Source organism: Proteus sp. G2300 (assembly GCF_009915965.1).
Lineage (GTDB): Bacteria > Pseudomonadota > Gammaproteobacteria > Enterobacterales > Enterobacteriaceae > Proteus > Proteus vulgaris.
Genome location: NZ_JAABNK010000013.1, coordinates 115,344 through 173,014 on the forward strand (window position 1 = coordinate 115,344; position 57,671 = coordinate 173,014).

The following is a 57,671-nucleotide window of genomic DNA, read 5'->3' on the forward strand; positions in this document are numbered from 1 at the left end:
ATAAATAAAAATAAGCCACTGACTGTTTAGTGGCTTATTTTTGGACGCTATGGAAAAGCGATTATAATTCCTGATCAAACAGGTTTAGGATTGCATCTCGCAACTCTTCTGTTGAAAACCCGGGTGCAGGTGTTGAAAATATGGTGTCATCACCCGCAATACTGCCGAGGATCCCTTCTGCTTTGCCTAATGAATCTAATAAACGTGCAATAAGTTGAGCCGCACCTGGACTCGTTCTTATCACTACAACCGAATGGTTATGGTCAATATCAAGTACTAGATTTTTTAATGGGCTACTTGCTGTCGGTACGCCAAGTTCAGTGGGTAGGCAATATACCATTTCCATTTTGGCGTTACGGGTTCTTACTGCACCAAATTTTGTTAGCATACGAGAGATTTTGGACTGATTAATATTATCAAATCCAGCTTCTTGTAATGCAGTCACAATCTCGCCTTGTGAACTGAATTTTTCTTCTTTCAGCAGGGCTTTAAACGCTTTAACCAAGTCTTCTTGCTTAGAAGGAACGCGCATAGTTCACCTTTAGTGAGTTATCAATAACCCGCGTATTATGCGGAGAAGTGAATTTTTATGCAACAAAAGACGATGAAAGGTAAGAGATAATTTACGGAAAATTGTAAAGTAGAATGTACTACAAAAAAGTTTCATTTACCGACTTTGAATGTGGTAACTTAAGAGAAGTAAAATATTTGTTAATTAAATGATAAGCTTAAATGATTATCATAAGGAGATAGACCCACTTAACATTTTGCCCAATTTATTGGAATTATTTATCAAAAGAGTGCCCACTATCTCATTAACAGATAAGCAATTTGTTTAGAATAACCAAAGTATTATTTTCCACTGTAAATGCCTTATTATGCAATATTGCTGTTAAATAATTGTTTTTTAAAAGGTGTATTGCGTAATAGTGAATCTCTCTAAGGCGTTCCACTATCTTGTAACTAAGGAGTATCAGAATGAAAGTAGCAGTTCTCGGTGCAGCGGGTGGTATTGGTCAGGCACTGGCACTTCTTCTTAAAAACCAGCTTCCAGCTGGTAGTGAACTCTCTTTATATGATATCGCTCCCGTCACACCGGGCGTCGCAGCTGACTTAAGCCATATCCCAACTCAAGTGACGGTAAAAGGCTTTGCTGGTGAAGATCCTTCTCCTGCATTAAAAGGCGCTGATGTTGTTCTGATTTCTGCGGGTGTTGCTCGTAAACCAGGCATGGATCGTTCTGATCTTTTCAATGTGAATGCCGGTATTGTCCGTAATTTAATTGAAAAAGTAGCACAAAATTGCCCTAAGGCACTGATTGGTATCATTACTAACCCAGTGAATACAACAGTTGCTATCGCTGCTGAAGTACTGAAAAAAGCGGGTGTTTACGATAAAAAACGTCTTTTTGGTATTACGACCCTAGATATCATTCGTGCTAATACTTTTGTTGCTGAATTAAAAGGCCAAGATCCTCAGAAAACCAATGTTCCTGTCATTGGTGGGCACTCTGGTGTCACTATTCTTCCTCTGCTTTCTCAAGTTGATGGGGTCTCATTTACGGATGATGAAGTGTCAGCGCTGACAAAACGTATCCAAAATGCAGGTACTGAAGTTGTAGAAGCGAAAGCAGGTGGTGGATCAGCAACATTATCAATGGGACAAGCCGCAGCGCGTTTTGGTCTTTCATTAATTCGCGCTTTAAATGGCGAGAAAAATGTTATTGAATGCACCTATACAGAAGGCGACGGAGAATATGCCCGTTTCTTTGCACAACCTATTCTTTTAGGCAAAAACGGTGTAGAGGAATATTTATCTATTGGTAAATTAAGTGATTTTGAAAAACAATCTCTTAATGGCATGTTAGATGTATTGAAAAAAGATATAATTCTTGGTGAAGAATTTATTAATAAATAAAGAAATACTTTTTTTGCTATAAAAATAATGCAAATTTAAATAAAAACCGCTGATATAGTATCAGCGGTTTTTTTTATTAATTATAATGTATGTAATTATTAGTTAATTATTAGTTTTGTCACGAATCTTTCGTTCAAGTAATTCTCCTGTTTCAGGATGAAAATAACGGCTTGGCCAAATTTCAGAAGGAGCAACATTAAGATAATCAGCAATGATTTTTTCTCCTTTAGGCCAAGGGCGTGACAGTGCATTAGCGAGTGTTGAAGAGCTTAACCCTGCTTGACGAGAGATGGCAGCAAGTGTTGTTCCTCGTTTCCTAAGTGCGGCAATAATATCGGCAGGATGCCAATCAGATTTCCTTGAAATCATTTTTAATCCTTTTTCTATAAAATTAATTGCTGTGTTAGTGGTATAAATAACAGTTTATTAGAAATGTCTTAAAGCATTTAAACTGATTATTTAGAAAATAAAATAACATTATTTTTCTAAAAATATTTCTGATTTTTTTCTTAATAATTTCTTTTTTGAAGTTGATAACAATTTTAGAGAAACATAATGAAAAAAGAGTGGTATACGGCAAAGGAATTGACGGGTATAGGTGGATTACCTAAATCACCACAAGGTGTAAACGCAAAAGCTAAACGTGAATTTTGGCAAAAACAAAAGATAAAGAATAAGCAAGGTAGTGGTGTTGAATATCATTATTCTTGTTTACCAGATGAAACTTTAATTGCTCTGGAACTTTATGAACCATTAGCACATTACAAACTAAATAAAAAAGAGGAGCCACTCGTTATCTGGGTGAAAGCATTCCAACAACTAAATGATGGTGAACAAAAAACATTAACAGAGCTGATATTGCGGGAAGGTATTAGAAGTTTTTTAGAAAAAGTCGTCAATGATTAAACGATTTTAAAGAATCTATTATTGCGTTATCCGCAACAGATATCTATCTGATTAACCTCTTAGTTGAATGTGAGATGAGATCATGAAAAAAGAATGGTATACAGCGAAAGAATTAGTGGGGCTTGCGGGGTTACCTAACTCACCGCAGGGAGTTAACTTGATGGCTCGTCGTGAAGGCTGGGAAAACCGCCGTAAACGTGGCGTTCAAGGGAAAGCTGTAGAGTATTCAGTGAAAAGTTTGCCTGATGAGGTGATTGGTGTATTAGCCGCACATGAACCTCCTGCTGAGTATTTATCAAAGCGCCAGGATGCTTTTTTAATTTGGGTTGAGGCATATTATCAATTAACTAAATCAGAACGTGAAAAAATTGTGAAGTTCGTGCTTCGTGAAGGGCTAGCAAAACTCATTAGTTATATTGATGCCGATAATCAAGATGCCATTGAGCGAGAAAATGAAGAAGTGCTCAATAAATTAAAAAACCCACCAGAGTCGACATAGTCGCTCTGGCGGGCTTTACTGTACTATTAATGGGGTAGTGCCATTAGGATTACGATTGACGTTGTACAGCCACGTGAGCAAGCCCAATCAGCGCTTCTTTATAAGGTGAATCAGGTATAATAGATAAAGCTTCAATTGCTTTGTCTGCTTCTTCTTCTGCTTTTTGGCGGGTATATTCCAAAGAGCCGCTTTGCTTCATGGTATTTAAAACGGTATCCAATAAATGGCGACCATTACCTTGCTCAATAGCTTGGCGAATTAACTGAGATTCTTCTTCATTACCGTTATGCATGGCATGGAGTAATGGCAACGTAGGTTTGCCCTCATCAAGATCATCGCCTGTGTTTTTACCCAACTGGTTATTGTCTGCATCATAATCAAGTAGATCGTCAATGAGCTGGAAAGCGGTCCCAAGGTAACGTCCATAGTCTTGGAATGCTTTTTCTTGCTCAGACGTTGCGCCAGCGAGGATTGCTGACGCATGAGATGCTGCTTCGAATAGGCGCGCTGTTTTGCTGTAGATAACTTGCATATAGTCATCTTCAGAAATGTTAGGATCGTTACAATTCATTAATTGTAAGACTTCACCTTCAGCGATCACATTGGTGGCGCTAGACATTAACTTTAATACACGCATTGAATCAAGATCCGTCATCATCTGAAAAGATCGTGTATAAATAAAGTCACCAACAAGTACACTTGCTGCATTTCCAAAGACGGCATTTGCCGTTTGTTTTCCTCTGCGCATATCAGATTCATCAACAACATCATCATGTAATAACGTTGCTGTATGAATAAACTCGATAAGCGCTGCGACCGAGATATGTTTGTCACCTTGATAGTCCAACGCTCGTCCAGTGAGCACGGCGATCATTGGTCGGATCCTTTTACCTCCACCACTAATGATGTAGTAACCAAGTTGGTTTATCAAAGAAACATCTGAATTAAGCTGGTAAAGGATTGCCTCATTTACCGCAGCCATATCAGCGGATGTTAGTTTTATAATAGATTCTAAATTCATGTTTTTTCGACTTTGGCTCGCCAATGAGCGCGTTATTATTAATAAAAAATGATCATGCCATAGATTTTACTCTCTTATAATTTAGATTGTACTTTAAAAATGGCTGAAATAAATATCGCATAAAAAACTCTTTTTTTTAACGCTAGTTTGCGATCTGTACTTGTCATCGGCACTAAATTTGCGTAGAATTCGCGCCCTATGTGAATATTTTAATTGTGCACTCAAATTATACATATTGGGAGTGTGCGGAAAGCGGAGTTTATATGTACGCGGTTTTCCAAAGTGGTGGTAAACAACACCGAGTCAGCGAAGGTCAAACTATTCGTTTAGAGAAACTTGAAGTAGCTACTGGCGAAACAATCGAGTTTGACACTGTAATGATGGTCGCTAATGGCGATGACATTCAAATTGGCGCTCCAATTCTTGCGGGCGTTAAAGTTAAAGCGGAAGTGGTTGCTCACGGTCGTGGCGAGAAAGTTAAGATTGTTAAGTTCCGTCGTCGTAAACATAGCCGTAAACAACAGGGCCACCGTCAGTGGTTTACTGATGTTAAAATCACTGGTATCGCTTAAGGTTTAGGAGAGTAGTTCAATGGCACATAAAAAGGCTGGCGGCTCGACTCGTAACGGTCGTGATTCCGAAGCAAAACGTCTGGGTGTTAAACGTTTCGGTGGTGAAGCTGTATTAGCAGGTAGCATCATCGTTCGTCAACGTGGTACTAAGTTCCATGCAGGTACTAACGTTGGTTGTGGTCGTGACCACACCCTGTTTGCATTAGCTGACGGAAAAATTAAGTTCGAAGTTAAAGGTCCAAACAACCGTAAATTTATCAGCATCGAAGCTGAATAATTACCGGTCCTTTAATCACCGAGTCAAAAGCCCTGCAAATCTGTTGCGGGGCTTTTTATATTTAAAAAAGGCCATCTCTGGGTAATTTCGGCCATCCAGCACGTTAATGGCTACTATACGGAGTAAAATCATGAAATTTGTTGATGAGGCCAAGATCCTGATCGTCGCGGGTGATGGTGGTAACGGCTGTGTGAGCTTTCGTCGCGAAAAATATATCCCTAATGGCGGACCAGACGGTGGTGATGGTGGTGATGGTGGTGACGTCTACATGATTGCAGACGAAAACCTAAATACCCTGATTGATTACCGTTTTACAAAATCTTATCGCGCTGAGCGTGGTGAAAATGGTCACAGCCGTGACTGCACAGGTAAGCGTGGTCAAGACATTACAATTAGTGTTCCGGTTGGAACGCGTGTCCGTGATTTAGCCACCAATGAAATCATTGCTGACTTAACTGTTCACGGCCAAAAACAGATGGTTGCTAAAGGCGGCTTTCACGGTTTAGGTAATACTCGCTTTAAATCTTCGGTTAACCGTGCTCCACGCCAACGTACTATGGGAACGCCGGGTGAATCTCGTGAAGTTCTCTTAGAGCTAATGTTATTAGCCGATGTTGGGATGTTAGGCATGCCGAATGCGGGTAAATCAACGTTTATTCGTGCAGTATCTGCGGCAAAACCTAAAGTTGCCGATTATCCTTTTACCACCTTAGTGCCGAGCTTAGGTGTGGTACGTATGGATAATCACCAAAGCTTTGTTGTTGCTGATATTCCTGGATTAATTGAAGGCGCTGCTGATGGTGCAGGTCTTGGGATCCAATTCTTAAAACATTTAGAACGCTGTCGTGTATTATTGCACTTGATCGATATTGATCCTATTGACGGATCAGATCCTGTTGAGAATGCAAAAATTATTGTCTCTGAATTAGAGAAATACAGCGAAAAATTAGCACAAAAACCGCGTTGGTTAGTGTTCAATAAAGTGGATCTTCTTGATGCAGAAGAAGCAAAAGAGAAGGCAAAAGCGATTGTTGAAGCACTGGGTTGGGATGAAAACTATTACATGATAGCGGCTATCAACCAAGAAGGTGTGAAAAAACTTTGCTGGAACATCATGGAATTCTTGAACGTGACGCCACGTGAACAAGATTTAGTAGCGACAGTTACAGAGCCAGGAAAAGTTGACTTTATGTGGGATGATTATCACAAAGAACAGCTTGAAAATCCTGATTTCGAAGATGATGACGATGATGATTGGGATGAAGAAGATGATGATGGTATAGAGTTTATCTACCAACGTTAACTTTCATTCTTATCATGAAAAAATAAGAAAACGCCTGATTGATCAGGCGTTTTCTTTTATCTCAATATTGTAAATTTAACGGTTATTGTACATATCTTTATACAGATTAGTTTCAAAGCGTATTAAATAGGCTCGCCCTGCATTACGATTTTTCGTCGGTGGTGAATAGGATGAGACATACTGAACAAAAGCAACTTTTTGCCCATTTGCTGTTGTCATAAATCCAGCAAGATTATAAACCCCTTTTAATGAACCTGTTTTGGCAGAAACTTTGCCATCTACGCCTGCTTCATGAAAGCCACCACGATATTGTAATGTTCCATCATGCCCAGCAAGGGGAAGCATAGTCATAAAGTTGAGTTCATTATCATGTTGGCCAATATATTGAAGGACTTGCATCATTGTTGCCGGTGAAATGAGGTTATGACGTGAAAGGCCCGAACCATCAACCATGACTGTATTGCCTAAATCAATTCCTGCTTTTTGTTTTAAAATCGCGCGAGTTGCTTCTGCACCTGAACGCCATGTTCCGGCAACACCATAATATTCACGCCCAATGGTTCTAAATACAGTATCTGCAATCATATTGTCAGATTCTTTTAACATTGTCGTAAGTAAGTTATGTAAGGGTTTAGATTGTGTTTGCGCCAATACTGTAACGGGTGCTTTAACTTGAGAACGACGTTTTATATAACCATCAAGTTCAATATTGGATCTTTGTAATTCTTCTTTTAAAATCGTACCAGCCCAATGCGCACCGTCTTGAATTGAAAACATTAAAGGCACTGCATCGTCACGTTTAGGGATGCAACCTGTTATTACATAGGTATTTAAGTCACGGACAGTGACATCTAATTCACAAAAACGGGTGCGAGTGGAGCCTTTCTCATAAGTTTCAACTTCGCTTAAAACGGTGACAGGATAAAATGAAGCTTTGCGTATTGTGGCAATATCGCCATCTTTATTGCCACTTTGCAATAAGACAGAAAAACAGTTTTTATCAACAATTGCGGCACTAGGGGGGGCACTAAAACATTGAGTCATATCATTCCAAACCCAACCTGGCGCTTTGTCATGACTTGAAAAAGCAGATGTATCAATCAGTAAATCACCATGAACTTTAGTAATACCAGATTGTTTTAATACTGCGACCATTCCTCTTAACTGTTGGCGAGTTAATGTCGGATCACCACTGAAACGAAAGATCAAATCTCCGTTAAGTTGATCGTTTTTTATTTTACCTTCCGTCTCCATTGTCGTGGTAAATTGATAATCACCACCTAATTGAAGTAATGCGGCTAAGGCGGTAACAACTTTTTGAGTACTGGCAGGAAGCGCTAATTGATCTGCATGATAATTGAGGTTAGGAGACGTTGCGCCCACAGGTTGAGTAATCAAACCCACTTGTGTTCCTTCAGGGAGATGCTCAATGTAGTTTTCAACGGATATTGCTTGGGTTGAAAAACTGATGATACTTAATGTGTAAAGTATCCGTCGGAATGTTGATAATAAGCGCATAATTTCTCTGTCCGTGACTATAGCGTGATAACGTTACAGTATTGATTGCCAGAGACTAATACTAAAGGGCAATGAGGGCAAAAGTAAACGATATACCGAGTGATTACTGCATTATCAGAAAATATCTGTTTATTGATTTATAAAGAGAGATAAGGCGTGAAGCAATGCGTCTGTTGTGTTAGATTTAGTTTTAAGTATGGGGGAGCTAAAGTTTACTTCCCAACAACATGAATAAGGGAATAAACGTCTTTCCTAATTCACCGAATATATGTAGAGACAGGCCCAATTTAAGGTTGCCTGTGTCTTTTTTTGTCTTGAGAAGAGTAAATAGATCCTTTTCTCTGTGTTGTTAGTATAAAAAATCAGGATGATACCTATTTTTTATTAGGAATAGTATTGAGGTATTAACACATGAATCAGATCCCAATGACAGTTCTTGGTGCAGAAAAATTACGTGAAGAACTGGAGTATTTAAAAAATGTTCGTCGTCCCGAAATTATCGCTGCTATTGCAGAAGCACGCGAGCACGGAGACTTAAAAGAAAATGCAGAATATCATGCAGCAAGAGAGCAACAAGGTTTCTGTGAAGGACGAGTACAAGAAATTGAAGCTAAATTATCAAATGCTCAAGTTATTGATATTACTAAGATGAATAACAATGGTCGTATTATTTTTGGTTCAACAGTGACATTGTTAAACGTTGAAACTGAAGAAGAGCAGACTTACCGTATTGTGGGTGATGATGAAGCGAACATTAAAGCTAATTTAATTTCTGTAAATTCACCGATTGCGCGTGGATTAATTGGTAAAGAGTTAGATGATGTCGTGGTTATTACAACTCCGGGTGGGCAAGTTGAGTACGAAGTTTTAAACGTAGAATACATTTAATTTATAATTTTACGTTTCTATAGAAAACTAGTCTGCTATCCTGTGGTAATATAAAAAAGGCCTTAAAAGGCCTTTTTTGCCATAGAGTTAGTTATGGCATTTTTATATAAAGATACAAGTATTATTTCGGTAAAATAATCTTGCGTGCTTCTGAAGGACGATAAAGAACAAGAATTTTTCCGATTACTTGTACATTCTGTGCACCGCTTTCGCGTACAATCGCTGCCACGATCAAGTTTTTAACATCTCGATCTTCGCCTGCGATTTTGACTTTGATAAGCTCATGGTGTGCCAGAGCGAGTTCAATTTCTGCAAGAACGCCTTCAGTCAATCCGTTGTTACCAATCATAACGACGGGATTCAGGTGATGAGCGAGCCCTTTCAGGTGTTGAATTTGTTTTTTGTTAAGAGTCATCATTAATTTTTGCTTTGTTGGGATTGAAAACTCACTATTCTAACGCCATCTCTCACTTATCACCATAAAATGTCGTTACGACGAGGTTAAATGAGTGAAAGAGTAAAAATTTTGATAGCTAAGTGTATGATAGTTGGAAAACACAATGGCCAATAAGAAACGTTCGGCAAGCTCTAGCCGCTGGTTACAAGAACATTTTAGTGATAAATATGTTCAGCAAGCAAAGAAAAAAGGGTTTCGCTCTCGTGCTTGGTTTAAACTGGAAGAAATTCAGCAAAGTGACAATATTTTTAAACCAGGTATGACCGTTGTCGATTTAGGAGCTGCTCCTGGTGGGTGGTCTCAGTATGTTGTACAGCAGTTAGGAAGCAAAGGTCGAATCATCGCATGTGACCTTTTACCTATGGATCCTATAGTCGGAGTCGATTTCCTTCAAGGCGATTTTCGTGATGAACTTGTGTTGAAGGCATTGCTTGATAGAGTAGGTGAAAATAAAGTCCAGGTTGTCATGTCTGACATGGCTCCAAACATGAGCGGCACACCCGCGGTCGATATCCCTCGATCCATGTATTTAGTAGAGTTAGCGCTTGATATGTGTCGTGATGTACTGGCTCCCGGGGGAAGTTTTATTGTCAAAGTGTTTCAGGGAGAAGGCTTTGATGAATACCTGGGGCAAATACGCTCCCTGTTTACGAAAGTGAAAGTTCGTAAACCAGACGCTTCGCGGTCTCGTTCTCGTGAGGTATATATTGTAGCCACAGGGCGTAAACTTTAGTACCCTAAAGCTATTTGTTAACACAGTTGTAATATGAGGTTAATCCCTTGAGTGACATGGCGAAAAACCTGATCCTCTGGCTAGTTATTGCAGTCGTTTTGATGTCATTATTCCAGAGCTTCGGACCCAGCGATTCGAATAGTCGTAAGGTGGATTACTCTACCTTTATCAATGAGTTAACTAATAACCAATTACGCGAGGTCAGCATAAGTGGTTATGATATTAATGTAACTAAAACAGATAACTCAAAGTACAGCACGTATATGCCTATGCGTGATGACAACCTGCTGACCACTTTAATGAACCGTAATGTAAAAGTAACGGGTGAACCACTTGAAGGCCAAAGTCTTCTGACTCAAATTTTTGTGTCTTGGTTCCCAATGCTATTACTTATTGGTCTTTGGATTTTCTTTATGCGCCAAATGCAAGGTGGTGGCGGTAAAGGTGCGATGTCTTTCGGTAAAAGTAAGGCTCGCATGTTGACAGAAGACCAAATCAAAACAACCTTTGCTGATGTTGCAGGTTGTGATGAAGCAAAAGAAGAAGTAAGCGAATTAGTTGAATATTTACGTGATCCGGGTCGTTTCCAGAAACTAGGGGGAAAAATCCCTAAAGGTATTCTGATGGTGGGGCCTCCTGGTACCGGTAAAACGTTATTAGCGAAAGCCATTGCAGGCGAAGCAAAAGTTCCATTCTTCACTATTTCAGGTTCTGATTTCGTTGAAATGTTTGTGGGTGTTGGTGCTTCTCGTGTTCGTGATATGTTCGAACAAGCTAAAAAAACTGCGCCTTGTATCATCTTTATCGATGAAATTGATGCCGTAGGACGTCAGCGTGGTGCAGGTTTAGGTGGTGGTCATGATGAACGTGAGCAAACACTGAACCAAATGCTTGTTGAAATGGATGGTTTTGAAGGAAATGAAGGGATTATCGTTATTGCGGCCACTAACCGCCCTGACGTTTTAGACCCAGCATTACTCCGTCCTGGCCGTTTCGACCGTCAAGTGGTTGTGGGTTTACCTGATGTACGTGGACGTGAGCAAATCTTGAAAGTCCATATGCGTCGTGTACCTTTATCGCCCGATGTTGATCCTGCCATTTTAGCACGTGGTACACCTGGTTTCTCTGGTGCAGACTTAGCTAACTTGGTTAATGAAGCTGCTTTATTCGCTGCTCGTGGCAATAAACGTGTTGTTTCAATGGTCGAGTTTGAAAAGGCTAAAGATAAGATAATGATGGGTGCTGAACGTCGTTCAATGGTGATGACGGAAGAACAAAAAGCATCAACAGCTTATCATGAGGCCGGTCATGCGATTATTGGACGTTTAGTACCAGAACATGATCCTGTGCATAAAGTGACGATTATTCCTCGAGGACGTGCATTAGGTGTGACTTTCTTCTTACCTGAAGGTGACCAAATTAGTGCAAGTCGTCAGAAATTAGAAAGCCAGATCTCAACACTGTATGGTGGGCGTTTAGCAGAAGAAATCATCTATGGTGTCGAGCATGTTTCTACAGGTGCATCTAACGACATTAAAGTAGCAACAAATATTGCACGTAACATGGTGACACAGTGGGGCTTCTCTGAAAAATTAGGGCCGTTGCTGTATGCAGAAGAAGATGGTGAAGTATTCTTAGGCCGTTCTGTTGCGAAAGCGCAACATATGTCTGATGAAACAGCTCGTACTATTGACGAAGAAATTAAAGCTATCGTTGATAGAAACTACGTTCGTGCACGTCAGATCTTAATGGATAACCTTGATATTCTTCACTCAATGAAAGATGCACTGATGACTTATGAAACTATCGATGCGCCTCAAATTGATGATTTAATGAATCGTCGCGATGTCCGTCCACCTGCAGGTTGGGAAGGCAGCAATGGCAATAGTAATGCAACAACTACTGCCCAGCCGACACAAACACATGTAGCGAATGAGCCAAAAGATAAGCCTGAGTCAGAAAGTGATACACCTTCTGATAAAAATACTCACTAATCCTTATCGGGTTATGCATATTGAGTAAGCTATAAATACAAACCCCAGGCTTCTGGGGTTTTTTTATGAAGGTATCAATGAAATGAAATTAATTGCTAGAGGAAGAGAGCTTAACTTATCAACACCTCAAGTTATGGGGATTTTGAATGTCACTCCAGATTCTTTTTCTGATGGTGGCACTCATAATTCACTTAATGATGCGGTTAACCACGCAGCAAAATTAATCGCTGATGGGGCTTCTATCATCGATATTGGTGGGGAATCAACAAGACCCGGCGCAAGTGATGTCTCTATTGATGAAGAATTACAGCGTGTTGTTCCTGTTGTTGAAGCTATTCGCCAGCGTTTTGATGTGTGGATTTCTGTTGATACATCTAAAGCTCAAGTAATGGCTGAATCGGCAAATGTAGGTGCTTCAATTATCAATGATATTCGCTCTTTACAAGAACCGGGAGCACTTGAAGCCGCGGCTAAAACAGGTTTACCTGTGTGTATTATGCATATGCAAGGCGATCCTAAAACCATGCAACAATCACCACATTATGAGAATGTGATGATAGATGTTGATCATTTTTTACGAGAAAATATCCAACGTTGTGTTGATGCTGGAATAGAAAAAAATCAAATTATTCTTGATCCGGGGTTCGGCTTTGGTAAAAATTTAGCGCATAATTACCAATTATTAGCACACTTAAGTGAACTTCATCACTTTGGTTTACCAATACTTGCCGGGATGTCACGCAAATCAATGGTTGGACAATTATTGAATGTACCACCACAAGAGCGTGTTGCTGGTAGCGTGGCCTGTGCTGTCATTGCTGCAATGCAAGGCGCACAAATTATTCGTGTACACGATGTTAAAGAGACAGTTGATGCGATGAAAGTCGTACAAGCGACTCTTTCTGCAAAGGAAAATAATGAATGAGCGAACGTAAATACTTTGGAACAGATGGTATCCGTGGAAAAGTAGGTGATAGTCCAATTACACCTGATTTTGTATTAAAACTGGGTTGGGCTGCGGGCAAAGTATTAGCACGTCATGGCTCTCGTAAAATCATTATTGGTAAAGACACACGAATTTCAGGTTATATGCTGGAATCTGCATTAGAAGCAGGTTTAGCTGCTGCTGGGTTATCGGCTTCATTTACAGGGCCAATGCCAACACCTGCGGTTGCTTATTTAACACGTACATTCCGTGCAGAAGCAGGGATCGTGATTTCGGCATCCCATAACCCTTATTACGATAATGGGATCAAATTCTTCTCTATTGACGGAACAAAATTACCCGATGAAGTTGAAGAAGCCATTGAAGCAGAAATGGAAAAACCGATCACTTGTGTAGAGTCAGCAGAGCTGGGGCGCGCGAATCGTATTGTTGATGCCGCTGGGCGTTACATTGAATTTTGTAAAGGCACGTTCCCTAACGAAAATAATTTGAATGGCTTAAAAGTGGTTGTTGATTGTGCACATGGTGCAACATACCACATTGCACCGAATGTATTTCGTGAATTAGGCGCGGAAGTGATTACGATTGGTTGTGAGCCAACTGGTATTAATATTAATGCTGAATGCGGTGCAACCGATGTCCGAATGTTGCAACAACGTGTGCTCGAAGAAGGTGCAGATGTTGGTTTAGCATTCGATGGTGATGGTGACCGTATCATTATGGTTGACCATCAAGGTTTAAAAGTAGATGGTGACCAAATTCTCTATATTATTGCGAGAGAAGCGCTACGCCAAGGTCAATTACGTGGTGGTGCCGTTGGTACATTAATGAGTAATATGGGATTGGAAATTGCTCTTAAACAACTGGGTATTCCTTTTGTACGTGCTAAAGTGGGTGACCGCTATGTGCTTGAAAAATTACAAGAGAAAGGTTGGCGTTTAGGTGCTGAAAACTCAGGTCATATTATCTTACTGGATAAAACGACTACCGGTGACGGTATTGTTGCAGGGCTACAAGTTTTAAGTGCAATGGTACGTAATCATATGAGCTTACATGATTTATGTAGTGGTATGAAACTATTACCACAAATTTTAGTGAATGTTCGCTTCACCGGGAATCATGATCCATTACAAACCCCTGAAGTTCAGAAAGTTGCCAAAGCAGTTGAAGATGAACTCGCAGGTAAAGGGCGCGTGCTGTTACGTAAATCAGGCACAGAACCTTTAATTCGAGTAATGGTCGAAGGTGAAAATGAAGAGCAAGTTACGGCGATGGCAAATCGTATTGCTGATGCCGTGAAGCACGTAGGTTAATTGATGATTTTTTCTTCAATCAATCACTTTGTAGAAAAATAACCTTGCTTGTCAGTTCAGCATTGGTTAGTATTCACACCCGCTTAGTAAGGTCTTGAACTAAAGCGGGTGAAGCAATCGAAGGTTATCGTTAATACGATAAGTTCCATAGAAAAGGTAACGCAAATGTATACGGCACTCATTGTTATTCTTATCATTGTAGCAACAGGGCTAGTTGGTCTGATCCTGTTACAGCAGGGTAAAGGTGCTGATATGGGCGCTTCTTTTGGTGCAGGTGCTTCCGGTACAGTATTTGGTTCAAGCGGTTCAGCTAACTTCATGACCCGTATGACCGCTGTTTTAGCGACAGCATTTATTGTACTTGCACTTATTTTAGGTAATTTAAGTGCCAATAAAACTGTACGTGAAGACAGTAAGTGGATGTCTATCGAGCAGACTGCAGAAGAAGCTAAAAAAGCTGAGCAATTAGCAGCGCCTGTAGCGCCAGCAAATACAGATATTCCGCAGTAAACTAAGTAAAGATTTAAATGAGGTTGTTAATATTTACGCAATAACACTCTCATTAAAGTGCCGAGGTGGTGAAATTGGTATACACGCTACCTTGAGGTGGTAGTGCCTATAAAACGGGCGTACGGGTTCAAGTCCCGTTCTCGGCACCATTATTCCAGATAACTTGCGTTTTGCTTGTTATCAGCGTAAAATTTGCCACGTTTTTCGAACGCGGGGTGGAGCAGCTTGGTAGCTCGTCGGGCTCATAACCCGAAGGTCGTCGGTTCAAATCCGGCCCCCGCAACCACTTCTAACAATACAGCACTTTTCTCATTAATCATCTTGTTAAACCGATTATGATCCTGAGTGGAATGTGCCGTAAGAAGAGGTTATTCTCGAATGGCAAGTTACAGGGTCCAGTTGCATAAAGCCCCGAATTTCGGGGTTTTTTGTTATCAGAGAATAGAATACTGGGCTATAGGCCCTTTTTTTATGCCTTGGGGGTGGGTTTGTCCACATTAGAGCAAAAATTAACAGCGATGGTTTCAGCACCAGTAGAAGCATTAGGCTTTGAATTTGTCGGTCTTGAATTTATTCGTGGCCGAGAATCAACATTGCGCATCTATATTGATAGTGAAGACGGTATCACTGTTGATGATTGTGCTGATGTTAGCCACCAGGTCAGCGCTGTACTGGATGTTGAAGATCCAATTCAAACAGTTTATAACCTTGAGATTTCTTCTCCTGGTTTAGAACGACCTTTATTCACTGCAACGCATTATGAGCAATTTATCGGCGAAGAAGCCGCTATCGTATTACGAATTGCAATGCAAAACCGCCGTAAATGGCAGGGCATTATTAAGTCTGTCGCTGGCGAAATGATCACGGTTACTGTGGATGGTAAAGACGAAGTGTTCGCACTGAGCAACATCCAGAAAGCTAACCTGGTACCCCACTTTTAAGTTTTGAAGAGGCAACTAGGATGAACAAAGAGATTCTGGCTGTTGTGGAAGCGGTCTCTAACGAAAAATCTCTTCCTCGTGAAAAGATTTTTGAAGCACTGGAAACCGCACTAGCGACAGCAACTAAGAAAAAATACGAGCAAGAGATTGATGTTCGCGTATGTATCGACCGTAAAACAGGTGACTTTGATACATTCCGCCGTTGGGTTGCTGTAGATGAAGTGACTCAGCCTACTCGTGAAATTACACTTGAAGCGGCTCAATATGAAGATCCTAGTATTGAACTAGGTGGTTATATTGAAGATCAGATTGAATCTGTTACTTTCGACCGTATTACAACACAAACCGCGAAACAAGTTATCGTACAAAAAGTACGTGAAGCAGAAAGAGCGATGGTTGTTGATCAATTCCGCGAACAATTAGGCGAAATTATCACGGGTGTTGTGAAGAAAGTAAATCGTGAAAATATCACCTTAGACTTAGGAAATAATGCAGAAGCGGTTATTTTACGCGAAGATATGTTACCACGTGAAAATTTCCGTCCAGGTGACCGTTTACGCGGTGTATTATACGATGTACGTACAGAAACTCGTGGTGCACAACTTTTCGTGACACGTTCTCGCCCTGAAATGCTGGTTGAACTTTTCCGTATTGAAGTACCAGAAATTGGCGAGGAAATCATTGAAATTAAAGCTGCAGCGCGTGATCCAGGTTCTCGTGCCAAAATCGCAGTAAAAACTAATGACAAGCGTATTGACCCTGTGGGTGCTTGTGTTGGTATGCGTGGCGCACGTGTACAAGCCGTTTCCAGCGAATTGGGCGGCGAGCGAATTGATATTGTTTTGTGGGATGATAATCCTGCACAATTCGTGATTAATGCAATGGCTCCGGCAGATGTTGCTTCTATTGTTGTCGATGAAGACAAATGTACAATGGATGTTGCAGTTGAAAGCAGTAACCTTGCTCAGGCAATTGGCCGTAATGGTCAAAACGTACGTCTGGCAGCTCAGTTACTGAAAAAACATCGTGGTGATGACAAGTGGGAATTAAACGTCATGACTGCGGATGAACTGAATGCAAAACATCAGGCAGAAGCAAACGCAGCCATTGAAATATTTACTAAGCATCTCGACATTGATGAAGACTTCGCAACTGTTTTAGTTGAAGAAGGTTTCTCTACCCTTGAAGAGTTAGTTTATGTGCCAATCAGTGAACTGCTGGCTATTGACGGATTAGACGAAGACACCGTTGAAGCTTTACGTGAAAGAGCAAAAGCAGCACTCACAACGATTGAATTGGCTCAAAAAGAAAGCCTAGGCGATAACCAGCCAGCCGAGGACTTATTAGCTCTCGAAGGCTTGGAGCGCTCTTTAGCATTTGATCTAGCTGCCCGTGGTATCTGCACACTGGAAGATCTTGCCGAACAGGGTATCGACGACCTAACTGATATTGAAGGCTTAAATAGTGAGCGCGCAGGCGAACTCATTATGGCTGCACGTAATATCTGCTGGTTTGGGAATGATGCGTAACAACTGAGCAGGAAGGAACAGAATGACAGATGAAACAGTAAAATCACTGGCAGAAGAGATTCAGACACCGGTTGAACGTTTGGTACAGCAGTTTGCTGATGCCGGTATTAAGAAGACCGTCTCTGATTCTGTCTCCCAAAAAGAGAAAGAAACCTTACTGGCTTGGTTGAATCGTGATAAAGACGTATCAACCAACCAACCAGAAAAATTAACGTTACAACGCAAAGTGCGTAGTACGTTAAGTGTTCCTGGTACAGGTGGCAAAAGTAAATCAGTAGCCATCGAAGTCCGCAAAAAACGCACTTATGTGAACCGTGACGCTGTTGAAAAAGCGCAAGCGGATGAGCAAGCTCAGCGTGAAGCGGAAGAAAAGGCGCATCGCGAAGCCGAAGAAAAAGCACAGCGCGAAGCACAAGAGAAAGCACAGCGCGAAGCTGAAGAAAAAGCAAAACGTGAAGCTGAAAAGGCAAAGAAAGATGCCGAAGAAAAAGCGAAACGTGAAGCTGAAGAAGCAAAACGTGAAGCAGCGGAATTAGCTAAGCGCGAAGCAGCGGAAAAAGATAAAGTGAAACAAAACGATAAACCAAAAGCTGATAAAGCAGCAGATCAGGAAAAAGCACGTCGCAATGCTGAACAAGCTGAACTGAAGCGTAAAACGGAAGAAGCACAGCGCCGTAAAGCGGAAGAAGAAGCACGAATTGCAGCAGAAAAAGCACGCCTTTTAGCTGAAGAAAATGCTGAAAAATGGACTGCTGAACCTAAATCGCCAGAAACTGAAGGCTCAGACTACCATGTAACCACATCACGTTATGCTCGTGATGCAGAAGATGAAAGTGATGCTGAAGTTGAAGGTGGCCGTGGTCGTGGTCGCAATGCTAAGGCACCTCGTCCTAAGAAAAATAACCGCCATTCTGAAAAAGCAGATCGTGAAGAAGCTCGTGCTGCTGGCCGTACTAACAAGAAAGGTAAACGTAAAGGTAGCTCACTACAACAAGGCTTCAATAAGCCAGCCGCTGTTGTAAACCGTGATGTTATTATCGGTGAGACTATTTCTGTTGCTGAACTTGCTAACAAAATGGCAGTAAAAGGGTCTGAAGTTATCAAAACTATGATGAAAATGGGTGCAATGGCAACCATTAATCAGGTTTTAGACCAAGAAACTGCACAGCTTGTTGCTGAAGAAATGGGTCACAAAGTTATCTTACGTCGTGAAAACGAGTTAGAAGAACAAGTCATGAGCGATCGTGATACAGGTGAAGAAAGCGCTGTATCTCGTGCACCCGTTGTGACTATCATGGGTCACGTTGACCATGGTAAAACATCACTACTGGACTATATTCGTTCAACGAAAGTAGCATCAGGCGAAGCGGGTGGGATCACCCAGCATATCGGTGCTTACCACGTTAAAACAGATAAAGGTGAAATCACCTTCCTGGATACTCCAGGTCACGCCGCATTTACATCAATGCGTGCTCGTGGTGCTCAGGTAACGGATATCGTTGTTCTGGTTGTTGCGGCTGATGATGGTGTGATGCCTCAGACTATCGAAGCTATTCAACACGCAAAAGCGGCAAACGTACCTGTTGTGGTTGCTGTAAACAAAATCGATAAACACGAAGCTGATCCTGATCGCGTGAAAACTGAACTGTCTCAATATGGCATTCTGCCAGAAGAGTGGGGCGGTGAAACTCAGTTTATGCACGTATCTGCAAAACAAGGTTTAGGTATTGACGAACTGCTGGATGCGATCCTTTTACAAGCTGAAGTTCTTGAACTGAAAGCAGTTAAAGAAGGTATGGCAAGCGGTGTTGTTATCGAATCTTACCTCGATAAAGGCCGTGGCCCTGTGGCAACTATCCTTGTTCGTGAAGGTACGCTAAATAAAGGCGATATCGTTCTGTGTGGTTTTGAATACGGTCGTATTCGCGCAATGCGTAACGAATTAGGTCAAGACGTTCAATCAGCTGGTCCATCAATGCCTGTTGAGATTTTAGGTCTGTCTAATGTGCCTTCAGCAGGTGATGAAGCAACGGTAGTTCGTGACGAGAAAAAAGCACGTGAAGTTGCATTATACCGTCAAGGTAAATTCCGCGATGTTAAACTGGCTCGTCAGCAGAAATCTAAACTGGAAAACATGTTTGCTAACATGGAAGAAGGTAAAGTTTCTGAACTAAACATCGTGCTGAAAACAGACGTTCAAGGGACTTGTGAAGCAATTACTGATGCATTAGTTAAACTGTCTACTAACGAAGTTAAACTGAAAATCATCGGTTCTGGTGTTGGTGGTATCACTGAAACTGATGCAACATTAGCAGCTGCTTCTAACGCAATTATTCTTGGCTTCAATGTTCGTGCTGATGCATCTGCTCGCCGTATCATTGAACAAGAAAGTGTTGATTTACGTTATTATTCCGTTATCTATAGCCTGATTGACGAAATCAAACTGGCAATGAGTGGTATGTTGGCACCTGAATATAAACAAGAAATCATGGGGCTTGCAGAAGTCCGTGATGTGTTTAAATCACCTAAATTTGGCGCAATTGCGGGCTGTATGGTGGTTGAAGGTAACATCAAACGTAATAACCCAATTCGTGTTCTGCGTGATAACGTGGTTATCTACGAGGGCGAACTGGAATCACTGCGCCGCTTTAAAGATGACGTTAACGAAGTTCGTAACGGCATGGAATGTGGTATTGGTGTGAAAAACTACAATGATGTTCGTGCTGGCGACATGATTGAAGTCTTCCAAGTTATCGAAATCAAACGTTCTATTGATTAATCTAGTACGTCTTGTTTTTAAAAGGGAGCTTAACGGCTCCCTTCTTATTCCCTTCTTTGCTGTATTCTTTTTTATTTCCTTCTTCATTTTTCAACATATTTCAACATAACCGAAATAGATTGGCTTTCAGTAATTTATGAAAGTGAGATAACAGGATAAAATAGCAATTAAGAAAAGTTTTATTACTAAAGAAATCAGAGAAAGCGGTCGTTCAATACCACTTCATGTATACTCTTTAGATATCATTGATTTTAGATCTGAATTAACAGTGACAATAAGGGCAATCCCCTATTGTTAGGGAGAGATAAAATGGCAAGAGATTTTAGCCGTAGTCAGCGTGTTTCTCAGGAAATGCAAAAAGAAATCGCCATCATTCTACAACGTGAAGTGAAAGATCCTCGTATCGGAATGGCCACTGTATCGGGCGTCGAAATTTCTCGTGATTTGGCTTACGCCAAGGTATTCGTTACTTTTTTAAACTTATCTGGTGGTGATGAAAGCGAAGAAGATATGGTTGCTAATGGTTTAACCGCATTGAATGAGGCTGCTGGTTTTATTCGTTCATTATTAGGTAAAGCAATGCGCTTACGTATTGTACCTGAATTGACATTTGCTTATGACAACTCATTAGTTGAGGGGATGCGTATGTCCAATTTAGTGTCTAATGTCGTTAAAAACGACGAAGAGCGCCGTCATAAAGAGGAAGAATAATGGGGCGTCGTCGTAAGGGGCGTGAGATTAACGGCGTATTGCTACTCGATAAACCCCAAGATATTTCCTCTAACGATGCACTCCAAAAAGTCCGTCGTATGTTTAATGCCAGTAAGGCAGGGCATACGGGGGCATTGGATCCTTTAGCAACAGGTATGCTACCTATTTGTTTAGGTGAAGCGACGAAGTTTTCACAGTTTCTATTGGATTCGGATAAGCGTTATCGTGTTATTGCCCGCTTAGGTCAACGAACGGATACTTCTGATGCACAGGGTGAAGTTATCCAAGAGCGCCCAGTGCAATTTACACAGCAAGCTTTAGACGATGCTTTAGAGAGCTTTCGTGGTGAAACATTGCAAGTTCCTTCAATGTACTCTGCCTTAAAGCATCACGGTAAACCGCTCTATGAATATGCAAGACAAGGTATTGAAATTGAGCGAGAAGCTAGGCCTATCACCGTTTATGAACTCCAGTTTATTCGCTGGGAAGGCAATGAGTTAGAGCTGGAAATTCATTGTTCTAAAGGGACTTATATTCGCACAATTATTGATGATCTGGGTGAGAAATTACAATGTGGTGCTCACGTTATTTTCTTACGCCGATTAGAGGTTGCTGATTATCCGAAAGAACGGATGGTCACATTAGATCAGCTAAGCATGATGATAGATAATGCGCAAACTGCACAAGAAGATCCTTTCTTGGCACTTGATGCTTTGCTATTGCCAATGGATACGGCGGTTGCACATTTCCCTGTTATTAATCTCACTACGGTGATTGCAGGCTACCTAAAGCTAGGCCAGCCTGTTCGTGTTAATCATGATATTAATGAAGGCGAATGGGTCAGGGTGACAGAAGGCAATGAAGAAAAATTTATCGGCCTTGCTATCATTAAAGAGGGGTTAGTTGCTCCGAAAAGAATCGTTGTTGAGTATAACGCCCAAGATAACACTTAATAGCAATCTTGCGCTAAAAGTGTTTGAAGCGTAGAATAATGCGGCTATCTGTTTAGGTGGCTGAGCTGGGTAGCTGAATTAGAGATTGGCTGCCCTAAAAATTTTAATTAAATTGGAGTTTATTATGTCTCTAAGTACTGAAGCGAAAGCACAAATCGTTGCTGAATTTGGTCGTGATGCTAACGATACTGGCTCAAGCGAAGTTCAGATTGCACTGCTGACTGCAGAAATCAACCACCTGCAAGGTCACTTTTCAGAGCACAAAAAAGATCACCACAGCCGTCGTGGTCTGCTACGTAAAGTTTCCAGCCGTCGTAATCTGCTGGACTATCTGAAACGTAAAGATGTTGCTCGTTACTCTGCACTGATTGCACGTTTAGGTCTGCGTCGCTAATCAATCGAGTTTCAGTGAAAAGGGGCCAGTTGGCCCCTTTTCTACTAGAAAGTGCTATTTTTAATATTAGTCGTTATGTTTTAATGTGGTGATTGTTATTTCATCTCTCTAGTTACGACAATTCGCGCGGCTAATGAAAGTGTTTATGTTTTAGTGGTAAATATTTTCATTAGTCGCGAGGGGACGTAGCGGAGAAAAGATCATTCATCGTCGCTAAGCATCTGGCGACAATAAGATAAAGGATATTATTTTGCTGAATCCTACAGTTCGTAAATTTCAATACGGTCAACATACGGTTTCAATTGAAACGGGTATGATGGCTCGTCAAGCAACAGCTGCTGTTATGGTTGACATGGACGGCACAGCTGTTTTTGTTACTGTTGTTGCAAAGAAAAAAGTTAAAGCTGGACAAGATTTCTTCCCATTAACAGTGAACTATCAAGAGCGTTCATACGCGGCTGGTCGTATTCCAGGTAGTTTCTTCCGTCGTGAAGGACGTCCTGGTGAAGGCGAAACGTTAATTGCACGTCTCATTGACCGCCCTTTACGTCCATTATTCCCAGAAGGCTTCTTAAACGAAATTCAAATCGTTGCTACCGTTGTTTCTGTTAACCCACAAGTTAACCCAGATATCGTTGCAATGATTGGTGCTTCTGCGGTATTAGCACTGTCAGGTGTTCCATTTAATGGCCCTATCGGTGGTGCTCGTGTTGGTTTTATCGATGGTCAATATGTTCTGAACCCAACCGTTGATGAGTTAAAAGTCAGTAAATTAGACTTAGTGGTTGCGGGTACTGCGGGTGCAGTACTGATGGTTGAATCAGAAGCTGATTTATTATCAGAAGAAGAAATGTTAGGTGCAGTGGTATTTGGTCATGAACAACAACAAGTTGTGATTGAAAATATCAATGCATTAGTTGCAGAAGTTGGTAAAGAAAAATGGGATTGGGCGCCGGAAGCTATCAACCAAACTTTACACGATCGTATTGCACAATTAGCGCAAGCACGTATTGGTGATGCATACCGTATTACTGAAAAGCAAGAGCGTTATGAACAAATCGAAGCTATCCGCGATGAAGTTATCGCGACATTAGTGGCTGAAGATGAAACTTTAGATGAAGCTGAAATCAGCGAAATTTTCTCAGGTCTTGAGAAAAACATCGTTCGTGCTCGTGTATTGGCGGGCGAACCTCGTATCGATGGTCGTGAAAAGGACATGGTACGTGCACTAGATATCCGTACAGGTTTATTACCACGTACTCATGGTTCAGCATTGTTTACACGTGGTGAAACACAGGCTTTAGTGACTGCGACATTAGGTACTGCACGTGATGCTCAAACTATTGATGACATCATGGGCGAGCACACTGACACCTTCTTATTGCATTATAATTTCCCTCCATACTCTGTTGGTGAAACAGGCATGATGGGCTCACCAAAACGTCGCGAAATTGGCCATGGTCGTTTAGCAAAACGTGGTGTGTTAGCGGTAATGCCGACTATCGAAGAATTCCCATATACTGTTCGCGTGGTTTCTGAAATCACTGAATCAAATGGTTCATCTTCAATGGCGTCTGTATGTGGTGCTTCTTTAGCACTGATGGATGCAGGTGTACCAATTAAAGAATCTGTTGCTGGTATTGCAATGGGTCTGGTAAAAGAAGGCGATAACTTTGTTGTTCTTTCAGATATTCTGGGTGATGAAGACCATTTAGGCGATATGGACTTTAAAGTTGCAGGTAGTCGTAATGGTGTCAGCGCATTACAAATGGATATCAAAATCGAAGGTATCACACGTGAAATCATGCAAGTTGCGTTAAACCAAGCGAAAAGCGCACGTCTGCATATTTTAGGTGTTATGGAAGATGCAATTAGCCAACCTCGTGCTGATATTTCTGAGTTCGCACCGCGTATTCACACTATCAAAATTAATTCAGACAAAATCAAAGACGTTATCGGTAAAGGTGGTTCAGTAATCCGTGCATTAACGGAAGAAACGGGCACAACTATCGAAATCGAAGATGATGGTACTGTGAAGATTGCGGCAACAAGCAATGAGCAAGCTAAAATGGCAATTGCTCGTATCGAAGAAATCACTGCTGAAGTTGAAGTGGGCCGTATTTACAATGGTAAAGTAACTCGTATTGTCGATTTCGGTGCTTTTGTTGCTATCGGTGGCGGTAAAGAAGGTCTGGTTCATATTTCTCAAATCGCAGATAAACGTGTTGAGAAAGTGAGTGATTACTTGGAAATGGGTCAAGAAGTTCCAGTTAAAGTGCTGGAAATTGACCGTCAAGGCCGTATTCGCTTAAGCATGAAAGAAGCTCAAGCTAATCAGCAGGAAGCAACTGAAACTTCTTCTGAAGATTCTGCGAATTAATGATATTCTACTACCGATATCTAGACATAAGTATCGGTAGAGACTTATTATGACTGACAAGTAGGACGTCCAGAACGCTTTTTGTTGAAAGGTCTGACTTTGGGAGTGAGAAATGAAAACATTTCTGCGCGGTTGTTCTATTGCTGTTTTCATCTTTATTTCCGGATGCAGCACTAGTCCAGAATGGCGTCAGAATGCGATTTTCGCCACTCCATTACAACCTTCTTTACAACAAGAAGTGATATTGGCTCGCATAGAACAAATTCTTGCGAGTCGCTCATTAACCGAAGATGAATACGCACAGCTTTTATATGAGCGTGGTGTGCTGTATGATAGTCTCGGTTTACGAGCTTTAGCGCGCAATGATTTTTCAATGGCGCTCTCAATAAGACCAGATATGCTAGAAATTTTTAATTTTCTAGGTATCTATTTTACGCAAGCGGCGAACTATGATGCTGCTTATGAAGCGTTTGATTCTGTTTTAGAGCTTGATCCAACTTACAATAATGCGCGTTTTAATCGTGGTATCGCTTTATACTACGGTGGCCGATTGAAATTGGCGCAGGATGATCTGCAGGCGTTTTATCAGGTCGATCCAAATGACCCCATTCGTTCGCTTTGGTTATATCTTGTCGAAAAAGAGATAAACGCTGATTTGGCTAAACAACAGCTAAAACAGCGATACCAGCAGGCGGATAAAACGGGGCAATGGGGATGGAATATAGTTGAGTTTTATTTAGGCAACATTAATGAAAAAGCGTTAATGTTAAGACTACGTGAAGCCTCAACCGATAACACTTCGCTCGCTGAGCATCTTAGTGAAACTAACTTCTATTTAGGTAAGTATTACCTAAGTCTGGGGGACATGGATAGCGCAGAAGCGTTATTCAAGCTGACGGTTGCCAACAATGCACATAACTTTGTTGAGCACCGCTACGCATTGTTGGAATTAGCGCTGTTAGGCCAACAAGAAGACCTAGCGGAATCGGACCAGCAATAGCTGACGAACATTTCTCTGATCAGTTTGAAAGCCATCATCTACATAGGATGAGGGCTTGTTTGTTCGTTTAATAATATAATTTGAGCCAGTTCACATTTTAGATGATAAAGACCGACAAACCATGCGGTATGTTATGTCAACTGGCTGCCATAATGAATGAGGCACAGTGACATGACTACTGAAACCGATATGACTTTTGCTGATCTAGGTTTATCAGCACCAATTTTGACTGCACTGAATGACTTAGGCTACGAGAAGCCTTCTCCAATTCAGCAACAATGTATTCCTTTCCTTTTAAACGGCAATGATGTTTTAGGTATGGCACAGACCGGTAGTGGTAAAACCGCTGCATTTAGCCTGCCGTTATTACACAATCTTGATGAATCATTAAAAGCACCACAAATTTTAGTTTTAGCACCTACTCGTGAACTTGCAGTTCAGGTTGCTGAAGCCATTGAAGATTTTTCTAAGCATTTACCAAAAGTAAATGTCGTTGCACTGTATGGTGGTCAGCGTTATGACGTTCAATTACGTGCATTACGCCAAGGACCACAAGTCGTTGTAGGGACACCAGGTCGTTTATTAGATCATTTAAATCGTGGCACATTAGATTTATCTAAACTGAAAGGTTTAGTCTTAGATGAAGCTGATGAAATGTTACGTATGGGCTTTATTGAAGATGTTGAAAATATCTTAAGTAAGATCCCAGCAGAACACCAAACTGCACTGTTCTCTGCGACAATGCCAGAAGCTATTCGTCGTATTACACGTCGCTTCATGAATGACCCTAAAGAAGTTCGTATTCAAAGCAGCGTAACGACACGTCCAGATATCAGCCAAAGCTATTGGATGACATTTGGTGCGCGTAAAAATGAAGCATTAATTCGTTTCTTAGAAGCGGAAGATTTTGATGCAGCGATTATTTTCGTTCGTACTAAAAATGCAACATTAGAAGTTGCAGAAGCATTAGAACGCAATGGTTATAACAGCGCAGCATTAAATGGTGACATGAATCAATCATTGCGTGAGCAAACGCTAGAGCGTCTGAAAAATGGTCGTTTAGATATTTTAATCGCGACTGACGTTGCCGCTCGTGGTCTTGACGTTGACCGTATCAGCCTTGTTGTGAACTACGATATCCCAATGGATTCAGAATCTTATGTTCACCGTATTGGCCGTACGGGACGTGCTGGACGTGCTGGCCGTGCCATTTTATTCGTTGATAACCGTGAGCGCCGTTTACTGCGTAATATCGAACGTACAATGAAGATGACTATTCCTGAAGTAGAACTGCCAAATGCAGAACTTATCAGCCAACGTCGTCAGGAAAAATTTGCACAGCAAATCGCTCAGCAATTAGAAACGAGCAACCTTGATCAATATCGTGCTCTGTTGCCTAAATTAGCGCCACAAGGTGAAGAAGCGTTAGATATGGAAACACTAGCTGCGGTATTGCTGAAAATGGCTCAAGGTGAGCGTGCGCTTATCCTACCACCAGATCCAGTTCGTCGTCCTCGTCGTGAGTTTAACGATCGTGATGATCGTCGTCGTGATAATGATCGTGAGCGCTCTCCTCGCCGTGAACGTCGTGATGCTGGTGAGATGGATTTATACCGTATTGAAGTGGGTCGTGATGATGGTGTTGAAGTTCGTCATATCGTGGGCGCAATTGCTAACGAAGGTGATATTAGTAGCCGTTATATTGGTAATATCAAATTATATGGTTCTCACTCAACTATCGAGTTACCAAAAGGTATGCCAACGGACTTATTAGGCCACTTTACTCGTACACGTATCATGAATAAACCACTGAATATGCAATTAGTGGGAGACGCTCAATCTCAGCCTTTCCGTGAGCGTCGTAATAACTCTCGCCGTGATGGTCAACCACAAGGCGGTCGTCGTTTTAACAATGGTGATCAACCACAACGTCGTGGTAATAACGATCGTGGTGGTGAGCGTAGCAATTTCCGTGGTCGTAGTAACGAAGGGACTCCGCGTCGTCGTAGTAGCTCTCATAACCAATAAGAAACTTGAGATTCATTTGATTTCAAGTTGAATTGATAAAAGCCAGCCCACAAAAAGTGGACTGGCTTCTTTTTTTATAGTAATGACCAGCCTTATTGATGGTTGACGCGATGAGGAGATTTAGTCATCACCTCGATGACAACATGAAAAAAGTTATCAACCTATATCAGAAGCAGTCATGATAAGTAAATTTTATTATTTCTTATTTAGATTTCTTAAATGCTTATAAATTGTTGCTGAACTTATACCTAACTCGGTAGACACTATTTTATGTGTTGCTGAAAATTCAAAAAGTCCACTTTCATCTAATTCTTTAATTATCTCTAAGTTCTTATATTTACTTGGAATATTTTTATTTCCATAAACTCTTTTCTTAATTGGCTCTAGATGGTTTTGTACAAGATTATTCACATCTTGTGAGAAATTTTCATGTTTTAAATTATTCGTATCAGTAAAACTATCTATTAATGCATTTAATGGCATGTCAAGAGCAAAATTCATACAAATCATACCAATGGGTGTACCTGCATTATTAACAATTAAGGTTGATGATGATTTAAAGGGGCGAACACTTTTGGTATTGAAATAAACCTCCCACATTTGATCTGTTCGATTGAATTTTGAGAGTTTCTCTAAGGCAATGTTAGTAACGGGGGCGCCTAAGCTACGGCCAGTAACATGCCCATTAACTATATGGATAACAGAGTGGCGTAAATCCTCAAAACTATGTAGCACTATTTCACAATAATCACCTAAAAATTGCCCCAGATTATCAAGAAAAGGAATATAAGAATGAAGTAAATACCGATCTTCTTCAGTAATTTTTTGGTTTGTAGGAAGGTCCATAATAAATTTTACCCATCATTACAGTTAAGTAATTCTAACGTTAAAAGTTATCTAAATCCATACTTTGTATACTTTTATTACACTGAGTAAAATATTTTTATACTTAGTTAAGTTTTATGATCCTAAGCACATACTTTATTTCCCTAATATGGCTAAATACACGGCATAGAAATTCGAGGAAAAGATTATGAAGCTAGGTATTGAAACAGAGTCATACCACCTATTTTTTCAACAAGGTGTAATGGATGTTTTTGATTTTATAAATAAAGCAGCTGAATTAGGGTTAGATGGGGTCGAATTAAACATCATACCTGATGAAGGGTTACATCCAGAATTTGGTGTATTAACAAGTGATAATCCTGAGTATTTGGCCAAAATACGCCAGGCAATTGAAGATAAAAATCTTTACTGTGAATTAGACACTCGCTTTACAACACCAGAAGCTTTAACAAAAGCAATTGATATTGCTCGAGGTATTGGTGCTGATGTTATACGTACTTATATGTTCCGCCGTGGACAATATAATCCGAAACAATATCCTAAAATTATTCAAGATATTAAGTCTATTGTTCCATTATTAAAAAAGTATCGTGTACGTCTTGCAATAGAAAATCATGAAGATGAGACCGCCGATGAAATAGTGAATATTGTAAAAAATATTGATTCTACTTGGGTGGGTGCACATTGTGATATTGGTAATGGCATGATGGCGTGGGAAGATCCCATAGTAACAGTGAGTAAGCTGGCACCTTATACATACAGTACCCATTTTAAAGATCATATTGTTACATACCATGATGAAACGCCAGTGATTACAGGAATGCCTCTTGGTGAAGGGAGCATTAATATCGATGAATGTTTTCGCTTATTAGTTGAACATTCGCCTGTAACACGTATTAACTTAGAAAACTGTTTTCCATATACATCTCATTTTGCTAGAGATAAAGGGACGGGAGGAGTATTTGAATTCAGTGGAAGTTTTGAAGTTAAATCACCTCCTTTTGATTCTAAGCTAATTAAACCATTGGAATATTATTATCCAGCAAAAATTTCTCGCATGGCATTAGAAACATTAATGGAGGCACAAGATCGCTGTGTGCAAGTTTCTGTTAATGAATTAAAGAAATTAAGAAAAAAATATTGTTATTAATATATAAACATCTTTATCAAATATTGGAGTTATTTCATGATTATTAATACTACATCAGCACCAGAAGCCATTGGCCCTTATTCACAAGCAATTAAAATTGAGAATCATATTTATATTTCAGGTTGTTGCCCATTTAATCCTAATGATGGTTCTGTTATGGGAAATGATATTGAAACACAAACACTAAGAGCTATGAATAATTTAAAAGCTATTTTAGAAGAAGCAGGTGCAACAATGAATGATGTCGTTAAAACGACATGTTTTATTAAAAATATAGAAACTTTTCCTGTTTTTAATAATATTTATTCTTCTTTTTTCTCATCAGGAAAATATCCAGCTCGTTCATGTGTTGAGGTTTCTCGCTTACCTAAAGATGTTCTAATTGAAATAGAAGCCATTGCTTATAAAAAATAGGAAATATTATTATGAACAAGTGGACTAAATTATGTTTTCTTATTTTGGGTGGTGGAACTATATTCAAACTATCCAGTATGAAAGATGTATTTTATGTACCAATGCAACATGATTGGGGGTTATCTAATACACAGATTGGTTTTGGCTTCACTATTTATGCAATTATTCAAACAATCGGATTATTTTCATCATTGTATATTGCCGATCGTTTCTCTAAGAAAATTTTATTGCCTGCAGGATTAATTGGTGTAGGTCTATGTGGTGCTTATTTAAGTACCTTGCCTCCTTTTACTGGCTATTTAATTGCATTTGGAGTCATGGCATTTTTCGGTGAAGTTATTTATTGGCCGGTTTTATTAAAATCGGTACGATTATTAGGAAATAAAGAAGAACAAGGACGCATGTTTGGCTTTTTAGAAGCAGGGCGTGGGGTTGTTGATGTTCTCGTCGCTTCGGGGGCTCTTTATATATTTGTTTTATTTGGTGAAGGTAAAACAGGTATGCAAGCGGGATTAATTTATTATACTCTTGCTACAATAATGGTAGGTATAATTACATATTTTATTGTGGATAATGATGATAAGAAGGAAACATCTTCAGCAAGCGAGGCTAATCGCCAAGTTTTGGAAGGGATTAAAAATGTCATAAAATGTCCCAACTTATGGTTAGCATCAATGAGTATCTTTTTTGTCTATTCCGCTTATTGTGGGTTAACTTATTTTATTCCTTTTTTAAAAGACATTTACGCACTACCAATAGCTCTCATTGGTGCTTACGGTATTATTAATCAATATGCACTAAAAATGGTAGGGGGACCATTAGGGGGATTTTTAGCTGATAAAGTTGCAAAATCACCAACAATATATTTGAAGTGGACATTCTTATTATCTGCGATTGCAATGAGCATTTTCATTATGTTGCCTCATGATTCAATGAATGTATATTTGGGAATGGCTGCAACATTAGGTTTTGGTGCCATTATTTTTTCACAAAGAGCTATTTTCTTTGCACCCATGGATGAAATTGGAACGCCAAGACAATATGCGGGTTCTGCAATGGCCTTTGGGTGTATTATTGGTTATATGCCTTCCATGTTCGCTTATGCCCTTTATGGCTCATTATTAGATAATTTTGAGGGTATTCAGGGATATAATTATGTATTTAGTATTATGGTTGCTTTTAGTTTTCTCGGTTTTATTTGTGCAACAATATTAGCTAAGCGTATTCAGATGATAAGTAATAGTTAGAATATCGTTTAAAAATAAGACTCTTTATAATAAACAAATGCAGATAATAGAAGGATGTCATTATCTGCATTTTATGTAATGAAGATTGATTAAAAAACAATCATCATTAATAGTATTATTCTATTTATGGCATTTTTATTATTAGGTGTTTTTAATTAGTTCAATTACCTCTGCATCTATAAGCGGTGTGAGTTTTTCACTGATCACTATTTTCTTATATTTACGATTAAACCCAGCCACAATCATTTCGTTAAATAAGCGAATTTCCACCTTTGATAACCCATTTTCTGTTTTTTCCAAAGGGTGAATAATCACATTTCTTTTTTTACAAAAAAAGGAGGATGGATGAATACCGAGATCCTTAAGCGCGATACGAATGGCTTCAATAGCAGGGTAAAAATCTCCAATTAACATTCGACTATGAGAAAAATCACGCTGTACTGATGCTTCTTTTTGGCTGTGAAGATCACGAATTTTGATGTGGTTTTTATAAATTTTAATATAAATAGGTTCCATCCTCTTTCTCTTTTCTCATAAAGATTTAGCTTAAACCAATTGCTTCTTTTAATGGTTTTAGATATCGACGGCTAACAGGAATTTGGCTGTTATTATGTAATATCAATTCAGCTTGTCCATTATCACCAAAAATAATCTCATTAACATAATCCATATTCACTAAATATTGCCGGTGACAGCGAACTAATTGTGTTCGTGTTTCTAATGTACGTAGTGTTAATTCAGTAAACCCTTCTTGTCCTTGATTATTCGTGACATAAACACCACTAAGTCTTGATGTAGCAAAGATAGCTTCATCAATTGGCATTAACCAAATCCGACTATGTCCAGTACATGGAATGCATTTTAAACGCTCTTCTGGAGGGGTTAATAAATCAATATTTTGCTTATTACCTTGGCGTAAGCGGTTTAATGTTTTTGTGAGGCGCTCTTGCTCTAAGGGCTTAAGTAAATAATCAAATGCGTGTTCTTCAAAGGCTTGGATCGCATATTCTTCAAATGCGGTTAAAAAAACAATATAAGGCCGATGTTCAGGATCAAGCATTGTGACCATTTCAAGTCCAGTAATGCGGGGCATTTGAATATCAAGAAAAACAACGTCAGGTTTTTTACGATGTATTTCTCCTATGGCTTCAATAGCATTACTGCATTCACCAACAATATGAATATCCTTTTCAACTTCAAGTAAGCAACGTAAATTCTCACGGGCCAGAGGCTCATCATCAACGATTAATATATTCATTGTTATGTAACGTTATCCATACTTTTTTCTAGAGGTAAGCAAATTTTCACCTTTGTATATTCATCAGCTTGGCACTCGACTAAAACACCATAAAGCTCGCCATAGCGTAATTTTAATCGCTTATCCACCAGCCTCATGCCTAATCCTAATTCGTGAGAAGGGCATTGAGGTTGATAAAGCCCTGCGTTATCACAGATTTCAATAATGATCAGATGGTGCTCTTGGTGCGCTCTAATTGTAATCTTTCCTGTGTCTAATAACTGTGATGTTCCATGTTTAATTGCATTTTCGACCATCGGCTGAAGCGAGAAAGCAGGTAAGCGTGCATTAGCTAAGGTTTCAGGTATGTGAATATCAATCTGTAAACGATCTTGAAAACGGGCTTTTTCGATTTGTAAATAAGCTGTTACATGCTCTATTTCATCACTTAATGTCACAACCGCTTCAGGTCTTTTTAAATTTTTACGAAAGAATGCGGAGAGAAATTGTACTAATTGTTTTGCTTGTTCACTATCGCGGCGAATAACTGCTTGTAGGGTATTTAACGCATTAAAAAGAAAATGTGGATTAACTTGCGCGTGTAGGAGTTTAATCTCTGACTCTAAAAGTGATTGCTTATTTCGTTCATATTGTCCGGCCAGAATTTGTGCAGACAATAAACTGGCAATCCCTTCTCCTAACGTACGATTAATTGAACTAAAAAGGCGATTTTTAGCTTCATAAAGTTTTATTGTTCCAATGACTTGGTTATTTTCACCTCTTAACGGAATAACCAAAGTGGAGCCGAGTTTGCAATGAGGGGAAAGTGTGCAACGGTAGGGGGTTTCATTACCGTCTGCATAGACAACTTCATTATTATTAATGGCTTGTTTCGATTGTTCTGATGAAATGGGGGTTCCTGGTAAATGGTGATCAGCACCAATACCAATAAAGGCGAGCAGTTTTTCTCTATCAGTAATAGCAACAGCACTGACTCTTAACTCTTGATAAATGACTTTCGCCACTCGAGTACTATTATCTTGATTAAATCCTTTACGCAAAATGCCTTCTGTGCAAACGGCAATTTTTAATGCTTGTGCTGAGAAAGCGCTGGTGTATTTTTCAAATATTGCCCGTCTATCTTGTAATATTCGAATAAACATTGCCGCACCAATGGTGTTTGCAACAATCATCGGCGCTGCAATATCTTTAACTAAGGCAAGAGCTTCATTAAATGGGCGCGCTAATAATAAGATGATGCTCATCTGTATGATCTCGGCAAAGAATGTCACAGATGCTGCAGTCCACGGATTAAATATGCGATGCATTTGACCGCGTTTGACATAATAACGGTGAACTAATCCACCTATTAATCCTTCTGCAATAGTTGAAACCATACAGCTGAATGCAGTCATACCACCAAGAGAATAACGGTGTAGGCCACCAGTGAAGCCAACAAGGAAGCCGACATATGGGCCACCAAGCAAGCCACCTAGAACTGACCCAATCGCGCGTGTATTAGCAATAGAATCATTAATATGTAACCCGAAATAGGTCCCCATAATGCAAAAAATAGAGAAAATAACGTAGCACATTAACTTATGGGGAAGCTTTATCGTGACCTGTAATAGGGGCGTAAATAAAGGCGTTTTGCTTAAAAACCATGCAATAATTAAATAAACGCACATTTGCTGTAATAACAGCAAAATAAGATCAAATTCATACATAGGTGTAGAGTACCGTTCTCTTTTCTACCTGATTTATATAAAAAGCTCAGATAAAACGGGGCTATTAATTAGGCGATAAAGTTTGATATAAGAGTAACTTAATCGCGCTTTCAAAGAAAATATTCCTTCGCTTCAGTGATCTGGCGCACAAAACTCTTAAAGAAATTCTGAGTTATTGTGTAATATAACTCTGTCAGTGAGTGTTCTACTTCACTATTAAGGTCTAATCGTTATATGAAAAAAAGAGCCATTTATCTTATTTTATTAATGCTAATACTAATTGCATTAGCCGTACTTTTCCGCGCGCATAATCAATATTTATTATTGCAAGGAGAAGTTGATGCACCAGAAGTGATTGTTGCCTCAAAAGCGAAAGGTCGCGTTATTGAGCGCCATATAGAGCGCGGTGATGATGTCAAAGCAGGGCAATTAATGATCACTTTAGAAAGCCCTGAACTCAACGCACAAGTTGCGGCTCTGGAAGCGGCCAAAGCACAAGCACAAGCACAATTAGATTTGTCGTTGCATGGCACAAGAGAAGAAAGTATTCGTAATTTAGAAGCGGTGTTATCCCAAGCTAAAGTAGAAGCAAGTAATGCTTCACGAGATTATCAGCGTATTAGTGCTGTCGCTAATCAAGGTTATGTCTCTGCAACAGAACTAGATAATGCACGCCGTAGCCGTGATGTTGCATCACAGCGAGTAAGAGCAGCACAAGCAGAATTGGATGAAGCCAAAAATGGTGATCGCATTGAATTACGTCATAAATACACAGCAGCAGTACAACAAGCAGAACAACAGCTTATTGAGCTGAAGATCCAACAAGACGATTTACAAGTCAAAGCCCCCGTTGAGGGTGAAGTTGGGCCTATTCCTGCGGAAATAGGTGAACTTTTTAATGCTAATAGTCCGCTTGCTACCCTTATTCGTATTCCTGATGCCTATTTTGTTTATAACCTTCGTGAAGATATCTTAGCGGATATTCGCAAAGGTGATCGTATTACTATCATGGTTCCTGCATTAGGCAATAAAGAAGTCGAAGCTGAAATTCGCTATATCGCCCCAATGGGGGATTACGCAACAAAAAGAGCCACAAGAGCAACGGGTGATTTCGATTTAAAAACGTTTGAAATTCGACTGTATCCTGTGACGCCTATTGAAGGGCTACGTCCTGGTATGAGTGCGTTATGGCGCTGGGATAAATAAGGGCGAATAATGAGAGTAAAAGCAGCTTGGCGTGGCTTTAGTAGCGCATTTTCACGAGAAACTCATATGGCAGTTCGTAGTCCCGTTTTTCACTGGCTAAGCTGGCTATTTCCATTGATGTTGTTCACGTTAATTAGTGCTAACTTTTCTGAAGGTACATTGCTGAATTTGCCAGTTTCAGTGATCAATAATGATAATAGTCCATTATCGAGAACGCTGATCCGCGACTTAAATGCGGGCTCTCATGCGCAATTAAATACACTAGACGGTAATCCTCGAACAGCAATGGAACGACTCGGTAGCGCAAAAGATTATGCGATACTCACGATACCACGCCATTTTGAAAGTAACGTATTAGCAGGAAAGCAACCGACAACACGAATGTATTATAACGGGTTGTATTATGCGGCAGGGAGTTATGCAATACAGGACTTTAGTGGATTAATTGCAGAGCTTAATGCGCAATACCGTACTGTATTAGCGCAAGAGATGAATAAACCCGTACCACCATTAGCAAAAGTGACACTCTCTTATGACAGCTTATTTAATGCCAGTGGTAGTTATATTTATTATCAGCAATTTGCTGCTACTATTCATATGCTTCAATTATTTGTCGTGACTTGTACTATTTATTCGTTGTCACGCGGTAATATGCTACTGAATATTAAGCCTTTTACGTTTGCACTTATTGGTAAGCTGACACCCTATACACTGTTTTTCTTAACCTTATTAATTGTTGAATTAGCAGCATTAGTGCATTTTTCAGGTGCTAAGGTAAATGGCAATCCGCTATATATGGTGTTGGTTGGGTTCTTCTATATTATTGCAGCTCAAAGTGTTGGACTGTTACTCTTTGCGTTTACCAATAGTGCGATCACTGCATACAGTATGATAGGTATGTTAGTGAGTATCGCTTTGGCATTTTCAGGCATGGCTGTACCTGAACTTTCAATGATCTTACCTGCTCAGATTATTTCTAATCTAGAGCCATTAACTCATGCCTTAAATGCGATGTTTGATATCTTCTTAAGAGAAGTATCACTACAAGGTATTTTATATGTTTGTTCACTCTTGCTGATTTATCCTTTTGCTATTGCCTTCTTAGTTCGCAAACGTATTTTTAAACGATTGGAATTACAGGTAGGTGTTGCATGATGCAAATGTATTTTCAAACTTTTAAGCGCGTTCTACTGGGGATGTTAGAAAAACCTATGTGGATGTTGTTAATTGTTTCGCTATGTGTGATGAGTTTAGTTTATGCCAAACCTGTTTTATGGGATCTGCCTGTTGCAGTGATTAATCAAGATCACAGTCCTGCAAGTTATTCACTTATTCGGGCATTAAACTCGACACCAAAATTAAGCATTAAAAATTATGATAATTTAGATGAAGCACGCCACGATATGATTATGCGTGAGCTCTTTGCCATCATTATTGTGCCAACTGATTTTGAGAAAAAATTACTGAATGGTAAAGATGTCACGGTTCCTGTCTTTGGTGATGCCACAAACCGTCTTGCCAGTGGACAAATTCAGCAGGAATTGATGTTGGCTTATCAACAGTTATTAGATTCTTACAATGGCCGTATTTTACAAAATGCCGGATTCAGTATTGAGCAATCGAAAATTCTGTTAAAGCCTATCCAAGGTGAAACCATTGCGATGTATAACCCAGGGGTAAGTTTTGCCGCAATTATTTTCCCTGGATTATTAGTGATGTTATTGCAACACTCCCTTTTAATTGCTTGCGTGCGTGTCAGTATTGCAGTGAGAAGTACGCCGAAAGGAAAGCCGCCGCTAGCTGTTTATTTAGGGGCCTTATCTGCACTTATTCCGATTTGGTTATTTTTGTCGGCTGTCTTCTTCGCATTATGGCCTTGGGTATTAGGGTATCGTCAAGAAGCTCCTCTTTACCAAGTCTGGATGTTGACATTTCCATTCTTATTGGCAGTTTTAGGATTAGGTAAATTAATTACAGAATGCTTGCGCAGCGTTGAGATGATTTACCTGACACTAGCTTTTGTGACGACGCCAGTGTTCTATATTTCTGGCACGATCTGGCCATTGCAAGCAATGCCGGATTGGGTGTTTGCTATTTCATCCGCATTACCTTCTACATGGGCTGTAAACGCCATGGCAGGGATAAATCAAATGGGGTTGTCATTCCAAAGTATATTGGGTGATATTGTGATGATGCTGGTTTTAGGCGTGATTTATACAGTGTTAGGTGTGCTGGTGGGTATGTTACGCAATGGGGAGTTAAGGCATATTACGCATCAGTTTAAACATTGGTTGCATCATCGCGGTGAGTCAAAATAAAAAGCCCATATGGGCTTTTTATTTAATCATATTATGATGTGCTAAAATATTTTTATTCCACTAACTCCAACCCGGCTAACTTACGCCAATAGCCATTACAGTCATGGTGATGAACTGTGGTCAGTGGTTGTTGGCCTTGTTCATTTTGGCGAAATTGTTGCAAGGTATCAAAAATAGCATCAGACTCAGGCGATAAGCGAATAATATCCACTAACCCTGCCATTGAGGTTTGATCGTTACCCAAGTTATAACAATAGCCACTTTGCGTTTGAATACCATTGAGCACAAACACTTGCTGATTTTCCTGTGATAATACCTCACGGCCTTGAGGGTATTTTTGACAGCAGGTTTCGCAATCATCTTTAGCGCGATTTTCAGAACGAGCTGTAAAACAACGTGCTGAATACGCTAAAGGAAGGTGGCCATAAGCCAGCACTTCAACTTCAAATTTATCTCTAATACCCAATATTTCACATTGGTTTAAAAGATTGCTTAGCCATTCACGAGAAAGCTCTACTGGCATACACCAACGCATCATGCCTTGTTTATGCAATAAACGCAGTGCGTAAGCGTTGTAGCAATTTAGTCCATGACCCGCAATGAAAGGTAGATGACGCTCGTAAAGCATATTGATAACGCCAAAATCATGGGCTTCAACTAAGAATTCGCCGTTATCAACTAACTTAGCAATTTCTTTTAATTCAGAAGGCGCTTGTAATAATGCTAAGGTAGAAAGAACCACTTGCTTACCACTTTTAGCGACTTCTTTTGCCAGATTTATCCAATCTTGAGGCTTAGTTTCTCGACGCTTACTGCAAACGGTTTCACCTAAATAGATAATATCCGCATCACATTGTTTTGCTTTTTCATAAAATGTTTCTAGCGTGGCTTTTGGCCAATAATAAAGTACAGAGCCTAATGCATATTTCATTTTCTTATCCTTATTATTGCCATTTACGGTGATAAGCACCCAACGTTGTTTGTGTTCCTTCTGAAATTTTTCCTAACGCATTCATCCAACGAGGATCTGTGCTAAAGCCTTGGGGATCTTTCTTACATTGATCAATCGCCGTTCGCCAAACTCTTGCGACTTCAGTGACATAAGCAGGACTACGCTGACGACCTTCAATTTTGACAGAGGCAATATTCATTGCCATTAATTCAGGTAGTAGTGAAAGGGTATTTAGGCTAGTGGGTTCTTCTAATGCATGATAACAATGGTCATCAACAAAATATCGCCCCTTACACAGTGTTGGATAGCCTGCATTTTCATCAGGCGCATAGCGGTCTATTAGCACATCATTAAGGCGAGATTCCATCCCTTGTGGTGTTTCTTGCCAGCGTACAAAACGCGCTGGAGAGCAAGCGCCTACCGTATTGGGTGATTCACCTGTTAAGTAGGAAGAAAGATAGCATCGACCTTCCGCCATAATACATAGGCTACCAAAGGCAAAAACTTCTAAAGGTACTGGGCTAGTTTGTGCTAATTGTTTAACTTGATGAATAGATAGAACACGAGGAAGAACAATACGTGCAACATCAAAATTGCGTCGATAAAACTCAATTGCTTGTGTATTAGTTGCTGAGGCCTGTACAGAAACATGGCGTTCAATATGAGGATAATGCTCAGCTGCATACTCTAGCATCGCGATATCTGCCAAAATAAGTGCGTCAGCCCCCAAAGATGCAGCCATATCAACGGCTTTTTGCCAGCGTTCAAATCCATTAGGGTGAGCAAAAGTGTTTATCGCAATATGCAATTTTCGCTGGTGGCGATGAACATAATTAACGGCTTCTTGTAACTTCTTTTCTGTAAAATTCAAACCTGCAAAATGTCTTGCATTCGTATCATCTTTTAAGCCGATATAAACGGCATCCGCACCATTATCTATGGCTGCTTTTAAGGCAGGTAAATTACCTGCAGGGCACAGCAATTCCATCTTCACTTCCCTTTAGAAATTAAGAATGATCGGAAATTGTAATAAACAAGATAAAAAAAGGTTTTGATTTAGGGCAGAGAAGTTTGTTTTTTACTTAAGTAAAATTAAAGAACTCAAAATGTGAGCAATGGATTAACGGAATATTGATATAGGATCGCAGAATATCTGTTTATCTCTGGCACAATAGCCCCTAAATTTATTTATAGGAGTCCGAAAGTGTTTAATAAAATTCGTACCCATTTGGTAAAAGAGGGGCCTCGTTTTTTACGTTACCCTTTACAAGTAACCCCATTCGCTTTGCAACGCGATATTTTAGAACAGTTTTTAAGTTGGCAGTTTCGTGAATCCCTTGCTGAAGGTGATTTACACTTTTTAGAAGATAAATGGCTAAAAGTTGAGATAAGAGACTTACATTTACAGTGGTTTATCAGTGTTCGTGATGATAAATTAGTGGTTAGTCGCTTAGAAAAAGAAGATGTCAGCTTTAGTGGTAATGCGAATGATCTTATTTTAATTGCAGCTCGCAAAGAAGATCCTGACACCTTATTTTTCCAACGTCGTCTACAAATTGAGGGTGATACAGAACTCGGGTTATATGTTAAGAACCTGATGGATGCAATTGAATTAGACTCAATGCCATCTGTGTTGCGTTTTGGTTTATTACAACTGGCTGAATTTGTAAAAAGTGGACTTCAAGAAGAAACTGAAGACAAAATACACAGCCATGAACTGAGCTCAACTTCATGCTAATACGTGTTGAAATTCCCGTTGATATTCCTGCTATTGATAGCCTTTTACGCCAAGTATTTCCGACAAGCGCTGAAGCTGATTTAGTTGGGCATTTACGTGAAGAAGGTCTATTAACATTAGGTATGGTGGCTATTAGCGATGAAGGCCAATTAGTTGGCTATATCGGTTTTACACCAGTTGATGTTGATGGAATAGATTGTCAGTGGGTTGGACTTGCGCCACTTGCTGTTGCACCAGAGTTCCAAAACCAAGGTATTGGACGCCAACTGATTAATGAAGGGCTAGATAGCCTAAATGAATTTGGGTATGGCGCAGTTGTAGTGTTGGGAGATCCAACATACTATCAAGCATCGGGTTTTATTCCTGCTAAATCTCAAGGCTTGCATTGCAAATGGCCTGATACAGAAGACACATTTCAGCTTTATGCGTTAGAGAATGGCAATGTTGAAGAGATCCACGGTTTAGTCAACTACTCACCTTTGTTTGACCAGTTTAGTTGATCCGCTTAACCAAATTTATTTATCCTGTATTAAATACAGTGCAATGTCTGAAGGCTGGTCTGTGATCAGCTTTTCTTTTTGTCTTTTTTTTAACTGCTTTAATTGGTATTCAAGCTGAGATGCTTGTTGCCTATCGCCTACCTGACAATGAAACTCTAATAATAAAGGCCCTTTTCCTTTTAATGCTTTCGCACCAGTTCCATTCTGATGCTGTTGAAAACGGCGCTCAACATTTGTTGTGATCCCGGTATAAAGAGAGCCAAGACGATTTCTAACAATATAGAGTGACCACATTGCGTCAGCCATTATTTTTTCCTTTTCGTGCTACTTTTTCTTTTGATAAATAATATTTCTTAGTTTTTAAAGTGAGTAATTTAAGGCATGTCAAAAATAAATCTATTAAGTATATCAATATGTTGTGAAATATTTGTGACAGTAAACTTTATGATTTAAAAAATAACATTCAAATTTTTTGAAAATGAACAGCAATTATTGCTAATTTTAAAGTTAAGCTAAAGTGCATAATATGATCCACATCACAGAGACACACTCCGCGATACCTCACAAAATTAGAATTAAATTGGAGTCTATTATGAAAAAATCTACATTAATCGCTGCAACATTAGCTTTAAGTGCTATTTCATTCGGTTCAATCGCATCTGATAGCATATCAAAAAGTCCTTCTGTTAATGGTGAGTATATCACAATCACTGGTAGTGATACTTTAGATGGTTTAACAGCTAAAATTGCTCAAATCGCAAAAGATGAAGGTGCAAAAGGCTTTAAAGTTGTTGGCGCGACAGGTGAAGATTACCTCACTGTAAATGCTGAAATTTATCGTTAATTTTAACTATTTTCGATAAATAACTTGTAATAAGAGACACGCGGTAAGACGCTCGTTTTGATGATATAATTATCATCTAAACAGCGTCTCTTTTTGTTTCTATGCAGGTATGTTATGTCTTCCTTGAACTCTCTCAAAATAATTAAACAATATATATGTGATAACCATGTGTTTACCTTATGTACAACGAGTTCAGTCGGTGATATTTGGTGTGCTAATTGTTTTTATTGGTTTGATGAAAGTCAGATGAGACTTATTTTTCTTTCTGAAAAGAAAACACGCCATGCTAGAATGATGCAAGAAAACTTATTAGTTGCTGGAAGTATTAGTACCCAAGAAATTGCTGTATCTGATTTACAAGGTATTCAATTCACTGGGTCTGTTTCTTTACTCACAGGTAAGGACGACATCAACGCAAGAAAACATTATTGTTTACGTTTTCCTGTCGCATTAGCTGCTATCCATGTGCCTTTATGGGAGCTACAGTTGCAAGAAATTAAGATGGTCAATAATCGGCTGGGCTTCGGAACGAAGCTTTATTGGCAACGTAATTAAGCTTCTTATTTTCAGAACTTCTTATTATTCCCAAAAATAATGATTTTTTCGTTCCCATCCTTTTAAAGACATACATGAGGTATAGAAAGTGTGTCTGTCATCTTGATTAATGTCTTCAACATAACTTTCAGTCATTGGAACGCGCTCAGTGTAGGTTTTATTATCACCACAGTGGTATTTATCTTCTTTACGACACTTTTTTTCTACATCATGGTAAACAGTACGTTGTAGTACTTCTTTGCGAATAGGATAGCGGGTATTCGCATCAAATTCACAAAGCATCTTCGCTTCCTGTAGTGTGTAATCTGATGCCCCTCTGGGTTCCCAAGTACTACTACAGCCAGAAAGTAAAATTATTGAAAATAAAGGAAAAAATGTGAATTTCATATCAGACATTATCACAAAAAAGAATAGTTAATTGAGTTAATAATAAAACAAAACTAATCACTTTGACTATATTTTTTGAAAATGATTCACATTTAATAACGGAGGTGATCAAATGAGAATGATGAAAGAAAAAAAGCCCATTATAAAAATGGGCTCTTAGGTGTTACTCAAACGATGAAAGGTTTTTCTCTATCTCAGCATCTATTTCTTTATGCTGGAGATGTTTAGCGCCGAGTTTCTTTTTCAATTCGGTGCCTAGCTTCACGAGTTGTTCTCGATTTGCTTTAGATTGCTTTTTACCCCATTTTTTTAAATGGTAGTTCAGTTCATGATCTTCAGAAAAGCTTACATATTTATTATCACTTAAAGGCATACATCCTCCAGTTAATTTAATGTGTATTACTTCAATTTATGGATCACCTGATTACTACTACCACGCCACAGTAATGCGGGATCATAAAGTTCTTGTACGAACTTCCCATCAATCAGCACGTTAATATAGTTAACGACTTCTTGCTGTTCTGGGGTTAAATCGGCCAGTAAATAGCCCGTCCAAACCCAAATATCTTTTTCGGGGCATTGCGTTTTAACACGTTTTACCAATTTTAATATAGCAGAAAGATTTTGTGGGTGTAGGGGATCGCCACCTGAAAGTGATAATCCTTGTCGTTTAATACGGCTGTCTTGAAGATCAGTAATGATCTGATCTTCCATTTCTTGTGTAAACGGCTTGCCGGATGTTAGTGACCACGTTGATTTGTTATAACAGCCTCGGCATTGGTGTATGCACCCTGAAACAAACAGGGTGCAACGTGTACCTGGGCCATTTACAACATCAACAGGGTAATATTGATGGTAATTCACACTCTTAACCTAACTGGCCATTTGCCAGATGTTTTACTCGACGTTTAACTTCTTCTTGTTTACCTGCATTAAATGGGCGTGAATCTGGGCTACCTAAATATCCGCATACACGACGAATAACGGAAACTCTTGCTGGGTTGTGATTACCGCAACGTGGGCAAGTAAAACCTTTACTGGTACAAGAGAATTCACCGGTATAGCCACAGTCATAACATTCGTCAATTGGGGTGTTTGTTCCGTAATAAGGAACTCGGGTATAGCTGTAATCCCACACATCTTCTAGCGCTTTAAGGTTATGCTGTAAGTTTGGATATTCGCCATAGCAGATAAAACCGCCACTCGCGAGCGGTGGATAAGGTGCTTCAAAATCCAGTTTGTCGTATGGATTCACTTTCTTTTCAACATCTAAATGGAAGCTATTGGTATAATAACCTTTATCCGTCACACCGGGTAAAATACCAAATTCAGCCGCATCTAAACGACAGAAACGATCACATAAGTTTTCGCTTGGTGTGCTGTAAAGGCTAAAGCCATAACCTGTCTCAGCTTTCCATTGGTCTGTTGCTTCGCGTAGACGATTGATGATCGCCACCGCTTTTTCTCTTAAGGTTTCATCGTCAAAAACGTGTTTTTGAGTACCAAATAGGGCATTAATGGTTTCATGAACACCGATATAACCTAATGAGATTGATGCTCTGCCATTTTTAAAGATTTCAGACACGTTATCGTCTGCTTTTAAGCGCACACCACAAGCACCTTCCATATAAAGGATCGGGGCAACACGCGCTTTAACATTTTCTAAACGTGCGATACGTGTCATCAGTGCTTTTTTCGCTAATTCAAGGCGGTCATCCAGCAGTGACCAGAAGGTGGCTTCATCACCTTGAGCTTCGATAGCAATACGCGGTAAGTTAAGGCTGATAACGCCGAGATTATTACGACCTTCGTGGATCATTTCGCCATTTTCTTCATAAACACCTAAGAAGCTACGGCAACCCATTGGGGTTTTAAATGATCCCGTTACTTTAACGACTTGATCGTAATTCAATATATCGGGATACATGCGTTTACTTGCACATTCCAATGCAAGTTGTTTAATATCGTAATTAGGATCACCAAACTTATGGTTTAAACCATCTTTAATAGCAAAAACAAGTTTAGGGAAAACCGCTGTTTTACGATTTTTACCTAAACCAGCCATACGATTTTCAAGAATAGCGCGTTGAATTAACCGTGCTTCTTTTGACGTACCAAGGCCAAAGCCGAAAGTGACAAAGGGGGTTTGTCCATTAGCCGTATGCAGTGTATTGACTTCATACTCTAAAGATTGGAATGCGTCATAACACTCTTTTTCAGTGCGTGCATTGGCATAGGCTTCTTTATCTGCGATTTGCCACTCTTGTGCAACTTTGTAGTGTTTGTCGTAGCTTGCTTTAACAAAAGGAGCTAAGACTTCATCAATACGATTTATTGTTGTACCACCATAAATATGGCTTGCTACTTGTGCGATAATTTGTGCAGTAACCGCAGTTGCGGTTGAAATAGATTTAGGGGGTTCTATTTCGGCATTTCCCATTTTAAACCCGTTATTTAACATGCCATTAAGATCAATAAGCATACAGTTAAACATAGGGAAAAACGGGGAGTAATCGAGATCATGATAATGAATTTCACCACGCTCATGAGCGAGTACCACATCTCTTGGCAGGATATGCAATTTTGCGTAATGTTTAGCCACAATACCCGCAAGTAAATCACGCTGAGTAGGGATAACTTTACTGTCTTTATTCGCATTTTCATGAAGAATAGAGACATCACTTTGTTCGATAAGACCTCGGATTTCCTGAGTTAATCTTCCGCGTTGCTCACGGGCAACATCTCGGTCGTGACGGTATTCAATGTAGGCTCTGGCGACATCTTTATATTCGCCAGCCATCAGCTGATTTTCTACGGCGTCTTGGATCTCACGGATATCGACATTCGAACGTCCTGCGAGAGATTGTGAAACGGATTGCGCGACAGAATCGCAATAATCATCATCAGTGATCTCACAAGCTACGGCTGCTCTTTTGATAGCATCGCTGATGCGGGTTTGGTCAAAAGAGACTTTACATCCGTCTCGTTTTATCACTATGGTTTTCACAATCTTGCTCCTTAACTATTTATCCACAGGCTCAAATCCCATAAAAACAGGTGATGGCACAGTATTCAGGCTTATTGTGGATAAGATGTGTATAATTACTATATATTGTAGGTCGATATGTATTAAAGCACAATATGTAGTAATTGGAAGAGAAATAATCTTCATTAAAACTGATCTACATCAAGGTATTTTTGCTACATCAGGCATCAAGAGGGATGAGCAGAATTGTAAATCTGTGCCAAAAACAGAAGTGATAAATTATTCATCAAAAAGTGAGAACATAAAAAAAGCAAAGTGCTCATAAAGAGACCTTTGCTTTTTTATGACTGACTATTGAGACCAAATTAACGGATAGCGATAACTTCGATTTCTACTTTTGCATCTTTTGGTAAACGTGCAACTTCAACGCAAGAACGAGCAGGGAATGCCGCGTTATGCTCTTTGAAGAAAGCTTCATAAGCAGCATTAATAGTACCAAAATCATTTAAATCTTTTACGAAAACAGTGGTTTTTATGATATTAGCAACCGTTAAACCTGCTTTTTCAATAATTGCTTTTACGTTTTCTAAAGATTGGCGAGCTTGTTCTGCTGCATTATCAGAAACAAATTCACCTGTAGCCGGATCAACAGGTAGTTGACCTGAAGTGATCACTAAATTACCTAAATCAACGCCTTGTACATAAGGGCCGATTGCTGCAGGGGCTTTATCGGTATTAATTTCGTAAGACATGTAGAACTCCTGTTTTTATAAGATTAACGCTAACGCTTGATTAGCACGGCGCTATTATAGCCAGCGCTTGAGGTTAGCAACATGACAGATATCAGGCTTTATCATAAAGTCTGTAAGTATAAAAAGAAAATAATCGTAAAGTTCTCTTTTGTTTTTACATGGTTTTTAATCCATGAAAATGACCAATTTGTAGCAAATTTTTTTATAAAAAAAGATTATGAGCTATTAGTCTTTTTTAGAGAGAGGATATTATGTGTATCGAGAGGGAATTATTCTATTCTTATCAAAAAACTATCTGCTCTTTCGAGCAGATAGTTAAAAGAATTAGCGAATAACTGCGTGGCGTTCGAATTCTTTTTCACAGTATTTGCAGGTTAATACAACATCCGAGGCCAGTTTTTTGACTCGGAAACTACTTTGCACTGGCTCGTTATGGCTAATACAGTTGCTATTAGGACAAGGCACTACATCTTCAAGTAATTCTGGTAAACTTAATGCCATCTTATTAACCACTTGATAATTATCGATAATATTGACTGTGGCTTGTGGCGCATACATTGCTAAACGGTTTGCTTGCTCTGAGGTTAAAAAGACATTTTCGATTTTAATTAAGTCTTTTTTACCTAAGTTTTCAGAAGGTAAATTAAAACCTACAGTTATTCTTTCATCAGTTTCAGTTAAACGGAATAGTGAAAGAATTTTAAAGCCCACCTGCGCTGGAATATGATCAATAACAGTCCCACGTTTGATAGCTTCAACTTTTAGTTTGTGATCATGTGTCATGGTGTGCTCCTTATTAAAGAACTAAGTTTTTATTTAGAACTAAGGCAAGTAATGCCTGACGTGCGTAGATACCGTTGCCTGCTTGTTGGAAATAATAAGCGTAAGGTGTTTTATCTACATCTGTCGTGATTTCATCGATACGTGGCAGTGGGTGTAGGATCTTGAGGTTATCTTTCACATTGACTAAATCAGCGCTAGTTAAAACAAATTGTGCTTTAACATTGGCATATTCAGAAGGATCTAAACGTTCTTTTTGTACGCGCGTCATATAAAGAATATCCAGCTCTGGCATGACTTCATCTACTGTTTCATGTTGGCTATATTCAACACCATTTTCTTCAAGTAAATGGAGGATATGTTCTGGCATAGCAAGCACTTTCGGGGCGATAAAATAGAGATGATTGCCTTTAAATTTTGCCAATGCTTGTGCTAATGAATGTACGGTTCGGCCATATTTTAAGTCACCTACCATTGCGATATTGAGATTATCTAAACGGCCTTGTGTCTCTTGAATGGTAAACATATCCAGTAGAGTCTGTGTTGGATGTTGATTTGCACCATCACCCGCATTGAGGACAGGAATATCACCAGCAAATTCAGATGCTAATCTCGCCGCACCTTCTTGAGGATGGCGAATCACAATGGCGTCAGCATAAGTGCGAAGAACGGAAATGGTATCCGCCAATGTTTCACCTTTTTTACCTAATGATGTGTTGCTTCCATCAGAAAAACCGACAACAGACGCGCCAAGGCGGTGAATAGCTGTCTCAAATGATAAGCGAGTACGTGTTGATGCTTCAAAAAAGCAACTCGCAATCACTTTGTCTTTTAACAATTCGTTGTTAGGTTGCTGTTTTAGTTTATTAGCAACGCGAAGAACAGCTTCCAAATCTTCCCTGTCCAGATCATTGATGGAGATAATATGCTTTTGGTAGAGCGGATTAGTCATTAGAGTTCTCCTTTGGCGATGAATTGTGCGGTAGGTGGTTTTTTATAGGCCAAAAAAAACCCCTCAATAAGAGGGGTTTTAAAAAATTGGGCTATTGGAAAAAAGAGAATACGCTTGCGACCCATTAAGGTGCTTGTTTTTGTTACAAATTGGAATAGGCGCTGTTTCATCTTTCCTCCTGACAAATTGTGGCGCATTATACGCATCCTAGCGTTGCACGCAAGCGTTTGCTTTTACTTTTTACAAAAAAAAAATTTTTTAATTTAAAATCAATAAGCTTGGAATAAAACGAAGAAAACACCTATTTTTTCATAAATAAAAAATAGGTGTTTTGCATGATTATGTATTTCAGAACGAATTGGCAAGGGTCGCTACCATCACGGCTTTTATGGTGTGAAGACGATTCTCTGCTTCATCAAACACAATACTGTGTTTTGATTCGAACACCTCATCAGTGACTTCAAAACCACCATATAGATTAAACTCTTTAGCTAATGCTTTACCCATTGTGGTCTCTTCATCATGAAAAGCGGGTAAACAGTGAAGGAATTTGACGTCTGGGTTTCCGGTTAATTTTATAACATCCATATTGACCTGATAAGGCTTAAGTAAAGCGATACGCTCTTTCCAAACCTCTTTTGGTTCGCCCATAGAAACCCAAACATCAGTATAAAGAAAATCAGCATTTGTAACGCCTTCTGCTACATTTTCAGTTAGCGTGATGTTTCCGCCATTTTTCTTAGCAATCTCTTGGCATTGAGCAACTAAACCTGATTCAGGCCAACATGCTTTAGGCGCAACTAAACGTAAATCCATCCCTGTTAATGCTGCTGCTTCCAACATAGTATTTCCCATGTTATTGCGAGCATCACCAAGGTAAGCAAATATGGTTTCTGATAACGACTTAGTTTGATGTTCTGTGATAGTCAGTAAGTCTGCTAACAATTGGGTTGGGTGAAATTCATTGGTTAAGCCATTCCAAACAGGTACACCTGAATATTGTGCAAGTGCATCTACCGTTTTTTGTCCATAACCCCGATACTGAATACCATCATACATACGGCCTAATACGCGTGCAGTATCTTTTATTGATTCTTTATGTCCAATTTGGCTTCCACCCCCTAAATAAGTCACTCTGGCGCCTTGATCAAAAGCCGCAACTTCAAAGGCACAACGGGTACGTGTTGAGTCTTTTTCGAAAATAAGCGCGATATTTTTTCCTGCAAGATATTGAGTTTCTTCACCTGATTTTTTGGCTTTTTTTAATTGTGCTGACAATGTAAGTAGTTGTTGAATTTCAGCAGGTGAAAAATCCAGTAAACGTAAGAATGATTTTTGATAAAAAGGGTTCATAGAGTGAGATCCTGTAATTGAATTTATATTCAATTTATATTAATAAATATTCATCATCAACCCCTAAAGGAAAACTTTTAATTTAGACAGTCTGCGATAAGCGCATCATATTAGGTATGGAGTGTTGATTCGCCCTGTGGGAGAATAAACAAGATACCTTTTCAGACTATTGCGGAGCATGATTATGGCGGACAGCAAAGAATTAGCAGAACAACGTGAAGAAACACGTCTTATTATTGAAGAATTACTGGAAGATGGTAGTGATCCTGATGCACTGTATGCTATCGAGCACCACATCTCTTGTGAAAACTTCGAAACACTAGAAAAAGCTGCAGTTGAAGTATTTAAATTAGGTTATGAAGTGACTGAACCTGAAGAAATCGAAGTAGAATCAGGTGAAATTTTAGTTTGCTTTGATGCTGTGAGTGAAAGTGGTTTAAATGCTGAGCTTATTGATGCTCAAGTTGAACAGTTAATGAATTTAGCTGAAAAAATGGGTGTTTATTACGATGGTTGGGGAACTTACTTTGAAGATCCTGACGCTGAGTATGATGATGAAGACGGTGAAGACGAAGACGACGAAGAGTCTGATAAGTCATCACGCTTACATTAATTTTTGCTAAATGTTGTCCCTTTGTGCCTGATTTATCAGTGCAAAATAATAGCACCAGCCACAAAATTATTGCTTTGTGACTGGTGTTATTGGTTTTAAGGGGAGAGCCATTAATCCATTACACCAAATTTACCATTGTCATAATCATCAAAAGCTTGTTGTAACTCTTCTTGGGTGTTCATTACAAAAGGCCCTTGCCCTGCAATTGGCTCATTAATTGGCTCACCGGTGAGAATTAAAACAATGGTGTCACCCATTGATTCTAATGTCAGTGTATCACCATGATTATCTAGCATTACCATGTCATGTTGACGTGCAATTTCACTGTCATTGATATGTACAGCACCTTTCACCACAAACAGCATTGCATTATGACCTTCAGGAATACTGTAGTGTGAAACCCCCGCGCGATTTAAACGTAGATCCCACACATTAAGTGGTGAGTAGGTCATTGCGATGCCTTGGGTATTAGCATAATTACCAGCAATCACTCGGACATAGCCTTGATCATTAGGTAATTCAACATGAGGGATATCCTCTGCTTTCAGCGCCTGATAACGAGGCTGTGTCATTTTGTACGCTGTCGGCAGATTCACCCAAAGTTGCACCATCTCCAATACACCACCTTCTTTGGTCATTTTTTCAGAGTGATACTCTTTATGCAAAATGCCAGAAGCAGCAGTCATCCATTGAATATCACCTGCGGTAATGGTTCCTGCGTGACCTTTAGAGTCATGATGAGAAACCTCACCTTGATAGGCGATTGTTACGGTTTCAAATCCACGATGAGGATGCGCTCCTACACCACGGGCATTGGTAACAGGTTTAAACAGTGTTGGCTCGGCATAATCCATCAGCAGAAACGGGCTATGTTTCTCACCATTTTCCTGATAGGAAAATAAGGTGCTGACTGGAAAGCCATTACCTACCCAGTGTGAATTTGGCGCCGAATAAATATGATTAATCTGTCTGATTGTCATGATTGTTCTCCGAGTTAAGGAAATAAACCGCAATAACCAAGACACAGAAGGAGGTAATACAGATTATTGCGATTTCTTAATGAGGCTGATCATAAAGTGTTCGCGTGATGAACAAAATAGGGGGAATTTGTTGATGGTATTCAAAAAAAATGAATGAATTTCTAAAAAGAAGATAAATAGGGATATTGATTGAATGTGTAATTTGGCGACTACGCGGTTAAATATTTTTTCATCTTTATTTATCGAATCTTGGTAGAGTTTTATAGCTTGGCTGATATCGTATTTTGTACTAAAACCATATTAGTACAGTAAACCTAGTGAATTCATTGTAGTTAGATCCCCTCTATTTTTGATGGCTTCTTGATAATATATTCTCGCTTTATCATATTTTTCTAACTCACTGTACAATATTTTCAGTTGAGTAAATGAAAAATAGTCTTTAACCTAATTAATAAGTTATATAACTTTTAGTTAGTTCTATATTTTTTTAGTATGTATGTTAAATTTTTAGATAATTATGAGGGTTATGTTTTTTATTATCTCTGTAAATTTTATATATTTCATATATGGAAATTTTTTCTTTAAGAATATATTTAATTTGATTATTTGAATATAAAAATATAAAGTTAGATAAATATAGAAATAACGTGATGATAATAATCATATTGTTTAATATTATATAAACGTATCTAAAAATGGACTTTATTAATGGCTAATTTAATTTACCTTACATTAGAAGGTCAGCAACAAGGCCTGATTTCTCGTGGTTGTGGAACATTAGATTCAATAGGAAATCGTTATCAATTAGGGAAAGAAAATGCAATATTTGTTACAGAACTAAATTTTTCAGTATCTAGAACTCAAAATCTAGCTCATCAACCAATAGAGTTTACCAAACTGATTGATAAATCTTCCCCTCTGTTACTTGTTGCGGTTTCAAATAATGAAATTCTTAGTTTAGTTTTTGATTATTATCGTACCGCACAAAATGGTGGAATTGAAAAATATTTCACAGTGAAATTAAATGAAGCATCTATTATTGATTATTCACATCAATGTCCAAATAATATTTTACGCAATGATATCGATCCTGAAGAGCAATTAACTGTTAGATATCGTGATATTACCACCTCGCAAATCATGGCTGGTACTTCTGGGTATAGTATATCAGATGAGAATGTATTCTAATTTTTATATTTATTAATTAAATGGCGTACCTCAGAAATAAAAGCATCATCACTAGCTACACTACTTGGGCTTGCAGCTAAAGTAATTAAAGGTCCTAATTCCGTTTCAACAAAATAATAGGCCATAGTGATCTTGCTTTTATTCATTACGTCGTAAACCATTTTATTTTTATTTTCAAGTCTTCTTGCTGCTTCCGACATTTTTTCAATCGTACCGTAACTGTACATTAATGTTGCAACTAAAGTTGTCCTTTTGATAATTTGGGTTGGTCTAAAAGGTTTAAAAAAGGATGGGTAATTTGTAATAATACCTGCAACCATTTGAGTGATTATAGCGGATACAATAAATTTTCGAATTTTAGAATCAGCCATAATGTCGACACCAACATCTGTTGCAAAATTTCTAACTGATGAATTAACCTGTTCTTCAATATCAAAATTATCACGGAAATTGATTGGGTTGTTCATATTAGAAATAGTGGTTGCTACTTTAACATAATCGGATAGTTTTTGTTTTCTAGATGGAGATATGTTATTGATTATTGTATCAATAATAATATTGACAACTTCCGTAATATTTTCATAAGGTTTATAAACAAACCGCAGTAGATAAATGGCTTCAATATTTTCTTGTATGATCCGAGGTTTTCTAGATAGCCGAGATTTAAGAACATAATTCATACCCTCAAGAGCTGGTGGGAGTATACCCAATTCAATGAATGTATCTATTGTTCTGTTTACCCCTTTTGTAGAAGTAATACCAAAATCTTCAATATATTTTACCCAAGGATTATTTAGAGCTACTTCAACAGAAGGAGCACTTCCTTCACATTTATAATAAATAAATTCATCCAATCCACTGGGCGAGCATCCCTTTGAGCGACTTTGATTTGCACTAGAAGAGTCTTCATATTGCCAAGTTTTTTGGGCAAGATTATGTGCACTTTTCAGTTCTCGACCTATTTTTTTGTAAATAATAAGTCGCTTTTCCATTGCCTCATTAGCATTTAATATTTCACCATCTTTACAGTAAAACCACTCTAAATCACCACACTGCATATAAATCTCCTTTTTATTTATTCATAGTTAAACTATAAATAAACCCATCTAGATGAATAGACATCTGGAATTATTTACCGTAGCAACTAATATGTTAAAGTTAATTTTTATGGTTATATTAATTTTTGTTATTATTTATAAAGTGTTTATTTAAGAAATTAATTCGTAACTGAATATCGGTATAACCTAATTGATAGGCTCTTGTATATAATTCGATGGCTTTTTCATAATTTTGAGGTACTCCAAGGCCTTCTTCATACATCAGCCCCAAATTAATCAACCCACCAATTCCATCTTTATTTGCTGCATCTTGATATAGTTTGACAGATTGACTAATATCACGTTTTACACCAAAACCATGTTGATATAGTAATCCCATTGAATTCATTGCGGCGGGATCACCTTTCTTGATCGCTTCTTGATAATATATTATCGCTTCATCATATTTTTCTAATTCACTGTACAATATTCCCAAGCGAGTAAATGCAAAATAATTACCTGCTTGAATTGATGCGTTATACCATTTTTTGGCTAATTCTATATTTTGTTCAACCCCATTACCATGACGATATAGATCGCCTAAACTCATCATAGCACTACTGGAGTGATCTTTTTTAATTGCTATCTCAAACATCTCTTTTGCTTTTTTATAATTATTATTATATTTGTATAGTATGCCTAGATTATAATTAGCAGATGATGAGCCGAGTTCTATTGCTCTCTGGTAAAGTAATATAGCCTCTTGTTCTTTATTATGATTTTGTTTAAGCATTGCCAGTTGATTAAATCCATCAGCATCATTTTTATCTGCTAAGAGTTGATAAATTTGTTCTGCTTTCTCTACATTTTTTTCAACTCCTGTACCCGTTTCATAGAAACGTCCGAGTACTAATAATGCTTTATTATCTCCCTGCGTTGCTAATATCTCACATGCGGAAAAGTTTTTTTCTTCGGGAATGCATTTAGCTTGGGGGAATGAATAAGCTAATATAGGAATAGATAAAAATAATGTGACGATAATAATCTTGTAGTTTAATGTCATATAAAATTACCTGAAATAGATTTTATTAATGGTTAATTTAATCTATCTTCCATTAAAATGGAAACACTAAGCTCTGATTTCTTATGTTGGTGAGGAGTGCAACTCATAAAAAACGAGTAAAAATATAAGATATGATAAAACAAAAAACTACATCCTTTCTTAGCAACAATAAGTCAGAATGTAGTTTATTAATACGTTTATTTCTTAAATTTTATTTGCTAGTGTCGCCACAACCGCCAATGATTTTAGAAATAGAAACTGCTGGGTGCAGTAAGTAGTCGTAGTTACAGTCTTTTTCTTTATTGTATACGCTACCAGTACAGCCAGTCATTACGGTAATTACAGAAGCAATAAGTGCAATTTTAACAAAGTTTTTCATGAAAAAATTCCTTTTAAATTTTAGAGTTATAAAAGCCAATGTATGACTTTATCTGCATAAAGATATTAAATTAGCTATAAATAGCAATATAAAAAAATCTCTTTTTTTAAATATAAAATAAGATAAATAATATTTTATTTAAGAAGGGGGATATAATTATCTAGAGTGAAATGAAAAACGATTTAAACTTGTGAATTTTAATAATATTTAAGATAAGAATTTTATTAATAATATTTTGATAATAATTAATTAAGAAATTAATTGTGAAGATAAGCATAGAAATATACTGTATTTATATCATTTTGATAAACAGGATTTGTGTTAATAGGTGCTATTTTTTGCAAATAAAAACCCGCATAAGAAATACGGGTACAGTCGTACTTATTTTATTTATTGTATTACGTAGGGAACAGCAAGAACGCTTAAAGTGGCTTCACCATACGGATCTCACAATCACTATGTCCAGTGTTGCCTAATGCTTCATCAATAAATTCGAATCCTAGTTTTTCGTATAAACCGACAGCCGCTTTTAAGATATCAGTGGTTTCTAAATAGCAACGGCTAAAGCCTTGCTCTTTACCAAATTCAAGAGATTGCAGAACGATTTTTTTCGCAATACCTTTGCCACGTAATTTGGATGAAAGGTACATTTTTTGTAGTTCACAAGTATTGCCATCGCCACCAGCAAGTGGTGCGACACCCCCTCCACCAACAACTTCTCCATCCATTTCAACAACCCAGTAAGCACTGCGTGGCTGATGATAAACTTCATAGAGGGTATCTAAAATTGGATCGGCAACCGCAAAGCCTTTATCGGCAGTTAAACCGTGCTCTGCTGAGACTTCACGAATAACGCGTGCAATACCTGCGTTGTCTTTTTCTTCAATGGCTCGGATAACAATATTTGAGTTTATAGTTTGGGTTGCAGTCATAGTTGCACTCATCGTTTTCACTTATTAGTAGAATATTTTTTGATTATTTATTGAGAGAGCACCGGAAAGGAACTTCTTCATTGAAAGTAGCACGGATGGCTACAAAAACTATCTTAATTGATTAAGCGTGTTTGTAAACCGTTAGCTCCTCCTCTTTGCTTAACTTTCCACTTTATTTCTAGCGTTATATTTTAGTGAGTGATTAAATTTAAGCGAAAATAAGGGATGAAAGGGCGTATTTACGAGAATAGAACCGTAAATAATAAGAAATTAAGTGAAAAATGGTTTTATTTTCTGACTGAAAGAGACTAAGTAAAAACCCGCGATAAACGCGGGTTTTCATTATCAATATCAGGGTCTTTAAAGCGATAGTGCTTATAAAGAGGCGATAGAGACTTTCTGTGCAATTAGCTTCTCTTTCGCACTTAAGCATGTCGCTAAGCGTTCACGCTCTTTAGCAACAACCGCTTCTGGCGCACGGTTTACAAAGCCATCGTTAGATAATTTGCTGTCTAAAGTTGAGATATCTTTTTCTACTTTTTCCAGCTCTTTATCTAAACGTGCAAGCTCTGCATCTTTATCGATAAAGCCCGCCATTGGGATCAGCAATTCTGCACCGCTAACCAGTTTAGTCACTGATAATGGCGCTTCTTCACCTTCTGCTAATGGGCGAATATCCGCTAAACGACCCATGGCTTTTAAGAAACCAATATTGTCATTGACACGGCGCTTAGCATTGTCATCCGCACCACGTAAAATAACATCAAGTGGTTTACCTGGGGCTATATTCATTTCAGCACGGATATTACGAACGGCAACGATAACTTCTTTGATCCACTCAAGATCGTTAAGTGCTTGTTCATCTACCAGTGAAGCATCGAACTCTGGGAAAGCTTGTAGCATGATGGTTTCACCTTCAATGCCTTTCACTTCCTTCACGCGTTGCCAAATTGTCTCTGTGATAAATGGAATGATTGGATGTGCAAGACGCAGTAAGCCTTCTAACACTTCAATCAGTGTATGACGTGCTGCGCGTTTTTGTGCATCATTACCTTTGTGTACCGCAGGTTTTGATAGTTCAAGATACCAGTCACAGAATTGGTTCCAAGTGAACTCATATAAAATACCCGCAGCGATATCGAAACGATAGTTGTCTAACGCCTCACGATAGGCTTTAACGGTATTGTTAAATTCAGCTAAGATCCAACGGTCAGCCAGTGAGAATGTCATCTCACCACCTTGGTAGCCACAATCTTGATCTTCCGTATTCATCAGAACAAAGCGGCTTGCGTTCCATAACTTGTTACAGAAGTTACGGTAACCAGATAGACGTTTCATATCCCAGTTAATATCGCGACCAGTTGAAGCTAGTGCGGCTAAGGTAAAGCGTAGGGCATCTGTGCCGTGTGCTTCAATACCTTCTGGGAACTCTTTGCTAGTACGTTTAGCAATTTTTTCAGCCATTTGTGGCTGCATCATATTGCCAGTACGTTTTTCTAATAAATTTTCTAATGAAATACCGTCGATCATATCCAGAGGATCAAGTACGTTTCCTTTGGATTTTGACATCTTCTGGCCTTCTTCATCACGAATAAGCCCTGTCATATAAACTGTATTAAATGGAATTTGCGGTTTGCCGTCTTCGTCTTTGATAAAGTGCATGGTCATCATGATCATGCGAGCGATCCAGAAGAAAATGATATCAAAGCCACTGACTAACACATTTGTTGGGTGGAATGTTTTTAGTGCTTCGGTGTTTTCAGGCCAGCCTAATGTTGAAAATGTCCACAGTGCGGATGAGAACCATGTATCGAGTACGTCTTCATCCTGGCGTAATACGACATCAGCGGCGATATTGTTTTCACGACGAACTTCTTCCTCGTCACGACCTACATAGACATTGCCTTCATTGTCGTACCAAGCAGGGATACGGTGACCCCACCACAGTTGACGAGAAATACACCAA

Annotated in this window: 60 protein-coding genes and 2 tRNA genes (1 of these 62 only partly in view); 35 read left to right on the forward strand and 27 right to left on the reverse strand. The window is 38.9% G+C overall.

Features of this window, described 5'->3' with window-relative positions:
• Positions 1–61: 61 nt before the first annotated feature.
• Entirely contained in the window at positions 62–532 is a 471-nt protein-coding gene (argR, locus tag GWI97_RS07505) for a transcriptional regulator ArgR (protein WP_006535714.1), read from the reverse strand.
• A gap of 446 nt (positions 533–978) precedes the next feature.
• Between argR and mdh the strand changes: the two genes are divergently transcribed.
• Positions 979–1,917, forward strand: coding sequence for a malate dehydrogenase (gene mdh / locus GWI97_RS07510; RefSeq protein WP_036939384.1), 939 nt, complete (start codon positions 979–981; stop codon positions 1,915–1,917).
• A gap of 102 nt (positions 1,918–2,019) precedes the next feature.
• On the opposite strand, the gene GWI97_RS07515 is transcribed toward mdh, so the two are convergent.
• The gene (locus GWI97_RS07515; RefSeq protein WP_036939382.1) at positions 2,020–2,286 is read right to left on the reverse strand and encodes a helix-turn-helix domain-containing protein; all 267 of its coding nucleotides are present in this window, start codon (positions 2,284–2,286) and stop codon (positions 2,020–2,022) included.
• Between the two features lie 186 nt (positions 2,287–2,472).
• Between GWI97_RS07515 and GWI97_RS07520 the strand changes: the two genes are divergently transcribed.
• Both GWI97_RS07520 and GWI97_RS07525 read left to right on the forward strand, forming a co-directional pair.
• A complete protein-coding gene (locus GWI97_RS07520; RefSeq protein ID WP_036939379.1) occupies positions 2,473–2,823 on the forward strand; it encodes a DNA-binding protein in 351 nt (116 codons plus the stop codon).
• A gap of 82 nt (positions 2,824–2,905) precedes the next feature.
• The gene (locus tag GWI97_RS07525) at positions 2,906–3,322 is read left to right on the forward strand and encodes a DNA-binding protein (protein ID WP_036939375.1); all 417 of its coding nucleotides are present in this window, start codon (positions 2,906–2,908) and stop codon (positions 3,320–3,322) included.
• 49 nt (positions 3,323–3,371) lie between these two features.
• Here GWI97_RS07525 and ispB read toward each other — a convergent pair whose 3' ends face one another.
• Positions 3,372–4,343 carry an octaprenyl diphosphate synthase gene (gene ispB, locus GWI97_RS07530; protein WP_036939373.1) on the reverse strand — a complete coding sequence of 324 codons (972 nt, stop codon included), beginning with the start codon at positions 4,341–4,343 and terminating at the stop codon, positions 3,372–3,374.
• Between the two features lie 263 nt (positions 4,344–4,606).
• On the opposite strand from ispB, the gene rplU reads away from it, so the two are divergent.
• The 3 genes from rplU (at position 4,607) to cgtA (ending at position 6,495) form a co-directional block, all read left to right on the forward strand.
• Entirely contained in the window at positions 4,607–4,915 is a 309-nt protein-coding gene (gene rplU, locus GWI97_RS07535) for a 50S ribosomal protein L21 (protein WP_036939370.1), read from the forward strand.
• A 19-nt stretch (positions 4,916–4,934) separates the two neighbouring features.
• Positions 4,935–5,192 carry a 50S ribosomal protein L27 gene (rpmA, locus tag GWI97_RS07540; protein ID WP_006535706.1) on the forward strand — a complete coding sequence of 86 codons (258 nt, stop codon included), beginning with the start codon at positions 4,935–4,937 and terminating at the stop codon, positions 5,190–5,192.
• Positions 5,193–5,322: 130 nt separating this feature from the next.
• Positions 5,323–6,495, forward strand: coding sequence for an Obg family GTPase CgtA (gene cgtA / locus GWI97_RS07545; protein ID WP_036939367.1), 1,173 nt, complete (start codon positions 5,323–5,325; stop codon positions 6,493–6,495).
• A 75-nt stretch (positions 6,496–6,570) separates the two neighbouring features.
• On the opposite strand, the gene dacB is transcribed toward cgtA, so the two are convergent.
• Positions 6,571–8,013 carry a serine-type D-Ala-D-Ala carboxypeptidase gene (gene dacB / locus GWI97_RS07550; RefSeq protein ID WP_036939365.1) on the reverse strand — a complete coding sequence of 481 codons (1,443 nt, stop codon included), beginning with the start codon at positions 8,011–8,013 and terminating at the stop codon, positions 6,571–6,573.
• Between the two features lie 411 nt (positions 8,014–8,424).
• Between dacB and greA the strand changes: the two genes are divergently transcribed.
• Complete coding sequence (gene greA / locus GWI97_RS07555) at positions 8,425–8,901, forward strand: transcription elongation factor GreA (RefSeq protein ID WP_036939362.1); 477 nt, start codon at positions 8,425–8,427, stop codon at positions 8,899–8,901.
• Between the two features lie 121 nt (positions 8,902–9,022).
• On the opposite strand, the gene yhbY is transcribed toward greA, so the two are convergent.
• Entirely contained in the window at positions 9,023–9,316 is a 294-nt protein-coding gene (gene yhbY / locus GWI97_RS07560; RefSeq protein WP_036914752.1) for a ribosome assembly RNA-binding protein YhbY, read from the reverse strand.
• 145 nt (positions 9,317–9,461) lie between these two features.
• On the opposite strand from yhbY, the gene rlmE reads away from it, so the two are divergent.
• The 16 genes from rlmE (at position 9,462) to GWI97_RS07640 (ending at position 27,569) form a co-directional block, all read left to right on the forward strand.
• Positions 9,462–10,091, forward strand: a complete 630-nt coding sequence (gene rlmE / locus GWI97_RS07565) for a 23S rRNA (uridine(2552)-2'-O)-methyltransferase RlmE (protein WP_036939360.1) — start codon at positions 9,462–9,464, stop codon at positions 10,089–10,091.
• 47 nt (positions 10,092–10,138) lie between these two features.
• The gene (gene ftsH / locus GWI97_RS07570; RefSeq protein ID WP_087803768.1) at positions 10,139–12,085 is read left to right on the forward strand and encodes an ATP-dependent zinc metalloprotease FtsH; all 1,947 of its coding nucleotides are present in this window, start codon (positions 10,139–10,141) and stop codon (positions 12,083–12,085) included.
• A gap of 82 nt (positions 12,086–12,167) precedes the next feature.
• The gene (gene folP / locus GWI97_RS07575) at positions 12,168–13,010 is read left to right on the forward strand and encodes a dihydropteroate synthase (RefSeq protein WP_036939356.1); all 843 of its coding nucleotides are present in this window, start codon (positions 12,168–12,170) and stop codon (positions 13,008–13,010) included.
• Positions 13,007–14,344, forward strand: coding sequence for a phosphoglucosamine mutase (gene glmM / locus GWI97_RS07580; protein ID WP_036939354.1), 1,338 nt, complete (start codon positions 13,007–13,009; stop codon positions 14,342–14,344). Before folP ends, glmM begins: the two co-directional genes overlap by 4 nt.
• A gap of 165 nt (positions 14,345–14,509) precedes the next feature.
• Entirely contained in the window at positions 14,510–14,854 is a 345-nt protein-coding gene (secG, locus tag GWI97_RS07585) for a preprotein translocase subunit SecG (RefSeq protein ID WP_036939352.1), read from the forward strand.
• 59 nt (positions 14,855–14,913) lie between these two features.
• A tRNA-Leu gene (locus tag GWI97_RS07590) sits at positions 14,914–15,003 on the forward strand.
• 60 nt (positions 15,004–15,063) lie between these two features.
• A tRNA-Met gene (locus GWI97_RS07595) sits at positions 15,064–15,140 on the forward strand.
• 202 nt (positions 15,141–15,342) lie between these two features.
• Positions 15,343–15,795: a ribosome maturation factor RimP gene (gene rimP, locus GWI97_RS07600; protein ID WP_036914691.1), complete on the forward strand. Its 453-nt coding sequence runs from the start codon at positions 15,343–15,345 to the stop codon at positions 15,793–15,795.
• Between the two features lie 20 nt (positions 15,796–15,815).
• Positions 15,816–17,324 carry a transcription termination factor NusA gene (nusA, locus tag GWI97_RS07605; protein WP_006535691.1) on the forward strand — a complete coding sequence of 503 codons (1,509 nt, stop codon included), beginning with the start codon at positions 15,816–15,818 and terminating at the stop codon, positions 17,322–17,324.
• Positions 17,325–17,346: 22 nt separating this feature from the next.
• Positions 17,347–20,103 carry a translation initiation factor IF-2 gene (infB, locus tag GWI97_RS07610; RefSeq protein WP_087803766.1) on the forward strand — a complete coding sequence of 919 codons (2,757 nt, stop codon included), beginning with the start codon at positions 17,347–17,349 and terminating at the stop codon, positions 20,101–20,103.
• Positions 20,104–20,412: 309 nt separating this feature from the next.
• The gene (rbfA, locus tag GWI97_RS07615; RefSeq protein ID WP_036939345.1) at positions 20,413–20,814 is read left to right on the forward strand and encodes a 30S ribosome-binding factor RbfA; all 402 of its coding nucleotides are present in this window, start codon (positions 20,413–20,415) and stop codon (positions 20,812–20,814) included.
• Positions 20,814–21,767: a tRNA pseudouridine(55) synthase TruB gene (truB, locus tag GWI97_RS07620; RefSeq protein ID WP_036939342.1), complete on the forward strand. Its 954-nt coding sequence runs from the start codon at positions 20,814–20,816 to the stop codon at positions 21,765–21,767. The genes rbfA and truB overlap by 1 nt, the downstream gene beginning before the upstream one ends.
• 124 nt (positions 21,768–21,891) lie before the next feature.
• The gene (gene rpsO / locus GWI97_RS07625) at positions 21,892–22,161 is read left to right on the forward strand and encodes a 30S ribosomal protein S15 (RefSeq protein ID WP_036939341.1); all 270 of its coding nucleotides are present in this window, start codon (positions 21,892–21,894) and stop codon (positions 22,159–22,161) included.
• A 250-nt stretch (positions 22,162–22,411) separates the two neighbouring features.
• Positions 22,412–24,541, forward strand: coding sequence for a polyribonucleotide nucleotidyltransferase (pnp, locus tag GWI97_RS07630; protein WP_036939338.1), 2,130 nt, complete (start codon positions 22,412–22,414; stop codon positions 24,539–24,541).
• A 112-nt stretch (positions 24,542–24,653) separates the two neighbouring features.
• Complete coding sequence (gene nlpI / locus GWI97_RS07635; protein ID WP_036939335.1) at positions 24,654–25,541, forward strand: lipoprotein NlpI; 888 nt, start codon at positions 24,654–24,656, stop codon at positions 25,539–25,541.
• 171 nt (positions 25,542–25,712) lie between these two features.
• Positions 25,713–27,569, forward strand: coding sequence for a DEAD/DEAH family ATP-dependent RNA helicase (locus tag GWI97_RS07640; protein ID WP_036939333.1), 1,857 nt, complete (start codon positions 25,713–25,715; stop codon positions 27,567–27,569).
• A 195-nt stretch (positions 27,570–27,764) separates the two neighbouring features.
• On the opposite strand, the gene GWI97_RS07645 is transcribed toward GWI97_RS07640, so the two are convergent.
• Positions 27,765–28,415 carry a helix-turn-helix transcriptional regulator gene (locus GWI97_RS07645; protein WP_036939330.1) on the reverse strand — a complete coding sequence of 217 codons (651 nt, stop codon included), beginning with the start codon at positions 28,413–28,415 and terminating at the stop codon, positions 27,765–27,767.
• Positions 28,416–28,602: 187 nt separating this feature from the next.
• Here GWI97_RS07645 and GWI97_RS07650 point away from each other — a divergent pair, with 187 nt between their 5' ends.
• The 3 genes from GWI97_RS07650 to GWI97_RS07660 are packed head-to-tail and all read left to right on the forward strand — an operon-like array spanning position 28,603 to position 31,226.
• On the forward strand, positions 28,603–29,565 hold the full coding sequence (locus tag GWI97_RS07650) for a sugar phosphate isomerase/epimerase family protein (RefSeq protein ID WP_036939327.1): 963 nt from the start codon (positions 28,603–28,605) through the stop codon (positions 29,563–29,565).
• Positions 29,566–29,601: 36 nt separating this feature from the next.
• Positions 29,602–29,979, forward strand: coding sequence for a RidA family protein (locus GWI97_RS07655; RefSeq protein WP_036939326.1), 378 nt, complete (start codon positions 29,602–29,604; stop codon positions 29,977–29,979).
• Positions 29,980–29,990: 11 nt separating this feature from the next.
• The gene (locus GWI97_RS07660; RefSeq protein WP_036939323.1) at positions 29,991–31,226 is read left to right on the forward strand and encodes an MFS transporter; all 1,236 of its coding nucleotides are present in this window, start codon (positions 29,991–29,993) and stop codon (positions 31,224–31,226) included.
• A 141-nt stretch (positions 31,227–31,367) separates the two neighbouring features.
• Here GWI97_RS07660 and GWI97_RS07665 read toward each other — a convergent pair whose 3' ends face one another.
• The 3 genes from GWI97_RS07665 to GWI97_RS07675 are packed head-to-tail and all read right to left on the reverse strand — an operon-like array spanning position 31,368 to position 34,190.
• Positions 31,368–31,742 (reverse strand): YjaA family stress response protein, encoded by a 375-nt coding sequence (locus tag GWI97_RS07665; protein WP_036939322.1) that lies wholly within the window; start codon positions 31,740–31,742, stop codon positions 31,368–31,370.
• Between the two features lie 25 nt (positions 31,743–31,767).
• Positions 31,768–32,484, reverse strand: a complete 717-nt coding sequence (btsR, locus tag GWI97_RS07670) for a two-component system response regulator BtsR (RefSeq protein WP_036939320.1) — start codon at positions 32,482–32,484, stop codon at positions 31,768–31,770.
• Between the two features lie 2 nt (positions 32,485–32,486).
• Positions 32,487–34,190: a sensor histidine kinase gene (locus GWI97_RS07675; protein WP_036939317.1), complete on the reverse strand. Its 1,704-nt coding sequence runs from the start codon at positions 34,188–34,190 to the stop codon at positions 32,487–32,489.
• Between the two features lie 234 nt (positions 34,191–34,424).
• Here GWI97_RS07675 and GWI97_RS07680 point away from each other — a divergent pair, with 234 nt between their 5' ends.
• The 3 genes from GWI97_RS07680 to GWI97_RS07690 are packed head-to-tail and all read left to right on the forward strand — an operon-like array spanning position 34,425 to position 37,714.
• Positions 34,425–35,396: an HlyD family secretion protein gene (locus GWI97_RS07680; RefSeq protein WP_036939314.1), complete on the forward strand. Its 972-nt coding sequence runs from the start codon at positions 34,425–34,427 to the stop codon at positions 35,394–35,396.
• 9 nt (positions 35,397–35,405) lie between these two features.
• Complete coding sequence (locus tag GWI97_RS07685) at positions 35,406–36,551, forward strand: ABC transporter permease (protein ID WP_036939313.1); 1,146 nt, start codon at positions 35,406–35,408, stop codon at positions 36,549–36,551.
• Entirely contained in the window at positions 36,551–37,714 is a 1,164-nt protein-coding gene (locus tag GWI97_RS07690; protein WP_087803764.1) for an ABC transporter permease, read from the forward strand. Before GWI97_RS07685 ends, GWI97_RS07690 begins: the two co-directional genes overlap by 1 nt.
• A gap of 52 nt (positions 37,715–37,766) precedes the next feature.
• On the opposite strand, the gene GWI97_RS07695 is transcribed toward GWI97_RS07690, so the two are convergent.
• Together GWI97_RS07695 and ubiU are read right to left on the reverse strand one after the other, a co-directional pair.
• Positions 37,767–38,645 (reverse strand): U32 family peptidase, encoded by an 879-nt coding sequence (locus GWI97_RS07695; RefSeq protein WP_036939307.1) that lies wholly within the window; start codon positions 38,643–38,645, stop codon positions 37,767–37,769.
• A gap of 13 nt (positions 38,646–38,658) precedes the next feature.
• Positions 38,659–39,654, reverse strand: coding sequence for a ubiquinone anaerobic biosynthesis protein UbiU (ubiU, locus tag GWI97_RS07700; protein ID WP_036939304.1), 996 nt, complete (start codon positions 39,652–39,654; stop codon positions 38,659–38,661).
• Positions 39,655–39,870: 216 nt separating this feature from the next.
• On the opposite strand from ubiU, the gene ubiT reads away from it, so the two are divergent.
• Together ubiT and GWI97_RS07710 are read left to right on the forward strand one after the other, a co-directional pair.
• Positions 39,871–40,404, forward strand: coding sequence for a ubiquinone anaerobic biosynthesis accessory factor UbiT (gene ubiT / locus GWI97_RS07705; RefSeq protein WP_036939302.1), 534 nt, complete (start codon positions 39,871–39,873; stop codon positions 40,402–40,404).
• The gene (locus GWI97_RS07710; RefSeq protein WP_036939299.1) at positions 40,398–40,904 is read left to right on the forward strand and encodes a GNAT family N-acetyltransferase; all 507 of its coding nucleotides are present in this window, start codon (positions 40,398–40,400) and stop codon (positions 40,902–40,904) included. Before ubiT ends, GWI97_RS07710 begins: the two co-directional genes overlap by 7 nt.
• A 15-nt stretch (positions 40,905–40,919) precedes the next feature.
• On the opposite strand, the gene GWI97_RS07715 is transcribed toward GWI97_RS07710, so the two are convergent.
• On the reverse strand, positions 40,920–41,210 hold the full coding sequence (locus GWI97_RS07715; RefSeq protein ID WP_036939295.1) for a GIY-YIG nuclease family protein: 291 nt from the start codon (positions 41,208–41,210) through the stop codon (positions 40,920–40,922).
• Between the two features lie 286 nt (positions 41,211–41,496).
• On the opposite strand from GWI97_RS07715, the gene GWI97_RS07720 reads away from it, so the two are divergent.
• Together GWI97_RS07720 and GWI97_RS07725 are read left to right on the forward strand one after the other, a co-directional pair.
• Positions 41,497–41,748: a YdgH/BhsA/McbA-like domain containing protein gene (locus GWI97_RS07720; RefSeq protein WP_036939292.1), complete on the forward strand. Its 252-nt coding sequence runs from the start codon at positions 41,497–41,499 to the stop codon at positions 41,746–41,748.
• A gap of 114 nt (positions 41,749–41,862) precedes the next feature.
• On the forward strand, positions 41,863–42,303 hold the full coding sequence (locus GWI97_RS07725) for a YhbP family protein (protein ID WP_036939289.1): 441 nt from the start codon (positions 41,863–41,865) through the stop codon (positions 42,301–42,303).
• Between the two features lie 24 nt (positions 42,304–42,327).
• Here the strand turns inward: GWI97_RS07725 and GWI97_RS07730 are convergent, their stop codons facing one another.
• The 9 genes from GWI97_RS07730 to argF all read right to left on the reverse strand — a co-directional run bounded on the left by GWI97_RS07730 (position 42,328) and on the right by argF (position 49,513).
• Positions 42,328–42,690 carry a hypothetical protein gene (locus GWI97_RS07730; protein ID WP_036939824.1) on the reverse strand — a complete coding sequence of 121 codons (363 nt, stop codon included), beginning with the start codon at positions 42,688–42,690 and terminating at the stop codon, positions 42,328–42,330.
• A 163-nt stretch (positions 42,691–42,853) separates the two neighbouring features.
• A complete protein-coding gene (locus GWI97_RS07735; protein WP_036939286.1) occupies positions 42,854–43,063 on the reverse strand; it encodes a hypothetical protein in 210 nt (69 codons plus the stop codon).
• Between the two features lie 26 nt (positions 43,064–43,089).
• Positions 43,090–43,554, reverse strand: coding sequence for an anaerobic ribonucleoside-triphosphate reductase-activating protein (gene nrdG, locus GWI97_RS07740; RefSeq protein ID WP_036939283.1), 465 nt, complete (start codon positions 43,552–43,554; stop codon positions 43,090–43,092).
• Positions 43,555–43,558: 4 nt separating this feature from the next.
• Positions 43,559–45,697 carry an anaerobic ribonucleoside-triphosphate reductase gene (nrdD, locus tag GWI97_RS07745; protein WP_087803762.1) on the reverse strand — a complete coding sequence of 713 codons (2,139 nt, stop codon included), beginning with the start codon at positions 45,695–45,697 and terminating at the stop codon, positions 43,559–43,561.
• Between the two features lie 344 nt (positions 45,698–46,041).
• Positions 46,042–46,428 carry a RidA family protein gene (locus GWI97_RS07750; protein ID WP_006535650.1) on the reverse strand — a complete coding sequence of 129 codons (387 nt, stop codon included), beginning with the start codon at positions 46,426–46,428 and terminating at the stop codon, positions 46,042–46,044.
• 324 nt (positions 46,429–46,752) lie between these two features.
• Entirely contained in the window at positions 46,753–47,211 is a 459-nt protein-coding gene (gene pyrI / locus GWI97_RS07755) for an aspartate carbamoyltransferase regulatory subunit (RefSeq protein ID WP_036939271.1), read from the reverse strand.
• Positions 47,212–47,224: 13 nt separating this feature from the next.
• Positions 47,225–48,160, reverse strand: coding sequence for an aspartate carbamoyltransferase (pyrB, locus tag GWI97_RS07760; RefSeq protein ID WP_036939268.1), 936 nt, complete (start codon positions 48,158–48,160; stop codon positions 47,225–47,227).
• Positions 48,160–48,330 (reverse strand): hypothetical protein, encoded by a 171-nt coding sequence (locus tag GWI97_RS18195; protein ID WP_163827130.1) that lies wholly within the window; start codon positions 48,328–48,330, stop codon positions 48,160–48,162. Before GWI97_RS18195 ends, pyrB begins: the two co-directional genes overlap by 1 nt.
• 178 nt (positions 48,331–48,508) lie before the next feature.
• Complete coding sequence (argF, locus tag GWI97_RS07765; RefSeq protein WP_036939266.1) at positions 48,509–49,513, reverse strand: ornithine carbamoyltransferase; 1,005 nt, start codon at positions 49,511–49,513, stop codon at positions 48,509–48,511.
• Positions 49,514–49,697: 184 nt separating this feature from the next.
• Between argF and rraB the strand changes: the two genes are divergently transcribed.
• Complete coding sequence (gene rraB, locus GWI97_RS07770) at positions 49,698–50,126, forward strand: ribonuclease E inhibitor RraB (protein WP_036939263.1); 429 nt, start codon at positions 49,698–49,700, stop codon at positions 50,124–50,126.
• Positions 50,127–50,236: 110 nt separating this feature from the next.
• On the opposite strand, the gene GWI97_RS07775 is transcribed toward rraB, so the two are convergent.
• Entirely contained in the window at positions 50,237–51,106 is an 870-nt protein-coding gene (locus tag GWI97_RS07775; protein ID WP_036939260.1) for a pirin family protein, read from the reverse strand.
• Positions 51,107–51,814: 708 nt separating this feature from the next.
• Between GWI97_RS07775 and GWI97_RS07780 the strand changes: the two genes are divergently transcribed.
• Positions 51,815–52,294, forward strand: coding sequence for an Hcp family type VI secretion system effector (locus GWI97_RS07780; protein ID WP_036939258.1), 480 nt, complete (start codon positions 51,815–51,817; stop codon positions 52,292–52,294).
• On the opposite strand, the gene GWI97_RS07785 is transcribed toward GWI97_RS07780, so the two are convergent.
• The 5 genes from GWI97_RS07785 to GWI97_RS07805 form a co-directional block, all read right to left on the reverse strand.
• Positions 52,291–53,352, reverse strand: a complete 1,062-nt coding sequence (locus tag GWI97_RS07785; protein ID WP_036939255.1) for a hypothetical protein — start codon at positions 53,350–53,352, stop codon at positions 52,291–52,293. The genes GWI97_RS07780 and GWI97_RS07785 overlap by 4 nt on opposite strands.
• A 118-nt stretch (positions 53,353–53,470) precedes the next feature.
• A complete protein-coding gene (locus GWI97_RS07790; protein WP_036939252.1) occupies positions 53,471–54,394 on the reverse strand; it encodes an SEL1-like repeat protein in 924 nt (307 codons plus the stop codon).
• A 211-nt stretch (positions 54,395–54,605) separates the two neighbouring features.
• The gene (locus GWI97_RS07795) at positions 54,606–54,773 is read right to left on the reverse strand and encodes a YhfL family protein (protein ID WP_036914671.1); all 168 of its coding nucleotides are present in this window, start codon (positions 54,771–54,773) and stop codon (positions 54,606–54,608) included.
• A 422-nt stretch (positions 54,774–55,195) separates the two neighbouring features.
• Positions 55,196–55,705 carry a GNAT family N-acetyltransferase gene (locus GWI97_RS07800; protein WP_036939821.1) on the reverse strand — a complete coding sequence of 170 codons (510 nt, stop codon included), beginning with the start codon at positions 55,703–55,705 and terminating at the stop codon, positions 55,196–55,198.
• A 375-nt stretch (positions 55,706–56,080) separates the two neighbouring features.
• A protein-coding gene (locus GWI97_RS07805) for a valine--tRNA ligase (RefSeq protein ID WP_036939248.1) crosses the window boundary here: on the reverse strand, positions 56,081–57,671 show its 3' portion. Its footprint extends 1,298 nt past the window's final position; only the last 1,591 of its 2,889 coding nucleotides appear in the window; its start codon lies off the right edge, out of view; its stop codon occupies positions 56,081–56,083.

Bases quoted from the DNA above. Each gene is read 5' to 3' on its own strand.
- infB (WP_087803766.1), top strand. From the start codon at position 17,347: ATGACAGATGAAACAGTAAAATCACTGGCAGAAGAGATTCAGACACCG.
- pyrI (WP_036939271.1), bottom strand. From the start codon at position 47,211: ATGACACATGATCACAAACTAAAAGTTGAAGCTATCAAACGTGGGACT.
- pyrB (WP_036939268.1), bottom strand. From the start codon at position 48,160: ATGACTAATCCGCTCTACCAAAAGCATATTATCTCCATCAATGATCTG.
- argR (WP_006535714.1), bottom strand. From the start codon at position 532: ATGCGCGTTCCTTCTAAGCAAGAAGACTTGGTTAAAGCGTTTAAAGCC.
- GWI97_RS07650 (WP_036939327.1), top strand. From the start codon at position 28,603: ATGAAGCTAGGTATTGAAACAGAGTCATACCACCTATTTTTTCAACAA.
- GWI97_RS07660 (WP_036939323.1), top strand. From the start codon at position 29,991: ATGAACAAGTGGACTAAATTATGTTTTCTTATTTTGGGTGGTGGAACT.
- GWI97_RS07515 (WP_036939382.1), bottom strand. From the start codon at position 2,286: ATGATTTCAAGGAAATCTGATTGGCATCCTGCCGATATTATTGCCGCA.
- GWI97_RS07720 (WP_036939292.1), top strand. From the start codon at position 41,497: ATGAAAAAATCTACATTAATCGCTGCAACATTAGCTTTAAGTGCTATT.
- GWI97_RS07800 (WP_036939821.1), bottom strand. From the start codon at position 55,705: ATGACTGCAACCCAAACTATAAACTCAAATATTGTTATCCGAGCCATT.
- ubiU (WP_036939304.1), bottom strand. From the start codon at position 39,654: ATGGAATTGCTGTGCCCTGCAGGTAATTTACCTGCCTTAAAAGCAGCC.
- GWI97_RS07790 (WP_036939252.1), bottom strand. From the start codon at position 54,394: ATGACATTAAACTACAAGATTATTATCGTCACATTATTTTTATCTATT.
- mdh (WP_036939384.1), top strand. From the start codon at position 979: ATGAAAGTAGCAGTTCTCGGTGCAGCGGGTGGTATTGGTCAGGCACTG.
- GWI97_RS07730 (WP_036939824.1), bottom strand. From the start codon at position 42,690: ATGAAATTCACATTTTTTCCTTTATTTTCAATAATTTTACTTTCTGGC.
- glmM (WP_036939354.1), top strand. From the start codon at position 13,007: ATGAGCGAACGTAAATACTTTGGAACAGATGGTATCCGTGGAAAAGTA.
- GWI97_RS07520 (WP_036939379.1), top strand. From the start codon at position 2,473: ATGAAAAAAGAGTGGTATACGGCAAAGGAATTGACGGGTATAGGTGGA.
- btsR (WP_036939320.1), bottom strand. From the start codon at position 32,484: ATGAATATATTAATCGTTGATGATGAGCCTCTGGCCCGTGAGAATTTA.
- GWI97_RS07640 (WP_036939333.1), top strand. From the start codon at position 25,713: ATGACTACTGAAACCGATATGACTTTTGCTGATCTAGGTTTATCAGCA.
- GWI97_RS07725 (WP_036939289.1), top strand. From the start codon at position 41,863: ATGTCTTCCTTGAACTCTCTCAAAATAATTAAACAATATATATGTGAT.
- GWI97_RS07525 (WP_036939375.1), top strand. From the start codon at position 2,906: ATGAAAAAAGAATGGTATACAGCGAAAGAATTAGTGGGGCTTGCGGGG.
- nusA (WP_006535691.1), top strand. From the start codon at position 15,816: ATGAACAAAGAGATTCTGGCTGTTGTGGAAGCGGTCTCTAACGAAAAA.
- dacB (WP_036939365.1), bottom strand. From the start codon at position 8,013: ATGCGCTTATTATCAACATTCCGACGGATACTTTACACATTAAGTATC.
- GWI97_RS07680 (WP_036939314.1), top strand. From the start codon at position 34,425: ATGAAAAAAAGAGCCATTTATCTTATTTTATTAATGCTAATACTAATT.
- secG (WP_036939352.1), top strand. From the start codon at position 14,510: ATGTATACGGCACTCATTGTTATTCTTATCATTGTAGCAACAGGGCTA.
- rlmE (WP_036939360.1), top strand. From the start codon at position 9,462: ATGGCCAATAAGAAACGTTCGGCAAGCTCTAGCCGCTGGTTACAAGAA.
- GWI97_RS07695 (WP_036939307.1), bottom strand. From the start codon at position 38,645: ATGAAATATGCATTAGGCTCTGTACTTTATTATTGGCCAAAAGCCACG.
- rpsO (WP_036939341.1), top strand. From the start codon at position 21,892: ATGTCTCTAAGTACTGAAGCGAAAGCACAAATCGTTGCTGAATTTGGT.
- argF (WP_036939266.1), bottom strand. From the start codon at position 49,513: ATGAACCCTTTTTATCAAAAATCATTCTTACGTTTACTGGATTTTTCA.
- GWI97_RS07785 (WP_036939255.1), bottom strand. From the start codon at position 53,352: ATGCAGTGTGGTGATTTAGAGTGGTTTTACTGTAAAGATGGTGAAATA.
- GWI97_RS07685 (WP_036939313.1), top strand. From the start codon at position 35,406: ATGAGAGTAAAAGCAGCTTGGCGTGGCTTTAGTAGCGCATTTTCACGA.
- folP (WP_036939356.1), top strand. From the start codon at position 12,168: ATGAAATTAATTGCTAGAGGAAGAGAGCTTAACTTATCAACACCTCAA.
- rpmA (WP_006535706.1), top strand. From the start codon at position 4,935: ATGGCACATAAAAAGGCTGGCGGCTCGACTCGTAACGGTCGTGATTCC.
- GWI97_RS07665 (WP_036939322.1), bottom strand. From the start codon at position 31,742: ATGGAACCTATTTATATTAAAATTTATAAAAACCACATCAAAATTCGT.
- GWI97_RS07690 (WP_087803764.1), top strand. From the start codon at position 36,551: ATGCAAATGTATTTTCAAACTTTTAAGCGCGTTCTACTGGGGATGTTA.
- ispB (WP_036939373.1), bottom strand. From the start codon at position 4,343: ATGAATTTAGAATCTATTATAAAACTAACATCCGCTGATATGGCTGCG.
- GWI97_RS07750 (WP_006535650.1), bottom strand. From the start codon at position 46,428: ATGTCTTACGAAATTAATACCGATAAAGCCCCTGCAGCAATCGGCCCT.
- yhbY (WP_036914752.1), bottom strand. From the start codon at position 9,316: ATGACTCTTAACAAAAAACAAATTCAACACCTGAAAGGGCTCGCTCAT.
- rplU (WP_036939370.1), top strand. From the start codon at position 4,607: ATGTACGCGGTTTTCCAAAGTGGTGGTAAACAACACCGAGTCAGCGAA.
- GWI97_RS07715 (WP_036939295.1), bottom strand. From the start codon at position 41,210: ATGGCTGACGCAATGTGGTCACTCTATATTGTTAGAAATCGTCTTGGC.
- nlpI (WP_036939335.1), top strand. From the start codon at position 24,654: ATGAAAACATTTCTGCGCGGTTGTTCTATTGCTGTTTTCATCTTTATT.
- rbfA (WP_036939345.1), top strand. From the start codon at position 20,413: ATGGCAAGAGATTTTAGCCGTAGTCAGCGTGTTTCTCAGGAAATGCAA.
- GWI97_RS18195 (WP_163827130.1), bottom strand. From the start codon at position 48,330: ATGAAACAGCGCCTATTCCAATTTGTAACAAAAACAAGCACCTTAATG.
- GWI97_RS07795 (WP_036914671.1), bottom strand. From the start codon at position 54,773: ATGAAAAACTTTGTTAAAATTGCACTTATTGCTTCTGTAATTACCGTA.
- GWI97_RS07735 (WP_036939286.1), bottom strand. From the start codon at position 43,063: ATGCCTTTAAGTGATAATAAATATGTAAGCTTTTCTGAAGATCATGAA.
- GWI97_RS07645 (WP_036939330.1), bottom strand. From the start codon at position 28,415: ATGGACCTTCCTACAAACCAAAAAATTACTGAAGAAGATCGGTATTTA.
- greA (WP_036939362.1), top strand. From the start codon at position 8,425: ATGAATCAGATCCCAATGACAGTTCTTGGTGCAGAAAAATTACGTGAA.
- GWI97_RS07710 (WP_036939299.1), top strand. From the start codon at position 40,398: ATGCTAATACGTGTTGAAATTCCCGTTGATATTCCTGCTATTGATAGC.
- rraB (WP_036939263.1), top strand. From the start codon at position 49,698: ATGGCGGACAGCAAAGAATTAGCAGAACAACGTGAAGAAACACGTCTT.
- GWI97_RS07675 (WP_036939317.1), bottom strand. From the start codon at position 34,190: ATGTATGAATTTGATCTTATTTTGCTGTTATTACAGCAAATGTGCGTT.
- GWI97_RS07655 (WP_036939326.1), top strand. From the start codon at position 29,602: ATGATTATTAATACTACATCAGCACCAGAAGCCATTGGCCCTTATTCA.
- GWI97_RS07775 (WP_036939260.1), bottom strand. From the start codon at position 51,106: ATGACAATCAGACAGATTAATCATATTTATTCGGCGCCAAATTCACAC.
- cgtA (WP_036939367.1), top strand. From the start codon at position 5,323: ATGAAATTTGTTGATGAGGCCAAGATCCTGATCGTCGCGGGTGATGGT.
- GWI97_RS07780 (WP_036939258.1), top strand. From the start codon at position 51,815: ATGGCTAATTTAATTTACCTTACATTAGAAGGTCAGCAACAAGGCCTG.
- truB (WP_036939342.1), top strand. From the start codon at position 20,814: ATGGGGCGTCGTCGTAAGGGGCGTGAGATTAACGGCGTATTGCTACTC.